Source organism: Streptomyces sp. CA-146814 (assembly GCF_050942385.1).
Classification (GTDB): Bacteria; Actinomycetota; Actinomycetes; order Streptomycetales; family Streptomycetaceae; genus Streptomyces.
The window spans coordinates 624,497-679,304 of record NZ_CP192068.1 but is presented as its reverse complement, the minus strand read 5'-3'; the positions used below and the strand labels follow the sequence as shown (position 1 = coordinate 679,304).

At 72.2% G+C, this 54,808-nt stretch carries 57 protein-coding genes and 1 pseudogene (1 of these 58 only partly in view); 24 read left to right on the top strand and 34 right to left on the bottom strand.

Going from position 1 to position 54,808, the window contains the following annotated elements; genetic code table 11:
* Positions 1–66: 66 nt before the first annotated feature.
* Complete coding sequence (locus ACQP09_RS02900) at positions 67–1,224, bottom strand: ROK family protein (RefSeq protein ID WP_433395730.1); 1,158 nt, start codon at positions 1,222–1,224, stop codon at positions 67–69.
* A gap of 361 nt (positions 1,225–1,585) precedes the next feature.
* Between ACQP09_RS02900 and ACQP09_RS02895 the strand changes: the two genes are divergently transcribed.
* Entirely contained in the window at positions 1,586–2,023 is a 438-nt protein-coding gene (locus ACQP09_RS02895) for a hypothetical protein (RefSeq protein ID WP_433395728.1), read from the top strand.
* 106 nt (positions 2,024–2,129) lie between these two features.
* On the opposite strand, the gene mug is transcribed toward ACQP09_RS02895, so the two are convergent.
* From mug to ACQP09_RS02865, 6 genes are all read right to left on the bottom strand, one after another.
* Complete coding sequence (gene mug, locus ACQP09_RS02890; RefSeq protein ID WP_433395726.1) at positions 2,130–2,681, bottom strand: G/U mismatch-specific DNA glycosylase; 552 nt, start codon at positions 2,679–2,681, stop codon at positions 2,130–2,132.
* 19 nt (positions 2,682–2,700) lie between these two features.
* A complete protein-coding gene (gene purB, locus ACQP09_RS02885) occupies positions 2,701–4,143 on the bottom strand; it encodes an adenylosuccinate lyase (protein ID WP_433395725.1) in 1,443 nt (480 codons plus the stop codon).
* Between the two features lie 124 nt (positions 4,144–4,267).
* Entirely contained in the window at positions 4,268–5,131 is an 864-nt protein-coding gene (locus ACQP09_RS02880) for an SGNH/GDSL hydrolase family protein (protein ID WP_433395723.1), read from the bottom strand.
* Between the two features lie 71 nt (positions 5,132–5,202).
* Positions 5,203–6,222 carry a hemolysin family protein gene (locus ACQP09_RS02875; RefSeq protein WP_433395721.1) on the bottom strand — a complete coding sequence of 340 codons (1,020 nt, stop codon included), beginning with the start codon at positions 6,220–6,222 and terminating at the stop codon, positions 5,203–5,205.
* Positions 6,219–7,559 carry a hemolysin family protein gene (locus ACQP09_RS02870; RefSeq protein ID WP_433395719.1) on the bottom strand — a complete coding sequence of 447 codons (1,341 nt, stop codon included), beginning with the start codon at positions 7,557–7,559 and terminating at the stop codon, positions 6,219–6,221. Before ACQP09_RS02870 ends, ACQP09_RS02875 begins: the two co-directional genes overlap by 4 nt.
* A 162-nt stretch (positions 7,560–7,721) precedes the next feature.
* Positions 7,722–8,165 carry a GNAT family N-acetyltransferase gene (locus tag ACQP09_RS02865; protein WP_433395718.1) on the bottom strand — a complete coding sequence of 148 codons (444 nt, stop codon included), beginning with the start codon at positions 8,163–8,165 and terminating at the stop codon, positions 7,722–7,724.
* Positions 8,166–8,249: 84 nt separating this feature from the next.
* Here ACQP09_RS02865 and ACQP09_RS02860 point away from each other — a divergent pair, with 84 nt between their 5' ends.
* Positions 8,250–8,522 carry an antitoxin gene (locus ACQP09_RS02860; RefSeq protein ID WP_433395716.1) on the top strand — a complete coding sequence of 91 codons (273 nt, stop codon included), beginning with the start codon at positions 8,250–8,252 and terminating at the stop codon, positions 8,520–8,522.
* On the top strand, positions 8,519–8,890 hold the full coding sequence (locus ACQP09_RS02855) for a fic family toxin-antitoxin system, toxin component (protein WP_084744725.1): 372 nt from the start codon (positions 8,519–8,521) through the stop codon (positions 8,888–8,890). Before ACQP09_RS02860 ends, ACQP09_RS02855 begins: the two co-directional genes overlap by 4 nt.
* 12 nt (positions 8,891–8,902) lie before the next feature.
* Here the strand turns inward: ACQP09_RS02855 and ACQP09_RS02850 are convergent, their stop codons facing one another.
* From ACQP09_RS02850 to bioB, 4 genes are all read right to left on the bottom strand, one after another.
* The gene (locus ACQP09_RS02850) at positions 8,903–9,580 is read right to left on the bottom strand and encodes a class I SAM-dependent methyltransferase (RefSeq protein ID WP_433395714.1); all 678 of its coding nucleotides are present in this window, start codon (positions 9,578–9,580) and stop codon (positions 8,903–8,905) included.
* A gap of 230 nt (positions 9,581–9,810) precedes the next feature.
* The gene (gene bioD, locus ACQP09_RS02845; RefSeq protein ID WP_433395712.1) at positions 9,811–10,509 is read right to left on the bottom strand and encodes a dethiobiotin synthase; all 699 of its coding nucleotides are present in this window, start codon (positions 10,507–10,509) and stop codon (positions 9,811–9,813) included.
* Positions 10,510–10,537: 28 nt separating this feature from the next.
* Positions 10,538–11,920, bottom strand: a complete 1,383-nt coding sequence (locus ACQP09_RS02840; protein ID WP_433395711.1) for an adenosylmethionine--8-amino-7-oxononanoate transaminase — start codon at positions 11,918–11,920, stop codon at positions 10,538–10,540.
* Complete coding sequence (gene bioB, locus ACQP09_RS02835; protein ID WP_433395709.1) at positions 11,913–13,136, bottom strand: biotin synthase BioB; 1,224 nt, start codon at positions 13,134–13,136, stop codon at positions 11,913–11,915. The genes ACQP09_RS02840 and bioB overlap by 8 nt, the downstream gene beginning before the upstream one ends.
* Before the next feature lie 144 nt (positions 13,137–13,280).
* On the opposite strand from bioB, the gene ACQP09_RS02830 reads away from it, so the two are divergent.
* Positions 13,281–14,453 carry an 8-amino-7-oxononanoate synthase gene (locus ACQP09_RS02830; protein WP_433395708.1) on the top strand — a complete coding sequence of 391 codons (1,173 nt, stop codon included), beginning with the start codon at positions 13,281–13,283 and terminating at the stop codon, positions 14,451–14,453.
* Here ACQP09_RS02830 and ACQP09_RS02825 read toward each other — a convergent pair.
* Positions 14,446–14,673, bottom strand: coding sequence for a DUF397 domain-containing protein (locus ACQP09_RS02825; protein ID WP_433395707.1), 228 nt, complete (start codon positions 14,671–14,673; stop codon positions 14,446–14,448). The two genes, ACQP09_RS02830 and ACQP09_RS02825, sit on opposite strands and share 8 nt — an antisense overlap.
* A gap of 95 nt (positions 14,674–14,768) precedes the next feature.
* Positions 14,769–15,629: a helix-turn-helix domain-containing protein gene (locus ACQP09_RS02820; RefSeq protein WP_433395705.1), complete on the bottom strand. Its 861-nt coding sequence runs from the start codon at positions 15,627–15,629 to the stop codon at positions 14,769–14,771.
* 251 nt (positions 15,630–15,880) lie between these two features.
* Here ACQP09_RS02820 and ACQP09_RS02815 point away from each other — a divergent pair, with 251 nt between their 5' ends.
* Entirely contained in the window at positions 15,881–16,312 is a 432-nt protein-coding gene (locus tag ACQP09_RS02815) for an ATP-binding protein (RefSeq protein ID WP_433395703.1), read from the top strand.
* Positions 16,313–16,378: 66 nt separating this feature from the next.
* Here ACQP09_RS02815 and ACQP09_RS02810 read toward each other — a convergent pair whose 3' ends face one another.
* Positions 16,379–17,293, bottom strand: a complete 915-nt coding sequence (locus tag ACQP09_RS02810) for a LysR family transcriptional regulator (protein ID WP_433395702.1) — start codon at positions 17,291–17,293, stop codon at positions 16,379–16,381.
* 72 nt (positions 17,294–17,365) lie between these two features.
* Here ACQP09_RS02810 and ACQP09_RS02805 point away from each other — a divergent pair, with 72 nt between their 5' ends.
* Positions 17,366–18,043, top strand: a complete 678-nt coding sequence (locus ACQP09_RS02805; RefSeq protein ID WP_433395700.1) for a LysE family translocator — start codon at positions 17,366–17,368, stop codon at positions 18,041–18,043.
* A gap of 84 nt (positions 18,044–18,127) precedes the next feature.
* On the opposite strand, the gene ACQP09_RS02800 is transcribed toward ACQP09_RS02805, so the two are convergent.
* From ACQP09_RS02800 to ACQP09_RS02790, 3 genes are all read right to left on the bottom strand, one after another.
* Positions 18,128–18,598: a C40 family peptidase gene (locus ACQP09_RS02800; RefSeq protein WP_433395699.1), complete on the bottom strand. Its 471-nt coding sequence runs from the start codon at positions 18,596–18,598 to the stop codon at positions 18,128–18,130.
* A gap of 608 nt (positions 18,599–19,206) precedes the next feature.
* Positions 19,207–19,512 (bottom strand): hypothetical protein, encoded by a 306-nt coding sequence (locus ACQP09_RS02795; RefSeq protein ID WP_433395697.1) that lies wholly within the window; start codon positions 19,510–19,512, stop codon positions 19,207–19,209.
* Between the two features lie 296 nt (positions 19,513–19,808).
* Positions 19,809–20,324 carry an excalibur calcium-binding domain-containing protein gene (locus ACQP09_RS02790; protein WP_433395695.1) on the bottom strand — a complete coding sequence of 172 codons (516 nt, stop codon included), beginning with the start codon at positions 20,322–20,324 and terminating at the stop codon, positions 19,809–19,811.
* Between the two features lie 338 nt (positions 20,325–20,662).
* On the opposite strand from ACQP09_RS02790, the pseudogene ACQP09_RS02785 reads away from it, so the two are divergent.
* From ACQP09_RS02785 to ACQP09_RS02750, 8 genes and pseudogenes are all read left to right on the top strand, one after another.
* Positions 20,663–20,933 (top strand): annotated as a pseudogene (locus ACQP09_RS02785) (TetR/AcrR family transcriptional regulator); the annotation flags it as partial.
* Between the two features lie 139 nt (positions 20,934–21,072).
* The gene (locus ACQP09_RS02780; RefSeq protein WP_433395693.1) at positions 21,073–21,375 is read left to right on the top strand and encodes an urease subunit gamma; all 303 of its coding nucleotides are present in this window, start codon (positions 21,073–21,075) and stop codon (positions 21,373–21,375) included.
* 13 nt (positions 21,376–21,388) lie between these two features.
* Positions 21,389–21,700 carry an urease subunit beta gene (locus ACQP09_RS02775; RefSeq protein WP_364789344.1) on the top strand — a complete coding sequence of 104 codons (312 nt, stop codon included), beginning with the start codon at positions 21,389–21,391 and terminating at the stop codon, positions 21,698–21,700.
* Entirely contained in the window at positions 21,693–23,414 is a 1,722-nt protein-coding gene (locus ACQP09_RS02770) for an urease subunit alpha (RefSeq protein ID WP_433395692.1), read from the top strand. The genes ACQP09_RS02775 and ACQP09_RS02770 overlap by 8 nt, the downstream gene beginning before the upstream one ends.
* A gap of 19 nt (positions 23,415–23,433) precedes the next feature.
* Positions 23,434–24,096, top strand: coding sequence for an urease accessory protein UreF (locus ACQP09_RS02765; protein WP_433395690.1), 663 nt, complete (start codon positions 23,434–23,436; stop codon positions 24,094–24,096).
* A 24-nt stretch (positions 24,097–24,120) separates the two neighbouring features.
* The gene (gene ureG / locus ACQP09_RS02760; RefSeq protein ID WP_398820847.1) at positions 24,121–24,798 is read left to right on the top strand and encodes an urease accessory protein UreG; all 678 of its coding nucleotides are present in this window, start codon (positions 24,121–24,123) and stop codon (positions 24,796–24,798) included.
* Entirely contained in the window at positions 24,795–25,580 is a 786-nt protein-coding gene (locus tag ACQP09_RS02755) for an urease accessory protein UreD (protein ID WP_433395688.1), read from the top strand. The genes ureG and ACQP09_RS02755 overlap by 4 nt, the downstream gene beginning before the upstream one ends.
* Positions 25,581–25,779: 199 nt before the next feature.
* Entirely contained in the window at positions 25,780–27,339 is a 1,560-nt protein-coding gene (locus tag ACQP09_RS02750; protein WP_433406475.1) for an alpha/beta hydrolase, read from the top strand.
* A 26-nt stretch (positions 27,340–27,365) separates the two neighbouring features.
* Here ACQP09_RS02750 and ACQP09_RS02745 read toward each other — a convergent pair whose 3' ends face one another.
* From ACQP09_RS02745 to ACQP09_RS02715, 7 genes are all read right to left on the bottom strand, one after another.
* Positions 27,366–28,397, bottom strand: a complete 1,032-nt coding sequence (locus ACQP09_RS02745) for an NAD-dependent epimerase/dehydratase family protein (RefSeq protein ID WP_433406474.1) — start codon at positions 28,395–28,397, stop codon at positions 27,366–27,368.
* An 86-nt stretch (positions 28,398–28,483) separates the two neighbouring features.
* A complete protein-coding gene (locus ACQP09_RS02740; RefSeq protein ID WP_433395686.1) occupies positions 28,484–29,200 on the bottom strand; it encodes a lysophospholipid acyltransferase family protein in 717 nt (238 codons plus the stop codon).
* Between the two features lie 194 nt (positions 29,201–29,394).
* Positions 29,395–29,553, bottom strand: coding sequence for a hypothetical protein (locus ACQP09_RS02735; RefSeq protein ID WP_043186658.1), 159 nt, complete (start codon positions 29,551–29,553; stop codon positions 29,395–29,397).
* A 65-nt stretch (positions 29,554–29,618) separates the two neighbouring features.
* Positions 29,619–30,566: a cytochrome c oxidase assembly protein gene (locus ACQP09_RS02730; protein WP_432149952.1), complete on the bottom strand. Its 948-nt coding sequence runs from the start codon at positions 30,564–30,566 to the stop codon at positions 29,619–29,621.
* A gap of 111 nt (positions 30,567–30,677) precedes the next feature.
* On the bottom strand, positions 30,678–31,703 hold the full coding sequence (locus tag ACQP09_RS02725; RefSeq protein ID WP_018516056.1) for a 6-phosphofructokinase: 1,026 nt from the start codon (positions 31,701–31,703) through the stop codon (positions 30,678–30,680).
* Between the two features lie 143 nt (positions 31,704–31,846).
* Complete coding sequence (locus tag ACQP09_RS02720) at positions 31,847–32,575, bottom strand: type 1 glutamine amidotransferase (protein ID WP_433395683.1); 729 nt, start codon at positions 32,573–32,575, stop codon at positions 31,847–31,849.
* Positions 32,576–32,609: 34 nt separating this feature from the next.
* A complete protein-coding gene (locus ACQP09_RS02715) occupies positions 32,610–33,848 on the bottom strand; it encodes a MurT ligase domain-containing protein (RefSeq protein ID WP_433395681.1) in 1,239 nt (412 codons plus the stop codon).
* A gap of 113 nt (positions 33,849–33,961) precedes the next feature.
* Between ACQP09_RS02715 and def the strand changes: the two genes are divergently transcribed.
* Positions 33,962–34,507 carry a peptide deformylase gene (gene def / locus ACQP09_RS02710; protein ID WP_432149950.1) on the top strand — a complete coding sequence of 182 codons (546 nt, stop codon included), beginning with the start codon at positions 33,962–33,964 and terminating at the stop codon, positions 34,505–34,507.
* 54 nt (positions 34,508–34,561) lie between these two features.
* Here def and ACQP09_RS02705 read toward each other — a convergent pair whose 3' ends face one another.
* Complete coding sequence (locus ACQP09_RS02705) at positions 34,562–35,236, bottom strand: TetR family transcriptional regulator (RefSeq protein WP_433395679.1); 675 nt, start codon at positions 35,234–35,236, stop codon at positions 34,562–34,564.
* Positions 35,237–35,422: 186 nt separating this feature from the next.
* Between ACQP09_RS02705 and ACQP09_RS02700 the strand changes: the two genes are divergently transcribed.
* Positions 35,423–36,649, top strand: coding sequence for an acyl-CoA dehydrogenase family protein (locus ACQP09_RS02700; RefSeq protein WP_433395677.1), 1,227 nt, complete (start codon positions 35,423–35,425; stop codon positions 36,647–36,649).
* Between the two features lie 53 nt (positions 36,650–36,702).
* Here the strand turns inward: ACQP09_RS02700 and ACQP09_RS02695 are convergent, their stop codons facing one another.
* The 3 genes from ACQP09_RS02695 to ACQP09_RS02685 all read right to left on the bottom strand — a co-directional run bounded on the left by ACQP09_RS02695 (position 36,703) and on the right by ACQP09_RS02685 (position 38,877).
* The gene (locus tag ACQP09_RS02695; protein WP_404070685.1) at positions 36,703–37,191 is read right to left on the bottom strand and encodes a glutathione peroxidase; all 489 of its coding nucleotides are present in this window, start codon (positions 37,189–37,191) and stop codon (positions 36,703–36,705) included.
* A gap of 58 nt (positions 37,192–37,249) precedes the next feature.
* Complete coding sequence (locus ACQP09_RS02690; RefSeq protein WP_433395675.1) at positions 37,250–37,774, bottom strand: N-acetyltransferase family protein; 525 nt, start codon at positions 37,772–37,774, stop codon at positions 37,250–37,252.
* A 137-nt stretch (positions 37,775–37,911) separates the two neighbouring features.
* A complete protein-coding gene (locus ACQP09_RS02685) occupies positions 37,912–38,877 on the bottom strand; it encodes a DUF389 domain-containing protein (protein WP_433395673.1) in 966 nt (321 codons plus the stop codon).
* Positions 38,878–39,078: 201 nt separating this feature from the next.
* Between ACQP09_RS02685 and ACQP09_RS02680 the strand changes: the two genes are divergently transcribed.
* A complete protein-coding gene (locus ACQP09_RS02680) occupies positions 39,079–39,345 on the top strand; it encodes a DUF6011 domain-containing protein (protein ID WP_433395671.1) in 267 nt (88 codons plus the stop codon).
* 32 nt (positions 39,346–39,377) lie between these two features.
* Here ACQP09_RS02680 and ACQP09_RS02675 read toward each other — a convergent pair whose 3' ends face one another.
* Both ACQP09_RS02675 and ACQP09_RS02670 read right to left on the bottom strand, forming a co-directional pair.
* A complete protein-coding gene (locus ACQP09_RS02675) occupies positions 39,378–40,244 on the bottom strand; it encodes an acyl-CoA thioesterase (protein ID WP_432149944.1) in 867 nt (288 codons plus the stop codon).
* Positions 40,245–40,278: 34 nt separating this feature from the next.
* Positions 40,279–42,852 (bottom strand): DEAD/DEAH box helicase, encoded by a 2,574-nt coding sequence (locus ACQP09_RS02670; protein WP_433395670.1) that lies wholly within the window; start codon positions 42,850–42,852, stop codon positions 40,279–40,281.
* Positions 42,853–42,929: 77 nt separating this feature from the next.
* Here ACQP09_RS02670 and ACQP09_RS02665 point away from each other — a divergent pair, with 77 nt between their 5' ends.
* Positions 42,930–43,721, top strand: coding sequence for a metal-dependent hydrolase (locus tag ACQP09_RS02665; protein ID WP_433395668.1), 792 nt, complete (start codon positions 42,930–42,932; stop codon positions 43,719–43,721).
* Between the two features lie 56 nt (positions 43,722–43,777).
* Positions 43,778–45,313 (top strand): ATP-dependent DNA ligase, encoded by a 1,536-nt coding sequence (locus ACQP09_RS02660; RefSeq protein WP_433395666.1) that lies wholly within the window; start codon positions 43,778–43,780, stop codon positions 45,311–45,313.
* Between the two features lie 40 nt (positions 45,314–45,353).
* Here ACQP09_RS02660 and ACQP09_RS02655 read toward each other — a convergent pair whose 3' ends face one another.
* Positions 45,354–46,715 (bottom strand): NAD(P)/FAD-dependent oxidoreductase, encoded by a 1,362-nt coding sequence (locus ACQP09_RS02655; protein ID WP_433395664.1) that lies wholly within the window; start codon positions 46,713–46,715, stop codon positions 45,354–45,356.
* 282 nt (positions 46,716–46,997) lie between these two features.
* Between ACQP09_RS02655 and ACQP09_RS02650 the strand changes: the two genes are divergently transcribed.
* The 4 genes from ACQP09_RS02650 to ACQP09_RS02635 all read left to right on the top strand — a co-directional run bounded on the left by ACQP09_RS02650 (position 46,998) and on the right by ACQP09_RS02635 (position 49,764).
* Positions 46,998–47,642, top strand: a complete 645-nt coding sequence (locus tag ACQP09_RS02650) for a hypothetical protein (RefSeq protein WP_433395662.1) — start codon at positions 46,998–47,000, stop codon at positions 47,640–47,642.
* Positions 47,643–47,723: 81 nt separating this feature from the next.
* Positions 47,724–48,386, top strand: coding sequence for a DsbA family protein (locus ACQP09_RS02645; protein ID WP_433395660.1), 663 nt, complete (start codon positions 47,724–47,726; stop codon positions 48,384–48,386).
* 110 nt (positions 48,387–48,496) lie between these two features.
* Positions 48,497–48,865, top strand: coding sequence for a BlaI/MecI/CopY family transcriptional regulator (locus tag ACQP09_RS02640; protein ID WP_433395658.1), 369 nt, complete (start codon positions 48,497–48,499; stop codon positions 48,863–48,865).
* Positions 48,862–49,764, top strand: a complete 903-nt coding sequence (locus tag ACQP09_RS02635; RefSeq protein WP_433395656.1) for a M56 family metallopeptidase — start codon at positions 48,862–48,864, stop codon at positions 49,762–49,764. Before ACQP09_RS02640 ends, ACQP09_RS02635 begins: the two co-directional genes overlap by 4 nt.
* 12 nt (positions 49,765–49,776) lie before the next feature.
* On the opposite strand, the gene ACQP09_RS02630 is transcribed toward ACQP09_RS02635, so the two are convergent.
* Positions 49,777–50,814: an NlpC/P60 family protein gene (locus ACQP09_RS02630; RefSeq protein WP_433395654.1), complete on the bottom strand. Its 1,038-nt coding sequence runs from the start codon at positions 50,812–50,814 to the stop codon at positions 49,777–49,779.
* A 142-nt stretch (positions 50,815–50,956) separates the two neighbouring features.
* Between ACQP09_RS02630 and ACQP09_RS02625 the strand changes: the two genes are divergently transcribed.
* A complete protein-coding gene (locus ACQP09_RS02625; RefSeq protein ID WP_433395652.1) occupies positions 50,957–52,495 on the top strand; it encodes a fused MFS/spermidine synthase in 1,539 nt (512 codons plus the stop codon).
* A 24-nt stretch (positions 52,496–52,519) separates the two neighbouring features.
* On the opposite strand, the gene ACQP09_RS02620 is transcribed toward ACQP09_RS02625, so the two are convergent.
* Positions 52,520–54,301: an ABC transporter ATP-binding protein gene (locus tag ACQP09_RS02620; protein ID WP_433395650.1), complete on the bottom strand. Its 1,782-nt coding sequence runs from the start codon at positions 54,299–54,301 to the stop codon at positions 52,520–52,522.
* Positions 54,298–54,808: the final stretch of an ABC transporter transmembrane domain-containing protein gene (locus tag ACQP09_RS02615; RefSeq protein ID WP_433395648.1), read on the bottom strand. It continues 1,316 nt past the right edge of the window; 511 of the gene's 1,827 nt are visible here — the last part of the coding sequence; the start codon falls outside the window, past its right edge — the gene reads right to left on this strand; its stop codon occupies positions 54,298–54,300. The genes ACQP09_RS02620 and ACQP09_RS02615 overlap by 4 nt, the downstream gene beginning before the upstream one ends.

The following is a 54,808-nucleotide window of genomic DNA, read 5'->3' as shown; positions in this document are numbered from 1 at the left end:
AGACCGGCCGGGCCGCCATCGGCGTATCTCCCGCCCGCAGTCGACAGCCCGCCCGGGACCCCGCGATCAGCGGCGGGCCGTCACCGCGCCCTCCACGGCGAACAGCTGCTCCTCGACATGGTCCAGCGCCAGCCGCAGCGCCCCCGTCGCGACCGCGGCCTCACCGAGCAGCGACAACGTCACGCGCGGCGGGCGAAGACAGTAGCGGGCCAGCTCCTCACGCAGCGGCTCCAGCACCCCGTCCAGACCGGCGGCCCAGCCACCGACCACCACCAGCTCCGGATCGAGCGCCAGCACCAGCGCCGCCACGTCGTGCACCAGCCGCTGGAGGAACCGCTCGACGGCCGCCTGCGCCTCCGCGTCGCCCTGACGCGCCTTGGCGAACACCACGGCCACCGCCTGCTCGTCCAGCGGCTCCAGCGGCGTCCCCGTGGTCGACAGCAGATGTTCCGGCGTCACGTCCCGGCCCAGCAGGTGCAGCGCGCCGATCTCCCCGGCCGCCCCGCCGAACCCCCGGTGCAGCCGCCCGCCGATCAGCGAACCGGCTCCCGGACTCAGCCCGGCCAGGACGAAGACGATGTCGTCGGACTCGGTCGCCGCACCCTTCCAGTGCTCGGCCACCGCAGCCGCGTTCGCGTCGTTCTCCACGAGGACCGGGCAGCGGAAAGAGCGCCGCAGCCGCTCCCCGAGCGCCAGCCCCGTCCACCCCGGCAGCGCCGTGCCCAGCCGCACGGTCCCGTCCGCCTCCACGATGCCCGGGCTGCCGACACCGACGGCCCGCAGACTGCTCCGGGCCACTCCGGTGCGGCGCAGCAGGTCCGCGATCACGGCCCGCACCTGGTCGAGCCGCTCGTCCGCACCGGCCGTCTCCGACACCATGCGGGAACCCGCCCCGGTCACCCGGCCGTCGAGCCCCGACAGCAAGGCCGAAACCCGGTGCGGCCCGATCTCGACGCCCAGCAGATGCCCGGCCTCGGCCCGGAAGCGGAACCTGCGGGCAGGCCGTCCCTGGCGCCGCGCCTCACTCTCGTCGGGCAGCGCCTCGACCACCAGACCGGCCTCGAACAACCCCTCGACGACGCCTTCGACCGTCGGCCGGGAGAGACCCGTGATCCGAGTCAGATCCGTGAGCGTCGGCGAACCGGCCCCTCTCAGGGCGTGCAGTACCACCGCTGAATTGATCCGCCGCAGCAGCGACGGATCTCCCCCGGTCAGCCGGCTCACGGTGTGTCCTCCCAGCTCGTGCGCATGTCTGCCGGATCGTACTCGCTGCTCGCAGGGCCTGCGAGCGGCTCCGCAAGCCGGTATCGAGCCGCAACCTGCGTCGGCCCGGAGCCATGGAAGCGGAGGCGTACGTCGCGACGACCGCGTGCGTACGGTCCGGGGTACCCAACTTCGTAGAAATCGAACGGACATGGGGTTTCGCCTTCCCGACACCGCCGGCCGGCCCGGCGGCGGCCTCCGCGTTCGACGGATCCCGGGCCACCAACCGGAGCAGGCGCACGGCTTGCACGGTCTCCGCACCGGCGTACGCGGTGCCGGGGGCAGGGCAACGGCTGTCGGTGGCGGACGGTTTACTGACGGTATGACGACCGCACACCATCTCCGCCTCATCGACGGGATGCGCACCAGGGAGTTCCCCCGGGCGCGCACACCGTCGGTCTCGGGAGTCAGCGGACCCGGCTATCACACGGCATTCCTGCGCACCGACCACGAACCGTGGGACGACGACGAGCAAGCCGGCCCGGAGCACCGGGCCCAGTGCCTGGCGGAGCACGACGCGCTGCTCACGCTCCTCACCGCCCGCTGGGGCGAACCGCAGCTGGTGAGCCTGTGGAGCGCGCAGGAGCGGATGCTGACGGGCGAGGTGATACCGGAACCCTGGGCGGACCCGGTGGCCGGATGCGCGTTCGTCCGGCTCTGGCAGGTCGAGGAGAGGTGGGTCGCGATCGGGCTGGCCCTGGAGGACGGGGGACCGGGCTGCGAGCTGACGGTGCTGGTGACGGTCGTCGACCCGCCTTGACCGGGGTAGCCGGACCGGAACCGGCGTACGCCGCCCTGTCCCCGACGGCGGGAACCGGCGTACGCCGCCCTGACCCGGACGGCCGGAACCGGCGTACGGTCAGGGGTCAGCCGGAGAGGTCCGGCGCACGTACGGCTTCGCGCAGCCGGGCGTACTCCTCGGCCATCGTGCCGACCGTCCAATGCGCGTTGAGGCCACTAGGGTTGGGCAGCGCCCACACCTGGGCACCGCCGATCGTGCGCTCCTGCCGGCCGATCCGCGCGCGGGGCTCCCCGAAGGCCGTGCGGTAGGCGGTGATGCCGACGACCGCGAGCCACGCCGGCGCGAGCCGTTCGACCCGCTCGGTGAGTGCCGCTCCGCCCTCCCGGAACTCGTCCGCGCCGAGTTCGTCCGCCCGAGCCGTCGCCCGGGCGACCACATTGGTGATGCCGAGACCGAGAGGCAGCAGCTCCGACTGTTCCGAGGGCAGGAACTGACGGGGTGTGAAACCCGAGCGGTGGAGGACCGGCCAGAACCGGTTGCCCGGATGCGCGAAGTGGTGGCCGGTGGCCGCGGTCATCAGGCTCGGATTGATGCCGCAGAAGAGCACGCGCAGACCGCCCGCGGCCACATCGGGGACGATGCGGTCGCGGGCGGCGCTCAGCTCTTCGGGGGTCATGCGGTGAACGCGGTGCCGGTCAGAGGATCGAGCCGGGAGCGTACGCCGCGGCCTGCGGGTGCTGCTTGGTGATCTCCTCGATCCGGGACACCAGCGTCGCCACCTGGTCGCCCGCCGCACCCGTGAACGAGAGCTTGTCGGCCATCAGCGCGTCCAGCTGCGCCCGGTCGAGCGGAATGCGCTCGTCGGCCGCCAGCTTGTCGAGCAGTTCGTTGCGCTCGGCGCCCTGCTCCCGCATCGCCAGAGCGGAGGCGACCGCGTTCTCCTTGATCGCCTCGTGAGCCAGCTCGCGGCCGACCCCCGCCCGCACCGCGCCCATGAGGACCTTGGTGGTCGCCAGGAAGGGCAGGTAGCGGTCCAGCTCACGCGCCACGACCGCGGGGAACGCGCCGAACTCGTCCAGCACCGTCAGGAAGGTCTCCAGCAGACCGTCGAACGCGAAGAACGCGTCCGGCAGTGCCACCCGGCGGACCACGGAACAGGACACATCGCCCTCGTTCCACTGGTCGCCCGCCAGCTCACCCGTCATCGAGGCGTAGCCCCGCAGGATCACCATCAGACCGTTGACCCGCTCGCAGGAGCGCGTGTTCATCTTGTGCGGCATCGCGGACGAGCCGACCTGCCCCGGCTTGAAGCCCTCGGTCACCAGCTCGTGCCCGGCCATCAGCCGGATCGTCTTCGCCACCGACGAGGGCGCCGCGGCGAGCTGCACCAGAGCGGTCACCACGTCGTAGTCGAGAGAGCGCGGGTAGACCTGGCCGACCGAGGTGAACGCCTCGGCGAAGCCGAGGTGTGCGGCGATGCGCTGCTCCAGGTCGGCGAGCTTGGCCGCGTCACCGCCCAGCAGGTCCAGCATGTCCTGCGCCGTACCGACCGGGCCCTTGATCCCGCGCAGCGGATAGCGGGAGAGGAGGTCCTCCAGCCGGCCGTAGGCCACCAGCAGCTCGTCGGCCGCGGTCGCGAAGCGCTTGCCGAGCGTCGTGGCCTGCGCGGCCACGTTGTGCGAGCGACCGGCGACGACCAGCTCGCCGTACTCCGCCGCGAGCTTGCCGAGCCGGGCCAGCACGGCCACGGTACGGTCGCGCATCAGCTCCAGCGAGAGGCGGATCTGCAGCTGCTCGACGTTCTCCGTGAGGTCCCGGGAGGTCATGCCCTTGTGGACCTGCTCATGACCCGCGAGGTCGTTGAACTCCTCGATGCGGGCCTTCACGTCATGCCGGGTGATCTTCTCGCGCTCGGCGATCGACGCCAGGTCGACCTGGTCGAGCACCCGCTCGTAGTCGGCCAGCGCTTCGTCCGGCACCTCGATCCCGAGGTCCTTCTGAGCGCGCAGCACCGCCAGCCACAGCTGACGCTCCAGCTTCACCTTCTGCTCGGGGGACCAGAGGACGGCCAGCTCCGTGGAGGCGTAGCGGCCGGCCAGGACATTGGGGATGCGAGGCTTCGCAGACACAGCAGTCACGTGGACAGATTCTACTGTCGGTTTCTGCAGGCCAGCGCCGCGGGCCTCTTTGTGGCTTGCTATGAAGGCCGGCTGCGCGAGCCGGCTGCGCGGGCCGGTTACGGAGAGCGGCTACGGCGGGTGGCTACGAGGACGCGGTGGCCGGGCCCTCCTCGGAGGGGAACCGGCGCCAGCCCGTCACCGGGCCCGGAGTCTCGGCGTCCGACGGCGTGATCCAGAAGGCCGAGGCCGCCCCGGCGTCGAACTGGGCGCCCCACCGGCCGTCCCCGGAGGACCGGCCCGTGAGCCGGCGGCCGATCCACGGCCCCAGGTGGCGGCGGGCGAAGCGGATGTCGTCGGCCCGCCGGTTCGCCCAGCGCGGCGGCAGCGAGGCGGGGACCGGCTCCTGCCAGTCGAGCTCCGGCGGCAGCCCCAGCGTCTGCCACACCGCCTCCGCCACCCGCCGGTGCCCCTCGGCGGCCAGGTGCAGCCGGTCGGCGTCCCACATGCGCGGGTCGCTGAGCGAGGGCGCGGAGTAGAGGTCGACCACCGAGGCGCCGTGCCGGGCCGCCAGGTCGTCGATCAGAGCGAACAGCGCCTCCATCCGAGGACGGAACCGGTCGAACACCGGCCCGTTGCGCCCCGGGCTGCGCATCAGCACCAGCTGCTTGCAGGACGGGGCCAGACGCTCCACGGCCTCCTCCAGCCGGCCCCTGACCATGCCCATGTCGCACTTGGGGCGGAGCGTGTCGTTCAGCCCGCCGACGAGGGTCACCACATCGGCCTGCATCGCCGCCGCCGCGCCCACCTGCTCGTCGACGATCTGGCTGATGAGCTTGCCGCGCACCGCGAGGTTGGCGTACCGGAATCCGGGGGAGCGGGCCGCGAGCCGGGAGGCGAGGACATCGGCCCAGCCCCTGTAGGTGCCGTCGGGCAGCAGATCCGACATGCCCTCGGTGAAGGAGTCGCCGACCGCGACGAGACTGGTGTAGGAGGCATTCAATTCCATGGCCCGTCGATTCTACCGTGACAGCTCCCCGTACCGTCCGGCCGGTACGGGGAGCTGTCACGGTCAGGCCTTCAGCGGGACCGCGCCCGGCCCACCAGCTCACGCAGCACGTCCTCCATCGTGACCATGCCGACCAGCCGGTCCCCCTCGTCGAGCACCGCCGCGAGATGGGTCCGGCTGCGCCGCAGCGCGGTCAGTACGTCGTCCAGCGGGGTCGCCGCGCGGACCCGGGCGATCGGCCGCAGAGCCGTCACCGGGAACGGCGCGTCCCGAGGCGTCGCGTCCAGGGCGTCCTTCACATGGAGATACCCCAGGATGCGGCCCTCGCTGTCCATCACCGGGAACCGCGAGAAGCCGGACACGTGCGAGAGCCGCTCCAGCTCCTCGGGCGTGGTGCCGACCCGGGCGTACAGCACCCGGTCCACCGGCATGACCACATCCCGTACGGGACGGCGGCCCAGCTCCAACGCGTGGTGCAGCCGCTCCGCCGACCGGTCGTCGACCAGCCCCGCGTCCCCGGCGTCCTGCACCATCCGGGCCAGCTGGTCGTCCGAGAACGTGGCGGAGACCTCGTCCTTCGTCTCGACCCGCAGGAGCTTGAGGAGCGCGTTGGCGAAGGCGTTGATCGCGAAGATCACCGGCCGCAGCGCACGCGCCATCGCGACCAGCGGCGGACCCAGGAGCAGCGCGCTGCGCGCCGGTTCGGCCAGCGCGATGTTCTTCGGCACCATCTCGCCCAGCAGCATGTGCAGATAGGTCGCCACGCTCAGCGCGATCACGAACGAGAGCGCGTGCACCAGCCCGTCCGGCACACCCACCGCGTCGAAGACCGGCTCCAGCAGATGGGCGATGGCGGGCTCCGCCACGATGCCCAGCACCAGGGTGCAGAGCGTGATGCCGAGCTGGGCGGCGGCCAGCAGCGCCGACACGTGCTCAAGGCCCCAGATGACGCTGCGGGCCCGCCGGTTGCCGGCCTCGGCCTCCGGCTCGATCTGGCTGCGGCGCACCGAGATCAGCGCGAACTCGGCGCCCACGAAGAAGGCGTTGGCCACCAGGGTCAGCAGGCCGATGAAGAGCTGAAGGACGATCATCGTGTCTCCTCCCGCCGCTGCTCCTCGGCACCGGGCGGCGGCGCGTGCAGCAGCGCCCGCGCGGCCCGGCGGCCCGTGGCGTCCACCACGTCGATCCGCCACCCCGCCAGCTCCACGCTGTCGTCCACCGTCGGGATCCGTCCCAGCTCCGCCGCTACCAGCCCGGCCAGCGTCTCGTACGGCCCGTCCGGCACGCGCAGCCCGATCCGGCTCAGCTGGTCGGTGCGGGCCGCGCCGTCGGCCGACCACAGGGTGCGGCCGTCGGCGTCCTCACCGGCGGCCGCCAGGTCGGATGTCTCGTGCGGGTCGTGCTCGTCGCGGACCTCGCCGACGACCTCCTCCACGATGTCCTCCAGCGTCACCACACCCGCCGTACCGCCGTACTCGTCGATGACCACCGCCATGGCGAGCTTGCCGGACAGCTGGTCCAGCAGCCGGTCGACGGTGAGCGTCTCCGGTACGAGGAGGGGTTCACGCAGCATCTCCGAGACGCGTTTACGGGGGCGCTCGTCGGCCGGGACCGCCAGCACGTCCTTGATGTGGGCCACGCCGACCACGGTGTCCAGGCTGCCCCGGTAGACGGGGAAGCGGGAGAGCCCGGTGGCCCGGGTCGCGTTGGCCACGTCCTCGGCCGTCGCCCGCACCTCCAGCGCGGTCACCTGGACCCGAGGGGTCATCACGTTCTCCGCGGTCAGCTCCGCCAGATTCAGGGTCCGTACGAAGAGCTCGGCGGTGTCCGCCTCCAGCGCCCCCTCCTTCGCCGAGTGCCGCGCCAGCGCGACCAGCTCCTGCGGGCTGCGGGCGGAGGCCAGCTCCTCGGTCGGCTCCAGGCCGAAGCGGCGCACGATCCGGTTGGCCGTGTTGTTGAGGTGGCTGATGAAGGGACGGAACACGGCCGTGAACATCCGCTGAGGCGTGGCGACCGCCTTGGCCACGGAGAGGGGCGAGGAGATCGCCCAGTTCTTCGGCACCAGCTCGCCGACCACCATCAGCACCACCGTGGACAGCGCCGTACCGATGACGAGCGCCAGCGTGGACGCCGCGGCGGGCGGCAGGCCGGCCGCCTCCACCGGGCTGCGGATGAGCTTGGCGATCGACGGCTCGGAGAGCATGCCGATCACCAGGTTGGTGACGGTGATCCCGAGCTGCGCGCCGGAGAGCTGGAACGTCAGGCTCCGTACGGCCTTCAGGGCGCTTCCGGCACCCCGGTCACCGCGCTCGGCGGCCCGTTCCAGCTCCCCGCGCTCCACCGTGGTCAGCGAGAACTCCGCCGCGACGAAGGCACCGCACGCGACACAGAGCAGCAGGGCGACGAACAGCAGAAGCACTTCGATCATCGGTTCACCTCCGTCCCATGATCAGGCAGGGTCGGTCGGACCGCGCGATGTCGGCGGATGCGGCTACCGGGAGGCTCGCCCACGGAAGGACGCTCACACCTTTCGGCAGCGGGTGACGGGAGGGGCAGGTCATCGTAGGCGTCTGCCCACCGGTGCCGAGTCCTACCCGGGTCGGTCCGCGAGTGGCTTGACCCAGCGGCTCCACTGCGGCTGATGCCCGTACCCCGCCGCGCGCCAGGCGTGGTGGGCCGGCTCGTTGCGGTCCAGCACCATGGCGTCGGCGCGCCGCCCGCCGAGCGCGGCGAACCGTTCCTCCGCCGCCGCGAGCAGCGCCCTGCCCACACCTGTGCGCCGCTGCTCCGGATGGACCGCGAGCCGGTAGAGATGGCAGCGCCAGCCGTCGAAGCCCGCGATCACGGTGCCCACCAGCGTTCCGCCCCGCTCCGCGAGGATCAGCGCGTCGGGGTCCCGTTCCACCAGGCGTGCGACCCCGTCCCCGTCGTCGCTGATGCTGGTGCCCTCCGCGGCCACCTTCCAGAACGCGAGGACCTGGTCCAGATCGGCCGGGGTCGCCGGCCGGAGCGAAAGATCGTCCATGGCGGCCATCCCACCATCCGCCGACCGGGGAGGTCGATCGCTTTACCGGGCCTCCCCTTGCCGCTGCTAGCACGCCCGCGCTAGCTTGGAAGGGTGCCCAAGACTCAGCTGAACGTTCGAGTGGACGAGGCCACCGCCGAGGCCGCGCGGCAGCGCGCGCTCCAGAGGGGGATGAGCGTGAACCGCTATATAGAGGAGCTCGTCCGACAGGACGCCGGCGAGGTGGGACAGACCTTCGTCGAGGCCGCCGCCGACTTCATGAAGCAGTACGAGTCGGTCTTCGCCGAGGAGTTCGGCCCGGAGCGCGACGGTCCTCGGCGCGAAGGCACCCGGCACGAGGGCACCCGGCACGAAGGCACCCGTTGAACCTGCGGATCGACCTCTCCTGGCTGCTCATGGTCGCCGAGCACAAGACGCCCGGTGACCCGCAGGTCGTCGACTGGGGCGCGCTCGTCGCCGCGGTCGCCCGCCACGAGGCGGAGATCTTCGGCAGCGCCGTCTACAGCGACCCGCACACGCGCGCTGCCGCCCTGTTGCAGCTGCTGCTGCACGTGCCGGCTCTCGAACACTCCAACGCGATGTTCGCCTCGGCCGTCGCGTACGGCTATCTCGTCGCCTCCGGCCTGAAGGTCATCACCTCACCCGAGCAGGTCCGCGATCTGGCCCTCCTGGTCAAGCAGGGCAAGGCGGACGTGCGGGCCATCGCGGACGAGCTGCGCCAGTGGAGCGTATGAGGCGCGGCGCGGTCACTCCACGGTGAACGGCTTACGGGCCACGCCCAGCACACACGGCGACGACGGGAACTGCACACCCTTCTCCGGGATCCGCAGCCTCCTGTACGTCCCCAGCTCGAAGCCCGCCGCCTCGATCGCGGCCAGCGGATCCCGGGCCGTGTGACAGCCGCCGAAGAGGAGCGGCCACACCGTCCGGTCCGCCGTGCGCTGTGCGGCCGCCAGAGCCCTGCCCGGTGCCAGCCCGTGTTCGAAGAACCGCAGTTCACCGCCCGGGCGCAGGACCCGCCTGATCTCGGCGAGCGCCTTCGGCAGATCCCGTACGGTGCACAGGACGAGTGAGGCCACCGCCGCGTCGAACGCCTCGCTCTTCACCGGCAGCGCCTCGGCCGCCCCCGGCACGACGTCCACCGGCACCTCGGCGCGCATGCCGGCGCGGGCGGCGAGCTGCCGCAGCGAGCGCTCCGGCTCCAGCGCCACCACCTCCGAGACGGCTCCCGGATAGTGCGCGAAGTTCAGCCCGTTCCCCGCACCGATCTCGATGACCCGGCCGGAGAGCCCCGCCAGCAGCTCCTGGCGGTACGCGGCGACGCCACCCTTAAGGTCGGCCGTCACGCTCATCTGGGCGTAGAAGCGGGCGAAGACCGGGTGGTGCACGGCGTCGCGCGGGAGCTTCCTGTTGCGCAGCTGCATGACGGACCTCCGTGAGCTGAGGGAGATGACGCGGCGGCTCTCCTCACCGATTCTCCCCCGTACCGGCGGATACAGGCAGTCCGTACGGTGCGGGCTCGGCGCGTACGACCCCCGTACGCGAACGGCCCGCCCCGTACGGCACGGGGGTGGACCCCCGCCTCAACCGACGTACGGCACCGAGATGGATCCCCGCCTCACACCGACGTACGGCACCGCGGTGGGCCCCCGCCTCACACCGACGGCACAGCCCATGTCCCGCCGAGCTCCGGGGCCAGCCAACCGCCCGCCCGCGCCGCGAAGTCGGCGCCCGACAGTCCTCCCACACCGGCCGGTACGGCTCCCAGCAGCGGGGCGCCCGCCGCCACCGGAAGGTCCTCGATGTTGCACCGGGCGGCCAGGTCCGGCCGCTCCGGCATGCTGCCGACCACCACGCCCCGGCACTCCAGCCCACGGGCCCGCAGCGCCTCCGCCGTCAGAGCCGTGGCGTTCAACGTGCCCAGCCCCGCGGGCGCCACCACCAGCACCGGAGCCGCCAGCAGCCGCGCCGCGTCCGCCAGCGTGGCGCCCTCGTCGTCGAACCGGACGAGCAGCCCGCCCGCGCCCTCCACCAGCACCAGGTCATGCTCGGTGGCCAGCTTCTCCGCCGCCTCGGCCACCTCGTGCGGCCGTACCGGGGCGAGACCCGCCCGCCGGGCCGCCGTCGCCGGGGCCAACGGCTCGGGGAACCGGGCCAGTTCGACCGGGGTCACATGGGCGCCGGCCAGCCGCGCCACCTCCGCCGCGTCTCCCGGCTCCCCGGGCGCGAGGCCGGTCTGCGCGGGCTTCAGCACCGCGACCCGGCGCCCCCGCGCGGCGGCAGCCACCGCGGCGGTCACCACGGTCTTGCCGATCTCCGTGCCCGTACCGGTCACCACCAGGATCGTCGCCATGCCGGTCCTCCCGTGCCGAGACGCCATCTCAGCCCTCCCGTGCCGCGGCGCACACGGCCCGGCAGATCCGTCGTACGTCGTCGTCCCCGGTGACGTACGGCGGCATCGTGTACACCAGGTCGCGGAACGGCCGCAGCCACACGCCCTCGCGCACGGCCGCCCGGGTCGCCGCCGCCATGTCCACCTCGTGGTCGAGCTGGACGACCCCGATCGCCCCCAGGACGCGTACGTCCACGACCCCGGGGATCTCCGACGCGGCCGCCAGACCGGAGCGCAGCCCCGCGCCGATCCGCGCCACCTCGCCCTCCCAGTCCTGCCCGAGCAGCAGGTCCACCGAGGCCGAGGCGATGGCGGCGGCCAGCGGGTTGCCCATGAACGTCGGGCCGTGCGCCAGCACCGGCACCTCGCCGCGCGAGATCCCCTCGGCCACCCGCGAGGTGCACAGCGTCGCCGCCATCGTGAGATAACCGCCGGTCAGCGCCTTGCCGACGCACATCACATCCGGCGAGACACCGGCATGCCCGGCGGCGAACAGCTTGCCCGTCCGCCCGAAACCCGTCGCGATCTCGTCGAAGACCAGCAGCACGTCCAGCTCGTCGCACGCCTCGCGCAGCACCCGCAGATAGGCGGGCGAGTGGAACCGCATCCCGCCGGCCCCTTGCACCACCGGTTCCACGATGACCGCCGCCACCTCGTCGGCGTGCGCGGCGATCAGCTCCCGCAGATGGGTCACGTAGGCGGGATCCGGCTCCGCGTCGAAACCGTCCGGCGGGGCGTCGGCGAAGACCTGGCGGGGCAGGGCCCCCGACCACAGCTCGTGCATCCCGCCGTCCGGGTCGCACACCGACATCGGCTGCCAGGTGTCGCCGTGGTAGCCGCCGCGCCAGGTCAGCAGCCGCCGCTTCTCCGGCCGCCCGGCCGAACGCCAGTACTGCAGGCACATCTTGACCGCGACCTCGACCGACACGGACCCCGAGTCGGCGAGGAACACGTGCTGGAGCGGCTCGGGCGTGATCTCCACCAGCCGGGTCGCCAGCCGGACGGCGGGCTCATGGGTGAGCCCGCCGAACATCACATGGCTCATCCGGTCCAGCTGGCCGCGCGCGGCCTCGTTGAGGACCGGGTGGTTGTAGCCGTGCACCGCCGACCACCAGGACGACATGCCGTCCACCAACTCGCGCTGCCCTTCCACGGGTTCGGCGAGCCGGAGACGTACGCCGGAGGCCGACTCCACGACCAGCGGCTCCTGTCGGCCCGGCATCGGACCGTACGGGTGCCAGACGTGCGCGCGGTCCAGCGCCCGCAGTTCGTCGGGAGCGTACGGCTTCGGCTCGGCGGGCCCGCCGAGTTCGGGAGCGTACGGCTTCGGCTCCGCAGGCCCGCCGAGTTCGGGGTCGTACGGCTCAGGCATTGGGCGCGAGGTCCGTCCCCGCACCGCGACGGCGGACCGCCACCAGATCCGTGCGCGCGGCGCCGGCCGTCTCCGTGGCCGGAGCCGGAACGCTCTCCTCACCACCCGCGTGACCACCGCACGGCCCGCAGCCGCCACCGGAACCTTCATGCGCACCACATCCGGCGGCACCGGACGTCTCATGCGAACCGCACCCACCGGCGAGCGCGTCGGCCCGGTGGCGAGGGAGCGTCGTCGTGCCCTGGCCCTCCACCTCGAAACCGGCGTCCGCGATCATGTCCAGGTCGGCCTGGCCCGCCTGGCCCTCGCTGGTCAGGTAGTCACCGAGGAAGATCGAGTTCACCAGGTGCAGCGCCAGCGGCTGCATCGAGCGCAGATGCACCTCGCGGCCGCCCGCGAGCCGGACCTCCACGTCGGGGCAGACGAAGCGGACCATGGCGAGGATCCGCAGGCAGCGCTGCGGGGTGAGGTTCCACTCCTTGGCCAGCGGCGTGCCCTCGAACGGGATCAGGAAGTTGACCGGCACCGAGTCCGGGTCCAGGTCGCGCAGCGCGAAGACGACGTCGACCAGGTCCTTGTCGCTCTCGCCCATCCCGGCGATCAGCCCGGAACACGCCGAAAGCCCGGCGGCCTGGGCCTGCTGCACGGTCTCCACACGGTCCGCGTAGGTGTGCGTCGTGGTGATCGCCCCGTACGTCTCCTCGGACGTGTTGAGGTTGTGGTTGTACGCGTCGGCGCCCGCCGAACGCAGCCGGTCGGCCTGTCCGTCGGAGAGCAGACCGAGACAGGCGCAGACCTCGACGCCCTCGTTCTGCTCCTTGATGGCCTCGATGGTCTTGGTGACCCGGTCCACGTCCCGGTCGGTCGGCCCGCGTCCGCTCGCGACGAGGCAGACCCGCTTGGCCCCGCCCGCCACTCCGGCGGCCGCCGCCTTGGACGCCTCGTCCGGCTTCAGCCAGGTGTACTTGAGGATCCCGGCCTTGGAGCCGAGCCGCTGCGAGCAGTACGAGCAGTCCTCGGGGCAGAGCCCGGACTTCAGGTTGACCAGGTAGTTGAGTTTGACGCGCCGCCCGAACCACTGGCGGCGTACCTTGCCGGCGGCGGCCACCACGTCGAGCAGGTCGTCGTCGGAGGTCGCCAGCACGGCGAGCGCTTCTTCGCGGGTCGGCAGTTCGCGCCGCAGCCCCTTGTCCACCAGCGTGTTCAGCAGGTCCATGAAAGATGATCCTGGCGTACGGCACCGCCTCCAGCCAAGGAGGAACCAGACAGGAGACGCGGGCGAGGGTGTGTGTATTGCCACACCCTGACCTGCTGCGCACCCCGCTAGGGTCTGTGAGCTGCCTACAAAAGGGACCGCCTCATGTCCTTCGCCCCGCCCTCCTCCCCGTTCGACTGGATCGACGACGAGGCCCGCCGCCGGGCCGCCGCCGGACTCGTCCGGGCCCTGCGCCCGAGGAGTGCGGAGGCCGAGCTCCTCGACCTGGCGAGCAACGACTACCTGGGCCTCACCCGCCACCCCGAGGTCACCGCCGCAGCGGCCGGTGCCGCCCACCGCTGGGGCGCGGGCGCGACAGGATCGCGGCTGGTCACCGGCACCACCACGCTCCACACCGAACTCGAACACGAACTCGCCGACTTCTGCGGCTTCGAGGCGGTCCTCGTCCTCTCCTCCGGCTACGCGGCCAACCTGGCGGCACTGGCGGCACTCAGCGGACGCGGTTCGCTCATCGTCTCCGACGCCGGCAACCACGCCTCCATCGTCGACGGCTGCCGGCTCTCCCGCGCCGAGACCGCCGTCACCCCGCACGCCGATCCGGACGCCGTCGCCAAGGCGCTGGCGGCCCACGACGGACGCGCGCTCGCCGTCACCGACTCGGTCTTCTCGGTCGACGGAGACGCGGCACCGCTCGCCGAGCTGGCCGAGGTCTGCCGCGCCGCGAACGCCGCCCTCGTCGTGGACGACGCCCACGGCCTCGGCGTCCTCGGCGACGGCGGACGCGGCGCGCTCGCGGCAGCCGGACTCGCGGGCGGCGGGGGAGTGGTCGCCACCCTCACCCTCTCCAAGTCCCTGGGCAGCCAGGGCGGCGCGGTCCTCGGACCGGCCCGGGTCATCGACCACCTGGTCAACACGGCCCGTACGTTCATCTTCGACACCGGCCTCGCCCCGGCGGCGGCGGGCGGCGCACTGGGCGCGCTCCGGCTGCTGCGCCGGGAGCCCGAACGCGCGGCCAGGGCCCGGGAGGTGGCCACCGCGCTGTACGGGCGGCTCACCGCCGCCGGGCTGACGGCGGTCCGCCCGGACGCGGCGGTCGTCTCCGTGCGGGCACCCTCCGCCGACGCGGCGGTGCGGTGGGCCGCCGACTGCCGTGCGGCCGGCGTGGCGGTCGGGTGCTTCCGGCCGCCGTCCGTGCCGGACGGCATCTCCCGGCTGCGCCTCACCGCGCGGGCCGACCTCACCGAGGAGCAGATCGGCACCGCGGTGGCCACGGTCGTCGCCACCGCTCCCCGGGAGGCCGGTGTTCCGCTCAGCTGAAGGGGAGCGGCTCCAGCCCGGCCACGAACGTGGTCCAGGCAGTGGTGGAGAAGCGGAGCGGCGGCCGCTCCACGTCCTTGGAGTCGCGTACGGCGAGGAGCGCGCCGCCGGGCTCGGGGCCGTACAGCCGCGCGGTCTCCACGCAGTTGTTCATCCCGGTGGAGCGGCTGCTGCGGCGCCACCTGAGCGGCTCCGTGCGGGGTACGAGACGGTCGGACATGGTGCCCCCCTCGGGCAGAGTCGGACGTCCTGTCGGGTCAGCGGGTCGGTGCGGTGCATCGGATCAGCGGTGCATCGGATCAGCGGTCCGTCGTGCTAGCGCAGGCCGCAGCGGATCGCGTCGATGAGGTCCAGCGACCCGTCCGGCGTCAGTGCGTGTGCCTGCAGGGTGCGGAAGGCCGAGCCGTACGCCTCAAGGTCTTCTCTCCGCTCCAGATAGAGGCTACTCGTCAAGTGGTCGAGAACGACCACATCCAGATCAGAAATGTTCGGAAAGGAGAAGATGACGAAAGGACTGGTGAGCCCGACGTACCCGCCGACCGAGAACGGCAGCAACTGCAGCTGTACGTGAGGGAGTTGAGCCACCTGGGTCAGATGGTCCAACTGGTCGCGCATCACCTCGAGCCCGCCCACCCTCCGGTGCAGCACCGCCTCGTCCAGTACGGCGGTGAACCGCAGCGGCGGCCTCGCGTACAGCACCCGCTGACGGGTCAGCCGCACCTCGACCAGCGAGTCGAGATGGTCCGCCGGCAACCCGTCGAGCGAGGCCCGGGTCACCGCCCGCGCGTAGCCGGCCGTCTGGAGGAGGCCCGGCACCACCGAGGTCTCCAGGGTCCGCACCGTATCGGCCTGGGACTCCAGGCTGATGAAGTCGCGGTACTGGGGCGGGATCAGCCCCCGGTAGGCGTGCCACCACCCCGCGCCTCCACCGCCCGCCGACCCCGCCAGCACTTCGAGCAGGGCGCGCAACTGCGCGTCCCGCACCGCGTAGAGGTCGAGCAGGCGCGTCACGTCCGCGGGCGTGACCCCGCTGGCGCCGGTCTCGATACGGCTCACCTTCGACTGGTGCCAGCCGAGCAGGTGCGCCGCGTCCCGGCTGGTGAGTCCGGAGCCGTGCCGCAGGTTCCGTAACTCCTCGCCGAGCTTCCGTCGTCGGACGACGGGGCCGTGCTGCATCCGGGTCTCCTCGCGCTGTGCGGAACGGAACGGGGCCAGGCCGTCACGCACCGCGTGATCCGGGCCCGCAGGGGGGGCCAGTGTGCCCGTCGTCCGGGTGGTGCGGGACCCGAATTCACCGCTTCGAGCGACAGATATATGCATATCTTGGTCGAACGTCGTTACAGCGAGCTTCAACAGTGGCAGTCTGGCGCGAAGCACAATCCCGGCCGACCGCGGGTCGGCCGGGGCGCGAAAGGGACGGCGTCGCCATGGCAGACCATCAGGAAGCAACCGTCACCCTGCCGAGCGATCCGGTCTCGGTCTCCTCGGCCCGTAGACATGTGGCCAGGACGTTGGCCGAATGGGGCCTCTCCGAGGAGACGGAGCTGGCCGACACCGTCCGGCTGATCATCTCCGAACTCGCGACCAACGCGGTCCAGCACACGTTCGGCCAGTCGCCCACCTTCACCGTCGATCTGCGTCTGGAACGCGACGAGGAGTTGCACCTCGGCGTGACGGACAGTCACCCTCGGTGGCCTCAGCGGCTGCCCGCCGCCGTACGGCAGGACAACGGGCGCGGCATGGTGATCATCCGGGCGCTGGCCAAGGAGTACGGGGGCCGGCTGACGGTCGTCCCGACGGCCGAGGGCGGCAAGACGGTCTGGATCACGCTGCCGTGGGCGGTGCCGGTCCAGGGCTGACGGCCGGGCGCGGGCGGGGCGGCGGAGCTCAGGCCGCCGCCCCGCCCGCCCGGCTCAGGCCACCGATCAGCTCGCCGCCGCCCGGCCGAACCCGCTCCGCAGCAGGGCCAGCAGTGTCGCCGCCGCCGCGGTGGCCCGGTCGCCGCGGTGGACCACGGAGATCGTCCGGCGGAAGTCCGGAGGCTCCAGCCGCCGGACCGCCAGCGGCGTGGCCGACAGCGACGCGACCATCTCCGGCACCACCGCCACCCCGAGCCCCGCGCTGACCAGCGCGCACACCAGCGCGTAGCCGGGCGACTCGCAGACCACCGCCGGTGCGGCGCCCGCCGCCGCCAGCGCGCTCTCCACCCCGCGCCGGGGCGGATGCGCCGGAGCGCTGCTGATCAGCGGCCGTCCCGCCAGCTCGGCGACCGGCAGCCGCCCGGTGCCCTCGGCGAGCCGGTGCCCGACCGCGGTCGCCAGCACCAGCTCCTCGACCAGCAGTGGCTCGACGGTGACCCCGGCCGGCGGCGGGTCGGCCACCGCCGGCTCGTACGCATGGGTCAGCGCCAGGTCCACCTCGCCCGCGGCGACCGCCGCGATGCCGCCCGGCGGCTCGTACTCGGCCACGGCCAGCTCCACATCCGGATGGGCCCGCCGGAACGCGCTCAGGACCGGCGGCAGCAGATGCACCCCGGCCGTCGTGAACGTCCCGACCCGCAGCCTGCCGCCCGACAGCCCGGCCAGCTGCGCCAGCTCGTGCCGTGCCCGGTCCAGTTCGTCCAGCACCCGCCGCGCCCGGCCCGCCAGCAGCTCACCGGCGGCCGTCAGCCGCGCGCCGCGATGGTGGCGCACCAGCAGCGCCGCGCCGGCCTCCCGCTCCAGTTTGGCCAGCTGCTGGGAGAGCGCGGGCGCGGTGTAGCCCAGGTGGGCGGCGGCCCGGGTGATCGATCCGGTCTCGGCGACCGCCACCAGCGCGGTGAGCCGCGTCGGGTCGTACATGAAGCGTTCCTTTAGGCAGACCCAGAAGATTGCAAGTACACGCTAAAGGCTCCGCCGGTCCAGGCTGGATCCATGGACGCACAACTGATCGCCTTCACCGGGGTCGCCGCCGGAATGGTCGCGCTGCCCGGAGCCGACTTCACCGTCGTCGTACGCAACGCCCTGGCCACGCGCACCACCGGTCTGGCCACCGCCCTCGGTGTCGCCGGAGGGCTGCTCGTCCACACCGCGCTCGCCGTGGCGGGGCTCGCGGCGGTGCTGGTGACGATGCCCGTCCTCTTCCGCACGGTCCAGTTGCTGGGCGGCGCGTACGTGCTCTACCTCGGGATCAGCGCCTTGTACGCGATCCGGCGCCGGGTCGCCGAGGAGCGCCGTGCACCGGACCAGGTGCCGCCTCAGGGGCCCGAGGCGTCCGGCGGCGTACCGGAACAGCCGGTACGTGAGGGGTTCGGGCGTGCGCTGCGGCAGGGGTTCCTGACCAACGCGCTCAACCCCAAGGCGCCGGTCCTCTTCCTCAGCCTGCTGCCGCAGTTCGTCCCGGACGGGCAGCCGCCGCTGCCCAGGACCCTGCTGCTCGCCGCCCTCGTCGTCGCTCTCGCCCTCGTCTGGTTCTCGGCGCTCGCCCTGCTGGTGGACCGGCTGGGACGGTGGCTGCGCCGGCCGCGTACCGCCCGGGCGATCGAGGGCGGCAGCGGCGTGGCGCTCACCGGACTGGGCCTGGCGCTGGTGGCCGGGCCCCTTCTGCGCTGAGGAGGGGAGGGGTCGGGGCCCTTGCGGGCGGCACGGAGAGGTGCGCCGGTGCCGCCCGCAAGGGAAGAGCGTCCGGTCGGTGGGTCAGCGGACCCGTCCGTACCAGACGCTCTTGGACCAGATTTTCGCCTTGCGCACCACGTCCCCGGATTTGGGGGAGTGCCAGATCTTGTTGCCTCCGGCGTAGATGCCCACGTGGTAGACGTTGCGCCCGGAATGGAAGAAGACCAGGTCACCGAGTTTGCGCTGCGACTTCGAGATATGGCGGGTCTTGTTGTACTGCTGCTGTGCGGTGCGGGGAAGTTTCTTCCCGGCCTTCTTGAACGAGTAGACCGTCAGCCCCGAGCAGTCGAACCGGCTGGGACCCGCGGCTCCGTACTTGTAGGGAGCCCCCTTCTTCGACGCGGCGATCTTGAGCGCCTTCGTCGAATGGGTGGCGGCCTCGGCGCCGTCGACGAGGCCGGGCGCCAGCATCGCCGACGTCACGGCGAAGGTGAGTACGGAAGCCGTACCGACCCGGGCGAACAGAGACGGGACATGAACCTGCGCAGACATGCGCAACCCTTCGTCAGCCGCCTGTGAAGGATGACCTGTCGGGTTCGGGCTGGCGAAGTTGCCCGGCCGCGCGCTGCGGCTTCACCCCGAGGGCTTCCCGGTCTCCCGGTCGGCCCGTTGTGCTCGGGTCCTCCACTCCTGCCGATCCACTCCTGTCGACCAGTCATCCGGGAGGCGGCAGGACTCGGCGTCCACCCGGACCGCCCCGCCGCGGCGGCGGGGGCTTGTCGTCCCAGGGATCTTGACTCACGAAGTGCCGGATTTCCGAGCTGAAACGGCGATTTGTGAGTCTCCTCACCACTGATCCATTCAGGTGGACAGGGGCGGTTCGCGCCCGCCGACGAGCCCGGCGCACGCCCTCGTACCAGCGACGAAAGGGTGGATTTCGAGTACGGACCGCGCGTCGAGCGCAAGTTGGGGCGTCGCTCGCGCGGGTGATCGCCTACGCCGAACGAGCGAGGAAAATCGGTCGCGGGACCGGGCGTGTCGCACGCCAGGACGACTGGCCCGCTCCCGTGGTGCGCTTCGCACGCCAGGACGACTGGCCCGCTCCCGTGGTGCGCTTCGCACGCCACGACGACCGGCCCGCCCCCGTCGCGCGGAGCGGCTCAGTTCGGGGCCGGCGGCATGGCGACCCGGCCCGCCCGCCGCTCGCCGTCCGGCACCCGCAGGGCCCGCGCGAGCGTCGCCGCGTGGATCTGTCGCTCACCGCGCTCGTGCATCAGGGCCAGCGCGTCGCGCAGGGCCGCCGCCCGGGAGGCCAGGGCCTGGGCGGCCCGCAGGGCGCTGTAGGTGTCGCTGCCGCGCGCCGGGTTGATGCGGCCCACCTGGTCGAGAACCGCCAGATAACAGTCGATGAACTCGCCCTCGGCGCGGGTCAGCGCGGGCAGCGGCGGGAACTCCGGCGGCTCCATGGGCAGTTCACCTCACGTCATGCGGCGGCTGGGAGAGCGTGCGGTCCTCCACGACGTGGTCCACCAGTCCTTCGGATGCTGGTCCGGCCCGTGTGCCGGACCGGCATCCGGGTGAACAGCTCGCGGGTGTGCACCAGTTCGTGCGCGTGGCTCTCCAGACCGGACGGCCGGCCCCGCAGCGGATCGGCCCGTGCGGGTTGCTGAATGACTACCCGCGCGCCGGGCGGAGCATGTCCCCGGCCGGTCCGGCTCCGCGTGCGCCGCGAGGGGGCTGGCGGGTGCTTGGCGGTGGGCGCCTATTCGCAGCCGACTCCGTCGCCGTCGCGGTCGAGGTGGGAGGCGTACCCGGGATCGCCTCGTCTGATGGGCGCGGCGCCCGCGGCCCGGACGGCCGTGCAGTTCTTGTAGTACGTGGAGCCGCCGGCCGCATCGTCGTCATCGTCGTAGACCGGTTCGGGCGCCTCGGCGATCGGCTCCGGCGGTGGAGCGGTGACGGTCACCCGTACCTTCTTGATCTTCGTTACCGTCGGGGCCGGCTCCGGGCTCGCCGTCACCGTGACCTTCGCGGTCTCCGTCACGGTGACGGTCACCGTCGGCCCCGGCTCCGCCTTCACCGCCGCCGTCCGCACGGTCTCCGGCTGCTCACCGGTGGCACCGATCCCGATGCCGAGCAGGAACAGCACACCGGCGGCAGGAAGGACGACGCGCTTACGGGCCCACCGCGGCCCGCTGGAAGGGCTGGGCGGCGGAACGGTGATGCCAGGCCCCCAGTCCGCTTGGCGTGACGGGTGCTGCGGGTCGTTCCAGTTCATGTTCCCCCCAAGGAAGTTCGTGGAGGGATGACGCTAGTGAGCCGGACGCACCTGGAGGAGCGAGATGTTCCGTTGGTGATGGAGTTGTGACCAAGGCGCGGGGGAGCGGTGGTCGGGGTGCCGGGCTGTGGGGATGCCGCAAGGCTTCTGGGCGGTTCCGCGGCGCCCCCTCACGAGCCACCCGCCGCGCTGCCGTCGAAGAACGCGACCGAGCGCGGCAGTGATCCGCCCGCGCCCGGCGGCAGCCACTGGCCGATCGCGTCGCACGTGCGGGCCCTCCGGTCCGGCGACGACCGCTCCGTATACGACCCGGTCCTCCACCGCTTCCCGCGTCGCCGCTCTGGTCCGAGACGCTGCACGACGGACGACTCGCCGCACAGCCGGACGAGGGTTACGCCACGATGCGCGCCGCATGGACCACACTGGTCGAGGCCTACCGGCACGCCGGGATCCTGAGCGGTGACGTGGCGGCCGGCCATGCGGCGCGCACGATGATCGCCACCGCCCAGGACCTCATCACGCAGGAGGCGCTCTTCGGGGACGTACGCCCCGAGGTGCTGGAGCGGCCTGCGCGGGCTGATGTCCATGGGCCCGCAAAAGGCCAGTTAACGCAACGGAAAAACTTCCGCCCTAACGTGCAATACCTGGTCGCGAGAGCCGGGTTCCCCGTTCAACGAACTGTTGAACGGGGATAGGGTCCCGCTGCGCCCGGAGGCCGGTGCCGGGCGGAAGACGATGAGGTGGAAGCGTGCAACTGACCCCGCACGAGCAGGAACGCCTGCTCATCCATGTGGCCGCCGACGTGGCCGAGAAGCGCCGGGCACGCGGGGTGAAGCTCAACCACCCCGAGGCGGTCGCCCTCATCACCGCCCACCTGCTGGAAGGCGCCCGGGACGGCCGCACGGTCGCCGAACTCATGGCGTCCGGCCGCAAGCTGCTCACCCGCGACGAGGTCATGGAAGGCATTCCGGAGATGCTGCACGACGTCCAGGTCGAGGCCACCTTCCCGGACGGCACCAAGCTCGTCACCGTCCACGATCCGATCGTCTGACGGGGCCGCGCCGATGATTCCCGGAGAGATCCTGTACGGGGACGGAGGCATCGCCCTCAACGAGGGGCGTCCCGTCACCCGCCTCACCGTCCTCAACGCCGCCGACCGCCCCGTCCAGGTCGGCTCCCACTACCACTTCGCCGAGGCCAACCCCGGCCTGCGCTTCGACCGCGCGGCCGCGCACGGACTGCGGCTGCACATCGCGGCCGGTACGGCGGTCCGCTTCGAGCCCGGCATCCCCGTCGACGTCGAACTCGTCCCTCTCGCAGGCCGCCGCATCGTCCCGGGCCTGCGCGGCGAGACCGGAGGTGCGCTCGATGCCTGACCTCGACAGGGCCGTGTACGCGGACCTCTTCGGGCCCACCACCGGCGACCGGATCCGCCTCGCCGACACCGACCTCTTCGTCGAGATCGAGGAGGACCGCTCCGGCGGCCCCGGCCACGCGGGCGACGAGGCGGTCTTCGGCGGGGGCAAGGTGATCCGCGAGTCCATGGGCCAGGCCCGCACCACCCGTGCCGAGGGCGCACCCGACACCGTCATCACCGGCGCCGTCGTCATCGACCACTGGGGCATCGTCAAGGCCGACATCGGCATCCGCGACGGCCGCATCACCGGCATCGGCAAGGCCGGGAACCCGGACACCATGGACGGCGTCCACCCCAACCTGGTGATCGGCCCGGAGACCGAGATCATCGCGGGCAACGGCAAGCTCCTGACAGCCGGCGCGGTCGACGCGCACGTCCACTTCATCTCGCCGACCCTTCTCGACCAGGCGCTCTCCAGCGGCATCACCACCCTCGTCGGCGGCGGCACCGGACCCGCCGAAGGCACCAAGGCCACCACCATCACCCCCGGCCCCTGGCACCTGGCCCGGATGTTCGAGGCGCTGGAGACTTTCCCCGTCAACATCGGGCTGCTCGGCAAGGGCAACACCACCTCGCGCGACGCCATGTACTCCCAACTGCGCGGCGGAGCACTCGGATTCAAGATCCACGAGGACTGGGGCGCCACTCCGGCCGCCATCGACGCCTGCCTCACCGTCTGCGAGCAGACCGGCGCCCAGCTCGCCATCCACACCGACACCCTCAACGAGGCCGGGTTCGTCGCCGACACCCTCGCCGCCATCGCCGGACGCACCATCCACGCGTACCACACCGAGGGCGCGGGCGGCGGGCACGCGCCCGACATCATCACCGTGGTCTCGGAGCCGTACGTCCTGCCCAGCTCGACCAATCCCACCCGGCCGCACACCGTCAACACCATCGAGGAACACCTCGACATGCTGATGGTCTGCCACCACCTCAACCCGGCCGTCCCCGAGGACCTCGCCTTCGCGGAGTCCCGTATCCGGCCCTCCACCATCGCGGCCGAGGACATCCTCCACGACCTCGGCGCCATCTCGATCATCTCCTCCGACTCGCAGGCCATGGGCCGCATCGGCGAGGTGATCCTGCGGACCTGGCAGACCGCCCACGTCATGAAGAAGCGGCGTGGAGCTCTGCCCGGCGACGGGCGGGCCGACAACCACCGGGTCCGTCGCTATGTCGCCAAATACACCATCAACCCGGCGGTCGCGCAGGGCCTGGACCGGGAGATCGGCTCGGTCGAAAGCGGAAAGCTCGCCGACCTCGTGCTCTGGGACCCGGCGTTCTTCGGCGTGAAGCCGCAGCTCGTCATCAAGGGCGGCCAGATCACGTACGCGCAGATGGGCGACGCCAACGCCTCCATCCCGACGCCCCAACCGGTCCTGCCCCGGCCGATGTTCGGCGCACTGGGCCGGGCGGCCGCACGCGGCTCCTTCAACTTCGTCACCGAGACGGCGATCGCGGACGGACTGCCCGAACGGCTCGGCCTGGAGAAGGAGTTCACGCCGATCACCAGCACGCGAGGGGTCACCAAGGCGGACATGCGGGAGAACGACGCGATGCCGCACGTCCACGTCGACCCGGACAGCTTCGCCGTCACCATCGACGGCGAACCGGTCGAGCCCGCACCGGCGGCGGAACTGCCCATGGCCCAGCGCTACTTCCTCTTCTGAGCCGGGCGGACCACCAGCCATGTCACGCGCAGCCCTGCTCGTCCTCGCCGACGGCCGGTTCCCCGCCGGCGGCCACGCCCACTCCGGCGGCGCCGAACCGGCCGTCACCCAGGGGCGCATCCGCACCGCCGACGACCTCGCCGCGTTCTGCCGGGGCCGCCTGCACACCACCGGCCTCACCGCCGCAGCCCTCGCCGCGGCCGCCGCCCACGGCCTCGACCCGCTCGCGCTGGACGAGGCCGCCGACGCCCGTACGCCCTCACCGGCTCTGCGGGCCACCGCGCGCAAGCTCGGCCGCCAGATGATGCGGGCCGCCCGCGCCACCTGGCCGAGCCCCGAACTCGACGCGCTCGCCACGGCCCGGCCGCGCGGCGCCCACCAGCCCGTCGTCCTCGGCCTCACCGCCAGGGCGGCCGGGCTGAAATCCGAGGACGCCGCGCACTGCGTGGCGTACGAGACGGTCAGCGGACCGGCCACCGCCGTGGTCCGGCTGCTCTCCCTCGACCCCTTCCACGCCACCGCCGTACTCGCCCGCCTCGCCCCCGAACTGGACCAGGTGGCCGCCCAGGCCGCCGAGGCCGCACGCCAAGGCATCGACGCCCTGCCCGCCGCCTCGGCCCCGCTCCTCGACATCACCGCCGAGGCGCACGCCGCCTGGCCGGTCCGCCTCTTCGCCTCGTAACCCCGACCACCACAAGGAGTCCCCGTGCACCTCGGCCACACCCACGACGGCCCCGCCGCCGTCAGCGCCGACGCCACCCGCCCCGACGGCACCCGGCGCGCCCTGCGCATCGGGCTCGGCGGCCCGGTCGGCTCCGGCAAGACGGCCACCGTCGCCGCACTCTGCCGCGAGCTGCGCGACCGGCTCTCCATCGCCGTCGTCACCAACGACATCTACACCCGCGAGGACGCCGCCTTCCTCCTCCGCAACGCCGTCCTGCCGCCCGAGCGCATCCAGGCCGTGGAGACCGGCGCCTGCCCGCACACCGCGATCCGCGACGACATCTCCGCCAACCTCGAAGCCGTCGAGGACCTGGAGGACGCGGTCGGCCCGCTCGACCTGATCCTCGTCGAGTCCGGCGGCGACAACCTCACCGCCACCTTCTCCAAGGGTCTCGTCGACGCCCAGGTGTTCGTCATCGACGTGGCGGGCGGCGACGACATCCCGCGCAAGGGCGGCCCCGGCGTCACCACCGCCGACCTCCTGGTCATCAACAAGACCGACCTCGCCCCGTACGTCGGCTCCGACCTCCAGCGGATGGCCCGGGACGCCAAGGAGCAGCGTGGCGAACTCCCCGTACTCTTCACCTCGTTGACCTCCGCCGAAGGCGTCGGGCCGGTCGCCGACTGGGTGCGGGCGCAGCTCGCCGCCTGGACCGCATGAGCGTCCACGCCACCGCCCGCCTCCGCGCCGAACCCGACGGCCGCGGCTCCATGGCCCTGCCCCTCCTGGAGTCCGCAGGCCCGCTGGCCCTCCGCCGCACCCGCTCACCGCACCCGGAACGCGCCCGGGTCACCGTCGTCGGCGCCATGAGCGCCCCGCTCAACGGCGACCGCCTCGCCATCGAGGCCGAGGTCGCCGACGGCGCTCGCCTCACGGTCGACGCGGCGGCGGCCACGGTCGCGCTCCCGGGCGCGCGGTCGGCCTCCGGCCCGTCCGCGTACGACATCCACCTGACCGTGGGGGAGCGAGCCACCCTGCACTGGCTCCCCGAACAGGTCATCTCCGCCCACGGCAGCAACCTCCACCAGACCACCCGCGTCGAACTGGCGCTCACCGCAAGCCTGTTGCTCCGCGAGGAACAGATCCTCGGCCGCCACGACGAACCCACCGGAGCCCTCACCACCCGCCTCACCGTCCACCGCGCGGGCCGCCCGCTCCTGGACCAGCAACTCGCCTACGGGCCCGGCGCGTCCGGCGGCTGGGACGGCCCCGCCGTCCTCGGCGGCCACCGCGCGGTCGGCCAACTCCTCCTGGCCGACCCGTCCTTCGAGGACGCCCCGCTCCCCGCCCGCCTCCTCGGCCCCACCGCCGCCCTCACCCCGCTCGCCGGACCCGCCGTCCTGGTCACCGCCGTGGCCGCCGACGCCCGCCTGCTGCGCGGAATCCTGGACGAGGCGATGCACGAGCTGCTGGACGGGCTGAAGGCGAACAACAGCTCCTGAGTCCGCTCAGCGGATTTCCTTCACCGGTTATGGGTTCGGTAAAGAAACAGGTGTACGCCCTGGTCCCAGGAACCCCGCAGGCGAAAGGATCCCCGGAACGCTCCGATGGAGACCACGCCGCCACCGGCGGCGCATCGGACGACGATGGGGGAGGTTCCACGTGGGACGCACAACAGGGCTCGGCGCGGCCGGCGCGCTGATGGCCGGCGCGCTCGTCGCGGGAGCGATCACCGCGCCCGCCGCGGAGGCGATACCGGTATCCGCCGACGGCCGCCACCACGGACGGGCGGACTCCGAGGCGCGCGGCGTGAAGATCGCCGCCGAGCGGGCGGGGAAGGCCGGGATCGACTGGCGGGACTGTCCGAAGGACTGGGGCCTGCCCGCTCCCATCCAGTGCGGCTGGGTGACCGTGCCGCTCGACTACGCGAAGCCGTACGGCAAGAAGATCCAGCTCGCCGTCGACCGGCACACCAGCACCGGCACCCAGGCCGAGCGCCAAGGCGCTCTGGTCTACAACCCGGGCGGGCCCGGCGGCTCGGGGATGCGCTTCCCCACACGGGTCACCAACAAGAACCCGCTCTGGACCAAGACCGCGAAGGCGTACGACTTCGTCGGCTTCGACCCGCGCGGCGTGGGCCGGTCGGCGCCGATCTCCTGTGTCGACCCGCAGGAGTTCATGAAGGCTCCGAAGGCGGACCCCGTTCCCGACAGCGAGGCCGACAAGCGCGCGCAGCGGAAGCTGGCCCGTGAGTACGCCGAAGGGTGCGGCGAGCGCAGCGGCTGGATGCTGCCGCACATGACCACGCCCAACACCGCACGCGACCTCGACGTCATCCGGGCCGCGCTCGGCGAGAAGAAGCTCAACTTCCTCGGCGTCTCCTACGGCACCTACCTGGGCGCCGTCTACGGCACGCTCTTCCCCACCCACGTACGCCGCATGGTCGTCGACAGCGTGGTCAACCCGGCCCGCGAGAACATCTGGTACCGGGCGAACCTCAACCAGGACATCGCCTTCCAGACGCGCTGGGACGACTGGAAGGCGTGGGTCGCCGAGCACGACTCCGTCTACGGCATCGGCGACACCCCGCGGAAGGTCGAGAAGGAGTGGCTGAAGCTCCGCGCGGCCGCCAAGAAGAACCCCATCGGCGGGGTCGTCGGCCCCGCCGAGCTCATCGGCTTCTTCCAGAGCGCCCCGTACTACGACTCCGCCTGGGCGCCCACCGCCAAGACCTGGAGCGCCTACCGGGCCGGTGACACCCAGGCGCTGATCGACGCCGCCGCACCCGACATGAGCGACCTCGCGGGCAACGCGTCGGCCGAGAACGGCAACGCGGTCTACAGCGCCGTCGAGTGCGCCGACGCCCAGTGGCCCACCGACTGGCGCACCTGGGACCGCGACAACACCCGGCTGCACAAGAAGTACCCCTTCATGACGTGGGCCAACGCCTGGATGAACCTGCCCTGTGCCACCTGGCCGGCCAAGCAGCAGACCCCGCTGAACGTGAAGACCGGCAAGGGCCTGCCCCCGGTCCTCATCGTGCAGGCCGAGCGCGACGCCGCCACCCCGTACGAGGGCGCCGTCGAGCTGCACCAGCGCTTCAAGGGCTCGCGGCTCATCACCGAGAAGGACGCCGGCTCCCACGGCGTCACCGGGCTGGCCAACCCCTGCGTGAACGAACGGGTGGACACCTACCTGCTCACCGGGAAGACCGACCGGCGCGACGTGGTGTGTGCTCCGCACGCCACGCCGAAGCCGTAAGGACGCTTTCGACGACCGGGGCCCGCTCAGCGGCGGCCCCGGTCGTACGCCTCCAGCCAGGCGTCCTCCGCCGCATAGTCGAAGAGCGTCTTCCCGTAGTTCCGCGCCATCTTCGGGAACGCCTCCCGCCAGTCCCGCCCCGCCAGCTGCCCGGCCAGCCACTCGACCGTCTCCGGCAGCGACTCCACGTACCCCGTCACCGGCCGGTACCCGAGCTCCCGCTCCGCCGCCGTCATGTCGTACACCACGGGATGCGCCCCGCTCCACGGTGTCTCGCCCACACCCCCTTCGGGCGGCGGACCGTCCACCAGGACCGTCTCCGTCTCCCGGCCCAGCACCGCATCGATCGCCGCCCCGATCCCGGCCACCGTCGGCGCCTGCGGATCCGCCGCGTTGAGCACCCGTGAGCCGGGTCGAAGGGCCGCCAGCCGGATCAGCTCGGCCGCGTTCGCGACATGGACCGGATGGAAGCGGCTCTCGCCGCCGTACGCGAGCACCCGTCGCCGCCGTCCGTCCAGCAGCCGCTTCACGAAGTACAGCTCGCGCGGCGTCCGGCAGTACGGCCCGTGGACCGCGCCCGCGCGCAGCAGCGTCACCGGCAGCGCTTCGCCCGCCGCCAGCAGTTCGCGCTCCAGCAGCACCTTCCGCGTCCCGTACGTGGCATCTCCCGGAGCCACCGTGGCCTGGCTCTCCGGCAGCGGCACGGGATAGCGCGGGAAGCCGTCGGGCTCGGCCTGGGTGTCGAAGCTGCGGCCGCGCTCGTCCTCGTACACCGCACCGCTGGAGATCACGACCGCCGAGCCGATCCGGCCGGCCAGCCCGGTCAACTGCCGAGCGTGCGCGCCGTCGAACGCCACCATGTCGACCAGCACGTCACAGCCGTCGCCGAGCGCCCTCTCCAGCGCGCCTTCCTCGTCCCGGTCGAGCGCCAGCGCCCGGACCCCGTCGTCCCACCGCTCGTCCCGGCCGCCGCCGCGCGATACGGCGGTCACCTCCCAGCCGTCCCCGGCGAGCGCGCGCACCGCCGCCCGCCCGATCTGGCCCGTCGCTCCCAGCACCCACACATGTCCGTTGCTCATGGAACCGACGCTAGGCGCAGCGAGCGGGGCCGGGCCAGACCGCTCTGCTGGTGGCGAATTCGCCGTCAGCGTCGCAGCTTGGGGAACTTCCTCGGCGGTGCGGCCTCCTGCTCGGCCGCCTTCACCTTGGCCGCGTACTCGTCCACGTACTCCTGGCCGGAGAGTTCGAGGATCGCGTACATGATCTCGTCCGTCACGGCCCGGATCGCGGCCTTCTGGTTCTCCATGCCCGCGTACCGCGAGAAGTCCAGCGGCTCACCGAACCGGATCGCGACCTGCTTGATCTTCGGGAGTTTCTGGCCGGGCGGCTGGATCTCGAACGTGCCGAGCATGGCGCACGGGATCACCGGCACCCCTGCGGTGAGCGCCATGACCGCCACCCCGACCTTGCCCTTGTAGAGCCGGCCGTCGTGCGAGCGGGTGCCCTCCGGGTAGATGCCCAGCAGCTCGCCCTTGCTCAGCACGCCCAGGCCCTCGCGGATCGCCGCCTGGCCCGCGTCCTTGCCCGAGCGGTCCACCGGGATCTGGCCCGCGCTGCGGAAGAAGGCGGCGGTGAGCCTGCCCTTGATCCCCGGGCCGGTGAAGTACTCGGCCTTCGCGAGGAAGGTGATGCGCCGCTTGAGGATGGCGGGCATGAGGAAGTGGTCGGAGAAGGAGAGGTGGTTCCCGGCGACGATCGCCGCGCCGTCCTCCGGGATGTTCTCCAGCCCTTCGATACGAGGGCGGAACAGCACCCGCAGCAGCGGTCCCAGCACGACATATTTCAGGACGTAATAAAACACCGTGCGGATGCACCTCGCTCTGCCGGGCCGGCGTCAGGGTCGCGTACTGCCGGGTCGCTGCGGACTTCCAGGTCATGGTCGTGCCGGGGACCGTCAGTGTAGGTCCCCGGCATCACCGTGCGACCGTAACGAACCGTCCCCCCGGCTCGTACCCGCCACCGGGCCCCTCAGGCGTGGCCACCCGCCGTGACGGGTCAGGTGTCCTGGGTGGCCAGCATGCCGAGCGTGCAGAGCCCCAGCACGATCCAGCCGAACCAGAGCCAGCCGCTGCTTCCGAGCGCCACCGTGTACGCCGTCACCGTGACCAGCGCTCCGACGGTCAGGTATCCCATGGTCTTCGTCGATCCGGACATGCGCGTCCCTCCTCGTCGGCCGCGCGGCCGTTCACTCCATGGTCGCCCCGGAAGCGCCCCCCGCGCTACTGTCGCGCCTGCAATGACGCGAGATAGGCGTTGTACGCCTCCAGCTCCTTGTCACCGTCGCGATCGGCGGCCCGGTCCGAGCGCTTCGCCGCCCGCTGCTCGGAGTGGTACCACTGGTACACCAGCGCGATCAGCACCAGCACGGACGGGATCTCGCTGAACGCCCACGCGATGCCGCCCGCCCAGTTCTGGTCGCTGAGGGCGTCGATACCGAGGGACGCGGGCGGATTCTCGTACGTCTTGACCATCGGCGTGCTCGCCATCATCAGCGCGATCCCGAAGAACGCGTGGAACGGCATCCCCGCGAACAGCTCCAGCATCCGCATCACATAGCCCGGCCGGTGCGGGCCCGGGTCGATGCCCATGATCGGCCAGAAGAAGACCAGGCCGACGGCGAGGAAGTGCACCATCATCCCGATGTGGCCGGGCTTGGAACCCATCAGGAAGTCGAAGACCGGCGTGAAGTACAGCGCGTACAGGCTCGCGATGAAGAGCGGGATCGTGAACGCCGGATGCGTGATGATCTTCATGTAGCGGCTGTGCAGCAGCTTCAGGAGCAGCTCGCGCGGCCCGGTCCGGCCCCGCCCGGCGGGCGGCAGCGCGCGCAGCGCCAGCGTCACCGGCGCGCCGAGCAGCAGCAGGATCGGCGACAGCATGCTGATCACCATGTGCTGCACCATGTGCACGCTGAACATGACCATGCCGTAGTCGTTGAGTTTGGTGCACATCACCAGGGCGATGCTCAGCACACCCACGGTGAAGAAGACGATCCGGTTGACCGGCCAGCCGTCGCCGCGCCGACGCAGCCGCGCCACGCCGTACCCGTAGAGGGCGAGCGCCAGGACGCAGCCGGTCAGGAAGAACGGGTCGGGCGAGAGCTCCAGCCCCCGTCCCAGCGTGAACGGCGGCAGATCCATGTTCATGCCGTGCCCGCTGTGATCCATCTGTTCACTCCCGATGGGGACACGTCCCCGTTTCGTGCCGGTTGTCCGGTACAGCGTAGAACTGCCCCCGGCCGCGCTCGCGGCCGGGGGCAGTTCTGGAGGAGCGGCGAACTAAAGTACGCACTCCGCTTCGGCGTACCGCTCGGCCGGGACCGTCTTCAGCGTCTCGACCGCCTCCGCCAGCGGGACCATCACGATGTCGGTGCCGCGCAGCGCGGTCAGCATCCCGAACTCGCCCCGGTGCGCCGCCTCCACCGCGTGCCAGCCGAACCGGGTGGCCAGGACGCGGTCGTACGCGGTCGGTGTGCCGCCGCGCTGGACGTGGCCGAGGATGACCGGGCGGGCCTCCTTGCCGAGCCGCTGCTCCAGCTCACCGGAGAGCTGCGTGGCCACCCCGGCGAACCGCTCGTGGCCGTAGATGTCCTTCACGCCCTGCTCGAACTGCATGGAGCCTTCGCGCGGCTTGGCGCCCTCGGCGACCACCACGATGGCGAACTTCTTGCCCGCCGAGAAGCGCTTGCCGACCAGCTCGGTCAGCTCGTCGATGTCGAAGGGGCGCTCGGGCACGACGATGGCGTGCGCGCCGGCCGCCATGCCGGAGTGCAGGGCGATCCAGCCGGTGTGACGGCCCATGACCTCGACGATCAGCACGCGCTGGTGCGATTCGGCGGTGGTCTTGAGGCGGTCCAGCGCCTCGGTCGCGACGCCGACGGCGGTGTCGAAGCCGAAGGTGACGTCGGTGGAGGCGATGTCGTTGTCGATGGTCTTGGGGACGCCGACGATGGGCAGTCCGGCCTCGGAGAGGAGGTTGGCCGCCTTCAGCGTGCCCTCGCCGCCGATCGGGATGATGGCGTCGAGGCCGAGGTCGGCGACGTGGCCGCGGGCCCGCTCCACACCGTCGCGCAGATGCGCGGGCTGGACCCGGGAGGAGCCGAGGATCGTGCCGCCGCGGGCCAGGATGCCGCCCACCGCGTCGAGGTCGAGCTTGCGGTAGTCGGCCTCCAGCAGGCCCTTCCACCCGTCGTGGAAGCCGATGACCTCGTCACCGTGGTCCACCACCGCGCGGTGCACGACGGAACGGATGACGGCGTTGAGGCCGGGGCAGTCGCCGCCGGAGGTGAGTACGCCAATGCGCATGGCCCGAAAACCTTTGCAACGTTGAGTCGACGACCGGACCACGTCGTCCGGTTGGATCCCCGCCACCCTACCGGCGCAGGGTGGCGGGACCGAACCGTCCGTCCGCCTGCTGGACTCCGCTCAACCGAGCGGAAAACCCCTCATCAGGCGGGCTGTGTCGCCGACGCGATCCGCTCCGTGCGCAGCGCCTCGTACCAGCGGTCGTCGGTCGGCGGCAGCGCGTTCACGTCGAGCGCCAGCTTCAGCAGATGGTCGGCGATCTGCGGGTTGCGGGCCATCACGGGACCGTGCATGTACGTCCCGAAGACCGTGTCGTTGTACGCGCCCTCCGTGCCGTCCCCGGTGCCGTTGCCCCGGCCGAACCGCACCCGGGCGAACGGCCGTGCCGTCGGGCCGAGATGGGTGACGCCCTGGTGGTTCTCGAACCCGGTCAGCGCCTCCAGACCGAGGTGCGGGTCGATGTCCGCCAGGACGTCGCCGACGCACCGGGCACCTTCGCCGCGGGTCGAGACCACGTCGAGGAGGCCGAGACCCTGCTCGCGCTCACCGAGGTCGTTGATGAACTCGTGGCCGAGGATCTGGTAACCCGCGCAGACCGAGAAGATGATCGCGCCGTTGGACGCGGCCCGGCTCAGCCCGCCGTCGCGGCGCAGCCGCTCCGCCGCCAGGCGCTGCGGCCGGTCCTCGCCGCCGCCGATCAGATAGATGTCACCGGACGTCGGCACCGGCTGGTCGCTGCGCACGTCCACGCGCTGCACGTCCAGACCGCGCTGCCGGGCCCGCCGCTCCACGACCAGCGCGTTGCCCTGGTCGCCGTAGGTGCTGAGGAGGTCGGGGTAGACCCAGACCAGACGCAGACCGTTGTTGCTCATGCTTCGTCCTCTCCGGAGGTGGCCGGGGCCGGGGTCAGTTGCCGACACGACGGCGCAGATCCTGGAAGGCGGTGTAGTTGGCGATGACCTCGATACGGCCGGGCGGCGCGTACTGCACGGCCTCGTCGAGGTTCTCGCAGACCCGGAAGTCGAGACCGGCGACTTCGAGGCGGACCGCGAGGTCCAGCTTCCGGTCGCCGAGCACGAAGATCGGGTGGCCGGCGAGCTGGGTGTAGTCCACGTCCCAGAGCCAGGAGGTGTCCGTGCCGTCGGCGCCGCGCGCGTTGACGGAGAGGATCACCGGCGTCGGCGGCGGGTCGATCAGCGAGAACGTCTCCAGCCAGCCGGCCGGGTTCTTCGCCAGCAGCAGCCGCAGCTCGCGGTTGTTGAAGTTCACCACGTCGTAGCGTCCGGCGACCGCCTGCACCTGGTACATGCGCTCCAGCGCGACCTGCGGCGGCACTCCGAAGACGGCGGCGACGGCGGCCGAACTGGTGGCGTTCGCCTTGTTCGCGCGGCCGGGCAGCTGGAGGTGGATCGGCCAGGCCGAACCGTGCGGGTCCAGCACGTAGTCACCGTTGAGCGCCCAGCTCGGCGCGGGACGGCGGAAGCCGCACTGACCGCAGAACCAGTCGTCGCCGGGGCGCTGCATCACGCCGCCGCAGGACGGGCAGGACCAGGCGTCGTCCTTCCACGCCTGACCGGCCGCCACCCACACCACGTTCGGCGAGGAGGAGGCCGCCCAGACGACCAGCGGGTCGTCCGCGTTGGCGATGATCACGGCCTTCGAGCCGGAGAGGCCCTCGCGCCAGTGCTCGGCCATCATCCGGGTCTCGGCCGCGCGGTCCAGCTGGTCGCGGGAGAGGTTGAGGAGTGCGATCGCCTTGGGGGTGGTGTCGCGGGCGACACCGGCCAGGTACTTCTCGTCGACCTCGATCACGCCGAACTTCGCGTCCGAGCCGCCGGCCAGCGCCGAGGTGATGCCCGCGGGCATGTTCGCGCCGAGCGCGTTCGACACGACGGGCCCGGCGGCCCGCAGTGCCTCGGCGATCAGCCGGGTGGTGGTCGTCTTGCCGTTCGTCGCCGACACGAGGATCACGTCCAGGTGCTGCGCCAGCCGCCCCAGCAGGTCGGGGTCGAGTTTGAGCGCCACCCGGCCGCCGATCACCGATCCGCTGCCCCGCCCCGCGGCGCGTGACACCGCCGCCGCGGCCTTGCCCGCCGTCACGGCCAGCTTGGCCCGCGGCGACAACGGCTCCGTGTTGCCTGCCATCGTCCTAGATCCTCCTTGCATCGGTCCGCGCCCAGCCTATCGATGTCTGTCGCAACGACCGCACCGCGGCACCACGGAACTGGCGGACCGCGGCGGAACGTACGCTTGCCGCCATGCGAAACCGCCCGATCCCCGGCAGTTCCGGACTCGTCCGTGAGATGAGTCTGCTCGGCGACCCGTTGCTCCACCGCGCCTGTGAGGACGTGACGGATTTTGGACCGTCGCTCGCGAGGCTGGTCGAGGACATGTTCGCCACGATGTACGCCGCGCAGGGTGTCGGGCTCGCCGCCAACCAGATCGGCGTCCCGCTCAAAGTGTTCGTCTACGACTGCCCGGACGACGACGACGTCCGTCATCTGGGACATGTCGTCAACCCCGAACTGGTCGAGGCGGACGGACTCACCGTACGCGGACCGGAGGGATGTCTGTCACTTCCGGGTCTGGAAGCGGGCACGGAACGCTTCGACCACGCGGTCGTCGAGGGCCTGACGATGACGGGCGAGCCGGTGCGGATCGCCGGGACGGGCTGGTTCGCCCGGTGCCTCCAGCACGAGTGCGACCACCTGGAGGGCCGGGTCTACACCGACCGGCTGACCGGGCTGCGGCGGTCCCGGGCGCTGCGGGCGGCGCGCCGGGCGCCGTGGGCCCGTAAAGCCTGAGGCGTACGGGGCCAGAACCCCGGCCCGCTCTCGTACGGGAGTGACGTGACGGGTCTAGAACCCCGGCCCGCCCTTCACGTCGCGGTCGCCCGCCTCCGCCAGTCGGCCCCACAGCAGGTCGGCGAGGCTGCGCACCAGCCGCTCGCGCGAGCAGGGCCGGTCGGCGAGCCACCAGTCGCCCGCCGCGTGCATCATGCCGACGATGCCGTGGCCCCAGATGCGCGCCATCTGCTCGCTGTCGGGCCCGAGGTCCACGCGCTCGGCGATCACCTGGCCCAGCTCCTCGCCGAGGCGGCGCAGCAGCGGGGCGGAGTGGCGGCCGACGTCGAAGCCCTGCTCGGCGGAGAGGGCCACCTCCGCCGAGGTGGCGGAGTCGTCGGAGGGGTGCATCAGGAAGCGGTAGACCTGCGGGCGGGCCTCGATCGCGGCGAGGTAGGTGTCGAGCGTGGCCTCGACCCGGGCGCGGCGCTCGGCCGGCGCGTCCAGGGCCGCGCGCAGGGCGCTGAGCAGGGCGTCGGTGTGGCGTTTGGCCAGCGCGCGGTAGAGGCCGCCCTTGTCCCCGAAGTGGCGGTAGAGGATGGGCTTGGTGATGCCGGCCTCGGCGGCGATCGCGTTCATGGAGGCCTGCGGGCCGTCCCTGAGCACCACCCGGTCCGCCGCTTCGAGCAGCTCACGGCGGCGGGCCTCGGCCGCGGTCCGCTGCCGCTCGGCGCCGCGTGTGGTCTCCATGTGGTCTCTCCCGCCCCTGGCCATGCGATTTCTTCACGACTGCTTCTTCGCGCCTGCGCAACGTAACACCACGCCCGGCGCCCTTGTCGATCAGCTCCGAGGCGGTTGACAGCGTCTACTGTCCGGTAACAGACTGCGGTTACCGCAAGTAACGCATGCTTTTCACGGCACTGCATGGAGGGGAACATGGCCGAGTTCACGCTCGATCTCAACGATGACCAGAAGCAGGTCCGTGACTGGCTCCACGGCTTCGCGGCGGACGTCATCCGCCCCGCGGCCTCGGAGTGGGACGAGCGTGAGGAAACGCCCTGGCCCGTCATCCAGGAGGCGGCCAAGGTCGGCATCTACTCCCTCGACTTCTACGCCCAGCAGTTCTTCGACCCTACGGGGCTCGGCATCCCCATGGCCATGGAAGAGCTGTTCTGGGGCGACGCGGGTATCGCCCTCTCCATCGTCGGTACGGGCCTGGCGGCCGTCGGCGTCCTCGCCAACGGCACCGAGGAGCAGATCGGCACCTGGATCCCGCAGATGTACGGCGACGCGAACGACGTGAAGGTCGCCGCCTTCTGCTCCTCCGAGCCCGACGCCGGATCCGACGTCGCCTCCATGCGGACGCGGGCCGTGTACGACGAGGCCAAGGACGAGTGGATCCTCAACGGCACCAAGACCTGGGCGACCAACGGCGGCATAGCCAACGTCCACGTGGTCGTCGCCGTCGTCGACGCGGACCTCGGCTCCAAGGGCCACGCCTCCTTCATCGTGCCGCCGGACACCCCCGGCCTCTCCCAGGGCCAGAAGTTCAAGAAGCACGGCATCCGGGCCTCGCACACCGCCGAGGTGGTCCTGGAGGACGTCCGCGTCCCCGGCCACTGCCTGCTCGGCGGCAAGGAGAAGCTCGACGAGCGCCTCGCCCGCGCCCGGGAGCGCGCCAAGGCCGGCGGTGAGCGGGTCAAGAACGCGGCGATGGCCACCTTCGAGGCCTCCCGCCCGGCCGTCGGCGCCATGGCCGTGGGCACCGCCCGGGCGGCGTACGAGGTCGCGCTCGACTACGCCAAGACGCGCAGCCAGTTCGGCCGCCCGATCATCGACAACCAGGGCATCGCCTTCCAGCTCGCCGACATGCGCACACAGATCGACGCGGCCCGGCTGCTGGTCTGGCGTGCCTCCTGGATGGCCACCACCGGCAAGCCGTTCACCTCGGCCGAGGGCTCGATGTCCAAGCTGTACGCCAGCGAGACCGCCAAGAAGGTCACCGCGCAGGCCATCCAGATCCTCGGCGGCAACGGCTTCACCCGCGAGTACCCGGTCGAGCGGATGCACCGGGACGCCGCGATCTACACCATCTTCGAGGGCACCAGCGAGATCCAGCGCCTGGTGATCGCGCGCACGCTGTCGGGCATGCCGATCCGCTAGCGGACATACGCAAAAGGGGGCCGTCCAGGGACGGCCCCCTTTCATGCCACCGCTCAGCCCGGCAGCTGCGCCTCGATCGCCGCCACGACCTCCGTCGACTCCGGCTCGCTGCGCGGGCGGATCCGGGCCACCGGCTCACCGGCCGGCGAGATCACGAACTTCTCGAAGTTCCACTGGACGTCCCCGGCCTCACCGTCCGCGTCCGCCAGCTTCGTCAGCTCCGCGTACAGCGGGTGCCGGCCGGCCCCGTTGACCTCGGTCTTCTCCAGGAGCGGGAAGGTGACGCCGTACGTCGTCGAGCAGAAGGTCTCGATCTCCTCCGCGCTCCCCGGCTCCTGCCCGGCGAACTGGTTGCAGGGCACGCCGAGCACGGTCAGCCCCCGGTCCCCGTACGCCTGCTGCAGCCGCTCCAGGCCCTCGTACTGCGGCGTGAGCCCGCACTTGGACGCCACGTTCACCAGCAGGACGGCCCGGCCGCTCCAGGCGCCCAGCGTGGTCGGCTCGCCGGTGAGGGTGTGCAGCGGAATGTCGTGCAGCGTCATGAAGCTCTCTCCCTGATCATCGCGTGTGGTGCTCATTGTGCCGCTCGCGGTCCGCCGCTCACGGACCGGCGAGCTCCTTGTAGTAGAAGGTGGTCGGCTTGAGGCTGCCCGCCGGATCGGCCGCGTATCCCGGTACGGAGCCGACCTCCGTCCACCCCGCCTTGCAGTACACCTGCTCGGCCAGGCTGCCGCTCTCGGTGTCCAGGATCAGCAGCGTGATGCCCTCCACCTCCGCGTACGCCTCCACGGCCTCCAGCAGCGCCCGCCCGAGCCCCTGGCCGCGGGCGGCGGGGCGGACCATCAGCTTGGCGACCTCCGCGCGGTGGCGGGCGTTGGGCAGCGGCGCGCGGACCAGCGCGATGGTCCCGGCGACCTGGCCCCCCTCCCGGGCGATCCAGATGGAGACCTCACCGGACTCCACGGCGCCCGCGCGCTCCCGCCACCAGACGGCGGCCTTCTCCCGGTCCAGCGGGGCCAGGAAGCCCACCGAAGAGCCCTCCTCGACGGTCTCCACGAGCAGCTCGGCCATCGCATCGGCGTACGTGACCAGCTCGGGGCCGCTCACGTGGACGATCTCGGTCATGCGCAGGGGTCCTTTCACAGCTGAACAGTCGGGAGGGGGACGGACCGGGGCCGGACGCCGACGTGATCCGGCTCCTCCGCCGTAGGTTTCCTATCCGCATGGTCTCCCCGATATGCGGGAGGCGTGCCCCGAAGAGGTCAGGTCCCCTTCTCCGGGCCCGCGTGATGGGCGCGCCGGAGGCCCACCCGCTGCCAGACCGCCCGCTGGATCTTGAGCACGGCCGCGCCCACCACGATCAGCACCACGATGTTCACCACGAGCTGGACGAGCGAACCCCAGGCGTCGGGCCAGCTGGTGAACGCGGTGGAGACGGCGATGTCGGCGGCGGCGGGGATCGTCGTGACGGAGATGAACACGCCGAGCAGCGCGCTCGTCCTGGCCTCGGTCAGCGACACGATCCCGACGATCCCGGCCAGGGTGGCGACGGCGATGGAGAAGAAGTTCGGTGTGTTGATCAGGTTGGAGACGGGGCGCAGTCCCCGGTCGAACGCGTCCGACTCCAGGCCGAAGCCACGGATGAGGAGACTGAACAGGAAGGTGACGGCGATCGTCAGAAGGAAGCCCGTCCCCAGCGCGAACAGGCCGCGCCGCACCATGGCGCCGTGCTTCTGGTCGATCCCGAGCGCCACGGCGACGATCGCCCCGTACTCGGGCCCGACGACCATGGCCGCCACGATCAGGATCTGCGAGTTGGTGACGATGCCGACCGAACCGATCATTCCCGCGATGACGAGATAGAGGTAGAAGCTCGGCCGGTACCGGCCCTCCGCCCGGATCCGTGCCTCGACCTGCTCCCAGACCGGCGCCCCTCGCAGCGGTCCGAGGGCCCGCCGTCCGCCCTCCGCGGCCGCGCTCGCGAAGGCCATGTCCACCGGTTCGATGACCAGCGAGCCCCGCTGGTCCACCCGCAGGGTCCGCAGCCGGTGCAGGACCTCGTTGGCCGCCCCGGTCAGGATGTCGCAGGCGATGGAGTCGCCGTCCGGATGGCGCGCGGCGGCCCGCTGCAAGATCAGGTTGAGCACGCACGGATCGTCCGCGAGCAGGGCGACGACCTCGTCGGTGAGGTCGGGCGGGCTCACCGCGCGGATGTGGATCATGTCCATACCGCTACCTCCGCGGCTCCGGCTGCGGCTTCAGTTCCGGCTCCGGATCCGGCTCCGTGGGACGGAACTCCGCCCGGCCGGCGGCACGGGGGTCACTCCAGTAACGCGGCCCCGGCCCCGTTCGGCAAACCGGGCATCCGCCGACCGTGGAGCCCGCCGCCCCCTCGGGCGGCCACGCGGCCGTACTGGGAGGATCGGGGCGTGGACACTCCCGATACCCTCCCCGAACCGCTGCCCGGGGCCCAACCGCTGTCCGGGGCCGACGGGGCCCTCGCACCGGACCCGGCGGCCGAGGACGCCCCGACCCGCCGCCTGGTCCGCTGCCGCCTCTGCGGCCGCCCTCTCACCGGCGCCGACTCCCGCCGCACGGGCCTCGGGCCCTCCTGCGACGCCAAACTGCACCCCGCACCGCCCGACATCCGCACCCGCCGCCACGAGGTCGACCAGGACACGCTGCCGGGCACGTGAACACGGGCCGCACCACAGCAACACGGGCCGTACTACAGCCGCCGGAACAGCCCTTCCTGCACCACCGACACCAGCAGCTGACCCGCACGGTCGTAGATCCGGCCGCGCGCCAGACCGCGCCCGCCCGTCGCGATCGGCGACTCCTGGTCGTACAGGAACCACTCGTCCGCCCGGAACGGCCGGTGGAACCACATCGCGTGGTCCAGGGACGCCATGTCGAAGCCGCGCGGGCCCCACAGCGGCTCCACCGGGATGCGGACCGCGTCCAGGAGCGTCATGTCGCTCGCGTACGTCAGCGCGCACGTGTGCACCAGCGGGTCGTCGCCCAGCGGGCCCACCGCGCGCATCCACACCGCGCTGCGCGGATCGGCGTCCTGGATCTCGTCCTTCGTCCAGCGCAGCCGGTCCACGTAGCGGATGTCGAAGGGCTGGCGGCGGGCCATCCGCTCCAGCGCCTCCGGCAGCGCGCCGAGGTGTTCGCGTACCTCCTCGGCGACCGTCGGCAGCTCCTCCGGGTCGGGGACGATCCGGGCCGGCGGCAGCTGGTGCTCGAAGCCGGCCTCCTCGGGACGGTGGAAGGACGCCGTCAGGTTGAAGATCGTCCGGCCCTCCTGGACGGCCGTGACCCGGCGCGTGGTGAAGGACCTGCCGTCGCGGACCCGCTCGACCTGGTAGACGATCGGTACGCCGGGACGGCCCGGGCGCAGGAAGTAGGCGTGCAGCGAGTGCACCGGCCGCTCCCCGTCGGTCGTCCGGCCCGCCGCCACCAGCGCCTGGCCCGCGACCTGGCCGCCGAAGACCCGTTGCAGGGACTCCTCCGGGCTGCGGCCGCGGAAGATGTTGACCTCGATCCGTTCCAGGTCGAGAAGGTCGACCAGGCGCTCGGCCGGATTCGTCATGCCGTACCTCTCCAGTTCCGCGTCGGGGATCCGCTCACAGCTGTCCGACCTCGGTGACCCGGACGACCGCCCGGCCCTCCTCGTCGGACGCGGCCAGGTCCACCTCGGCCTTGATGCCCCAGTCGTGGTCGCCCGCCGGGTCGGCGAACGCCTGCCAGACCCGCCACAGCCCGTGCGCCGGGTCCTCCTCGATCTTCAGCAGCTTCGGGCCGCGCGCGTCCGGGCCGGTGCCGATCTCCTCGTGGGCGTCCCAGTACGCGTCGAGCGCCTCGCCCCACGCGTCCTCGTCCCACCCGGAGTCGCCGTCCAGCTCGCCCAGAGCACCGGCCCGGTCCAGCGCGGCCAGCTCCACCCGCCGGAACATCGCGTTGCGCACCAGCACCCGGAAGGCGCGCGGGTTGGCCGTGACCGGCTTGACCTCGTCCGCCTTCTCCTGCGCCTGCTCGGCCGTCTCCACCTCGGGGTTGGCCAGCTGCTCCCACTCGTCCAGCAGGCTGGAGTCCACCTGGCGGACCATCTCGCCGAGCCAGGAGATCAGGTCCTGGAGGTCCTCGGACTTCACGTCGTCCGGGATCGTGTGCTCCAGCGCCTTGTACGCGCTCGCCAGGTAGCGCAGCACGATGCCCTCGGTCCGGGCCAGCTCGTAGTGCGAGGTGAACTCGGTGAAGGTCATGGCCCGTTCGAACATGTCCCGGATCACCGACTTCGGCGACACCGGGTGGTCGTTCACCCACGGGTGGCTCGTGCGGTACACGTTGTACGCGTGCCACAGCAGCTCGCTCAGCGGCTTGGGGTACGTGACCTCCTGGAGCCGCTCCATCCGCTCCTCGTACTCGACGCCGTCGGCCTTCATCTGCCCCACGGCCTCGCCGCGCGCCTTGTTCTGCTGGGCCGCCAGGATCTGCCGGGGGTCGTCCAGCGTCGACTCGACGACCGAGACCATGTCCAGTGCGTACGACGGCGATTCGGCGTCCAGCAGGTCGAACGCGGCCAGCGCGAACGTGGACAGCGGCTGGTTCAGCGCGAAGTCCTGCTGGAGGTCGACCGTGAGGCGCACGATCCGCCCCTCGGCGTCCGGCGTCTCCAGCTGCTCCACCACCCCGCCGTCCAGCAGCGAACGGTAGATGGCGATGGCCCGCCGGATGTGCCGCAGCTGCGCCCGGCGCGGCTCGTGGTTGTCCTCCAGCAGGCTCCGCATCGCCTCGAAGGCCTTGCCGGGACGCGCGATGACCGCGAGCAGCATCGTGTGCGTGACCCGGAAGCGGGAGCTCAGCGGCTCCGGCTCGGACTGGATCAGCTTGTCGAACGTGGTCTCCGACCAGGCGACGAACCCTTCGGGCGCCTTCTTACGGACCACCTTCCGCTTCTTCTTCGGGTCGTCGCCCGCCTTCTTGACGGCCTTCTCGTTCTCGATGACGTGCTCGGGGGCCTGTGCCACGACGAACCCGGCCGTGTCGAACCCGGCCCGCCCGGCCCGCCCGGCGATCTGGTGGAACTCCCGCGCCCGCAGCGTCCGCACCCGGGTCCCGTCGTACTTGGTGAGCGCCGTGAACAGCACCGTACGGATCGGTACGTTGACACCGACGCCGAGCGTGTCCGTCCCGCAGATCACCTTCAGCAGACCCGCCTGCGCCAGCTTCTCCACCAGGCGGCGGTACTTGGGCAGCATGCCCGCGTGGTGCACGCCGATGCCGTGGCGCACGTAACGGGAGAGGTTCTGGCCGAACTTGGTGGTGAAGCGGAAGCTGCCGATCAGATCGGCGATCTTCTCCTTCTCCTCCTTCGTGCACATGTTGATGCTCATCAGCGACTGCGCCCGCTCGACCGCCGCCGCCTGGGTGAAGTGCACGATGTAGACCGGCGACTGCCGGGTGTCCAGCAGCTCGGTCAGCGTCTCGGTGATCGGCGTGAAGCGGTACTCGTAGCTCAGCGGCACCGGACGGGTCGCCGAGCGCACCACGGAGGTCGGGCGGCCGGTGCGGCGGGTCAGGTCCTTCTCGAACATCGAGACATCGCCGAGCGTCGCCGACATCAGCACGAACTGCGCCTGCGGCAGCTCCAGCAGCGGGATCTGCCACGCCCAGCCCCGGTCCGGCTCGGCGTAGAAGTGGAACTCGTCCATCACGACCTGGCCGATGTCGGCGTACTTCCCGTCGCGCAGCGCGATGGAGGCCAGCACCTCCGCCGTGCAGCAGATCACCGGGGCGTCCGCGTTGACCGAGGCGTCACCGGTCAGCATGCCGACGTTCTCGGTACCGAAGAGCTTGCACAGGTCGAAGAACTTCTCCGAGACCAGCGCCTTGATCGGCGCGGTGTAGAACGTCACCTTGTCCTGGGCCAGCGCGGTGAAGTGCGCGGCGGCCGCCACCAGGCTCTTGCCCGAGCCGGTCGGGGTGGAAAGGATCACGTTCGCCCCGGACACCACCTCGATCAGCGCCTCCTCCTGAGCCGGATACAGCGTGATGCCCTGGCTCTCGGTCCATGACGAGAAGGCCTCGAAGAGGGCGTCGGGGTCGGCGGTCTGGGGGAGCTGGTCGATGAGGGTCACGCCCCCATCTTGCCTGCCTTCGGACCGGATGAGGGAACCGGCGGGCACCAGGAAGATCATGGGCGATACGCTGCGCACTCAACCAGCCCGCGCCGCACCGGTGATGGGCGCACCATGCTCTGGGGGCGGAACAAGCCATGATGGGACCGGCACACTCTCTGTCAGGGGCAGCGGCCTGGCTGGGGGTGGGTGCGGCGGCCGCCGCGGCGGGCCACACGATGCCCTGGCCCGTCCTCGTCGTCGGGGCGCTGATCTGCGCGGGAGCCGCGCTCGCCCCGGACCTCGACCACAAGTCGGCCACCATCTCGCGCGCCTTCGGCCCGCTCTCCAAAGGGCTCTGCGAGATCACCGACAAGCTCTCGTACGCCGTCTACAAGGCCACCAAGAGCACGGCTGACCCCCGCCGCACCGGTGGCCACCGGACACTGACCCACACCTGGTTCTTCGCCGTCCTGATGGGGGCCGGCTGCTCCTTCGCCGCGATCAACGGCGGGCGCTGGGCGGTCCTCGCGATCCTCTTCGTCCACCTGGTGCTCGCGGTGGAGGGCCTGCTCTGGCGGGCCGCCCGGGCCTCCAGCGACGTCCTCGTCTGGCTGCTCGGTGCCACCAGCGCCTGGATCCTGGCCGGCGTCCTGGACCAGCCCGGCAACGGCGCGGGCTGGCTCTTCGACGCTCCCGGCCAGGAGTACATGTGGCTCGGCCTGCCGATCGTGCTCGGCGCCCTGGTCCACGACATCGGGGACGCGCTGACCGTCTCGGGCTGCCCGATCCTGTGGCCGCTGCCGATCGGCGGCAAGCGCTGGTACCCGCTCGGCCCTCCGAAGTTCATGCGGTTCCGGGCCGGCAGCTGGGTGGAGATCAAGCTGCTGATGCCCGCGTTCATGGTGCTCGGGGGAGTGGGAGCGGCCGCCGCCCTCAACTTCATATGACCCGGCGGCTGTGTCGCGGGCAGGCGGTCCGGCCGGCCCCGTAGCACCATGGCCGCATGCTGCTCGCCGAGCTCGCCCAGGTCTCCCTGGAGGTCGCCGCCACCTCCGCCCGGTCCAAGAAGGTGGCCCTCCTCGCCGCGCTCTTCCGGGACGCCGGACCCGACGACGTGCCCGTCGTCATCCCGTACCTCGCCGGACGGCTCCCCCAGGGCCGCATCGGCGTCGGCTGGCGTTCCCTCGGGGACCCCGTCGAACCCGCCGCCGAGCCCACGCTCACCGTCACCGGCGTCGACGCCGAGCTGACCGCGCTGGCCGCGATCTCCGGCACCGGCTCCCAGGCCCTGCGCCGGGACCGGCTGCGCGCGCTCTTCGCCGCCGCCACCGAGGACGAGCAGCGCTTCCTGAAGGCCCTGCTCACCGGCGAGGTCCGCCAGGGTGCCCTGGACGCCGTCGCCGCCGACGCGCTGGCCAAGGCCGCCGAGGCCCCGCCCGCCGACGTCCGCCGGGCCGTGATGCTCGCCGGATCGCTCCAGGAGGTGGCCCGGACCCTCCTCGCGGACGGGCCCGAAGCGCTCGCCGCCTTCCGGCTCACCGTCGGCCGGCCCGTCCAGCCGATGCTGGCCCACACCGCCGCCTCCGTCACGGATGCCGTCGACAAGCTGGGCCCGTGCGCGGTGGAGGAGAAGCTCGACGGCATCCGCGTGCAGGTGCACCGGGACGGCGACCGGGTCCGCGCCTACACCCGCACCCTCGACGACATCACCGACCGGCTGCCCGAACTCGTCACCGCCGTGGCCGCGCTGGAGACCGGGCGCTTCATCCTGGACGGCGAGGTGATCGCGCTGGGGGAGGACGGCAGGCCGCGCCCCTTCCAGGAGACCGCCGCCCGGGTGGGCTCGCGCCGGGACGTGGCCGCCGCGGCCGCCGGCGTACCGATCGTGCCCGTCTTCTTCGACGCCCTCTCGGCCGACGGCGAGGAGCTGCTCGACCTTCCCTTCGCCGAGCGCCACGCCGCCCTGGCCCGGCTGGTCCCCGAGACCCTGCGGGTCCGGCGCGCGCTGGTTCCGGACCCTGCGGACGCGGACGCCCGCCGGGCCGCCGAAGCCTTCCTCGCCGAGACCCTGGAGCGGGGCCACGAAGGCGTTGTGGTCAAGGACCTGGCCGCCGCCTACAGCGCGGGCCGTAGGGGCGCGTCCTGGCTGAAGGTCAAGCCGGTGCACACCCTGGACCTGGTGGTGCTGGCCGCCGAATGGGGGAGCGGACGGCGTACGGGAAAGCTCTCCAACCTCCACCTCGGCGCGCGCCGGCCCGACGGCACCTTCGCGATGCTCGGCAAGACCTTCAAGGGGCTCACCGACGCGCTGCTGGAGTGGCAGACCGAGAAGCTGCGGGAGCTGGCGACCGAGGAGAACGGGCACGTGGTGACCGTACGCCCGGAACTCGTCGTGGAGATCGCCTACGACGGCCTCCAGCGCTCCACCCGCTACCCGGCCGGTGTCACCCTCCGCTTCGCCCGCGTCCTGCGCTACCGCGAGGACAAGACGGCCCAGGAGGCCGACACGGTGGAGACGGTCCTCTCACGACAGCGTTGAGCCGCGCCCCGGGGGACGGGGCGCGGCTCGGAGCCGGTGCTCAGTGCTTGATCGTCGCCGACGCCGTGTGCTCCTTGATCTGCTCGGGCGTCAGATAGGCGCCCGTGTACTCGAAGTCCCGCAGCGTCGCCGGCTTGCGCGCCTGGAACCCCGTCCGTACGAAATCGTCACCGGCGACCGCGTTGAGCAGCCAGTTCGTCATGACCCGGGTCTTGGCGACGTTCGTCCGCAGCGCCGACCAGTGGTAGCCGCGCGCCACGGCCTGCGCGGGCAGCCCGTGCAGCTCGATGCCGAGCGGCTTGGAGACCGCGTCCTTGCCGCCGAGGTCCACGACGAGACCCAGGTCCTTGTGGACGTAGTCCTTGAGCGGCTGGTTGCGCAGCGAGGCGATCAGGTTGTCCGCCATCACCTTGCCCTGGCGCATCGCGTGCTGAGCGGTCGGCGGACAGACCGCCCCGTCGCCCTTGGCCAGATCGGGCACCGCCGCCGCGTCGCCGAGCGAGAACACCCCGTCCGAACCCGGCAGCTTCAGCTGCGGGGTCACGGCGAGCCGGCCGCGTACGGTCTCCGCGCCGAGCGTGGCGATCAGCGGGCTGGCGGCCACTCCGGCGGTCCAGATCAGCGTCCGGCAGGGCAGCACCCGGCCGTCGGTGAACGTCACCTCCTCGGCGGAGGCCTTGGCGATGGAGACCCCGAGCGACACCTCGATGTTCCGCTTGCGGAGGATCTCCAGGGCGGCCTTCCCCAGCTTGTCGCCCAGCTCCGGCATCAGCTTGGGCGCGATGTCGATCAGATGCCACTTGATCAGCCTCGGGTCCAGCCGTGGATAGTGCCGGATCGCGTTCGTGGTGAGCCGTTGCAGGCAGGCGGCCGTCTCCGTGCCCGCGTAACCGCCGCCGACCACCACGAACTGGAGCCGCGAGGCCCGCTCCGCCTCGTCCTGGCTGGCGTCGGCCAGATCGAGCTGCGCGATGACGTGGTCGCGTACGTACGCCGCCTCCGCCAGCGTCTTCATCCCGCGCGCGTGGTCCAGCAGCCCGGGGATGTCGAACGTCCGGGTCACGCTGCCCGCGGCCAGCACGATGTAGTCGTACGGCTCGTTGACGACCTCGTCCGTGATCTTCCGGATGACGCAGACCTTGGCCTTCGTGTCCACGCCGATCGCTCCGCCGGGGATGATCCGGGTGCGGTGGCGGCGGCTGCGGCGCAGGGAGACGGCGACCGACTGCGGGGTCAGCACACCGGAGGCCACCTGGGGCAGCAGTGGTAGGTAGAGCTGGTACGAGAACGGCGTGACGAGCGCGATGTCGGCCTCGCCCGGAGCGAGCCTGCGCTCCAGCCGCTGTACACATTCGACACCTGCGAAGCCGGCGCCGACGACGAGAATCCTGGGTGGTGCCACGGTCTGCGTCCCTTCTCGGGCTTGCGTGGTTCTGCGCTCGCCTGCCCCGTATACCGGCCGATGCACTCCTCATCCTCACCGGATGCACCCCGGTCCGCCTCCCGGCGGTGGTGAACGGGCCGCCGCACGGTGGACCGGAGGAGCGCCACGGTCACATCGGCGGACCGGTCGCTCCCATCCCGTCGAAGGGAGGCGAAGGCGCGGCGAGTACGCTGCGGGTGCGCGCGCGGCCGTGCGGCGCAAGCCCTCCGCAGCCGCCCCGACTCCTCGAAAGCCCCTGGTATGCCACCGCTCCGCGCCTCGCGCCCCGCCGCAACGGCGGCCGGGATGGTGCGCGGGCTGCGGGCGGGGTCGCTCGCCGTGCTGTGCGTGTCGCTGCCGCTCGCCGCTCATCTGCTCGCCCGCTGCCAGGCCCCGGTGTGGGCCGTCGTCGCCGCGGTCGCGGTGGTCGCGGTTCCGGCGGCGGTGGTGCTGACCCGGCGGCGTCTGTCGGACACCCAGGTCGTCGCGGTCCTGGCCGTCTCGCAGCTGGCGTACCACCTGGCGTACGCGCTGCCCGGCGTCTGCCGTGCGGTGGGCGCGGGCGGCGTGCCGCTCTGGACCGGGCACGTGGCGAGCACCCATGTCCCTTCGGGTGTGCTGCTCTCCGGACAGCTGGTCGCGCTGCTCGTCGCGGCCCGCGCCCTCGGCCTCACGGAGCTGCTGCTCGGGCGCGGCCGGCCCCTGCTGGCGGCGGTCGGCCGCCTCCTGGCCTTCGTACGGCCGCCGGCCTGCGAACCCCGCGTCCATGGGGCGCGGCGAAGGCACCGAGAGCGTACGCGGCGGCCGAAGTCCGCCGTCCTCGCGCGGCTGCGATCGGGGCGGGCCCCGCCGCCCGGGCCGCCGCTCCTCCGGCCGATGCCGGTCGGCGGCCCCTGCCTGCCCTGACGGGCCTCGCCACGCCCGTCCTGCCCCGCCGGGCACCCGACCACCGCCGTGTCCGGCCCCATCCATGAGGACGCACGACCCATGAAGAAGCATCTGATCGTCGCCGCGGTGATCCTGGCCGCCCTGGCCGCGGGCCTCGGCTCCTTCCTCCTGCTGGCACCCGAGGACCGCGACCGGGGGATGGCGGACGTCGAACCCGCCGCCCAGGCCCAGCCCGTACGAGCCTCCAGCCACCGGCTCACCTCGCCGGAGCGGAGCGAGCTGACGGTGGTGGAGTTCCTGGACTTCGAGTGCGAGGCGTGCGGAGCGGTGTACCCGGCCGTGGAGAAGCTGCGCGAGGAGTACGGGGGCCGGGTCACCTTCATCGCCCGCTACTTCCCGATGCCGGGACACAAGAACGCGCAGCTCGCCGCCCGTACGGTGGAGGCCGCGGCCCGGCAGGGCAAGTTCGAGGAGATGTACGGCAAGCTCTTCACCACCCAGGCGCAGTGGGGCGAGGCCGACGAGTCCAAGGAAGCCCTCTTCCGCACGTACGCCGAGGAACTCGGCCTCGACATGGAGAAGTTCACCGCCGCGCTGAACGACCCGGCCACCGCCGAGCGGATCGAGGCCGACCAGCGCGACGGCCTCGGCCTCGGTGTCCAGGGCACACCGACGTTCTTCGTCGACGGGCTCAGGATCCCCAACCCCGGCTCGTACGAGGAGTTCCGCGCGCTCATCGAGAAGCGGCTCGCGCGCGGGTGAGGCGACGGCTTCAGGAGCACATACGGTCCGTGCTCCTGAAGCCGCCGCGCGAACCTAGTATGTGAACGCGGGCGCATGAAGAGGGCGCGGGACGGAAGTAGGGACGGGGCATGCGACGGCTCGGAGAGCTTGAGGCCGAGATCATGGACCGCCTGTGGACCTGGGACCGACCGGCGACGGTCCGCGAGGTCGTGGACGACATCAACCTCCGCCGCCCCGCCGCCTACACGACGGTGATGACCGTGGCCACGATCCTCTACAACAAGGGCTGGCTGACCCGGCGGAAGCAGGGGCAGGCCTGGCTCTACACGCCGGTGCGCAGCCGTGAGGCGTACGCGGCGGCCCTCATGGAGGACGCCTTGGGAGCGAGCCGGGACCGCTCGGCCGCCCTCGTCCACTTCGTGGAGCGGATGACCGACGAGGAGGTCGCCGCGTTGCGTGAGGCGCTGCGCGCGACGGGCCGGGACGGCGAGCTGTGAACGCCGCCCCCGCCTTCCTCGGCTACGCGGCCGCCGTCGGCGTGCTGGCCCCGCGCCTGCTGCTCCGCAGCGGTTGGCCGCAGCGCTCACCGCTGCTGGCGGTCGGCGTCTGGTTCGCGCTCGCGGCGTCCTTCTCGCTCTGCGTCCAGCTGGCCGCCGCGCACCTCACCACACCAGGTGCTCATCTGCACGGCATCCTCTACTCCTGCCGCGCCGCCCTGGGGCTCGGCGGCGAACCCGACGGAGGTACGGGCCCGTCCTGGGGCCTCGTGGCGCTCGCCGTCCTGCTCGCCGCGCACCTGTCCGGCTTCGCCTTCCACGCCGTACGGGCGTACGCCGCCCGCGCCCGGCACCGCGACGTCCTGGACAAGGTGGGCCGGCCCTCGGCGCTGCTGCGGGCCACGGTGGTGGAGCACGCCGAGCCCGCCGCGTACTGCCTGCCGGGCCGCCGCCCGCGGGTCGTCCTCAGCAGCGGCGCCGTCGACGCCCTCTCGCGCGACGAGCTCGGCGCCGTCGTCGAACACGAACAGGCCCACATCCACGGCCGCCACCACCTGCTCATCGCGGCTGCCCACGCCTTCGCCTGGGTCTTCCCGGCGCTGCCGCTGGCCCGCCACCTGCGCGAGCAGATCCCGCTGCTGCTGGAGATGGCCGCCGACGACCGCGCCCTGCGCCGCTCGCCGCACCACGCGCTGGCCACGGCGATGTTCACCCTCGCCGCCGGCCGGGCGCCGCGCGGGACGCTCGCGGTCGGCGGCGAGACGGTGGTGATCCGCCTCAAGCGCGTTCTGGTGCCGCCCCGCAGCGCGCATCCCGCCCTGCGCTGCACGGTCGGCACCGGCGCCCTCATGGCTCCGCTGCTCCCCGTCCTGCTGACCTGCCACGCCGGACTCGGGTGACGGGCGCCTGCGTCAGATCCGTACGCCCCACATGAACGGCATCCCGCTGCGCGCCATCGACTCGTAGCGCACCACGGCACCCGGCTTCGGCGAGTGGAGGATCTGGCCGTTCCCGGCGTAGAAGCCGACATGGCTCAGGTCGGTGCGCATGATGACGAGGTCGCCGGGCTTGAGCGCGCTCAGGGAGCTGATCCGGGTCCCGGCGTCGGCCTGCGCCTGCGAGGTGCGCGGCAGGTTGACGCCTGCCTGGCGGAACGCCCAGGAGGTCAGCCCCGAGCAGTCGAACGACCCCGGGCCCGTCGCCCCCCACACGTACGGCATGCCGACCCGGGACTTGGCCGCCGCGAAGGCCGCTGCCGTGATGCCCGAGGCGCTGGCCTCGTTGCCGAGCTCGACCCGCGCGCTGGAGCGGTTGGCGCGCTCCTCCTTGGCGGCGATCTCGGCGCGCTCCTTGGCCGTCAGCGTGTTGAGGAGTTGCTGCGCCTCGGCCAGCTTGCCCTGGATCTCCTTCTTCCGGTCGCCCAGTTCCTTCCGGGTGTCCTGGAGGGCCGCGAGCTTGGTACCGGCCTGGGTGCGCTGCTGCTGGAGGGCGCGCTGCTCGGAGAGGAAGCGGTGGAGGGCCTGCGACTGGCGTGCGCTCAGCCGGTCCAGGACCGCCGCCTCGTCCAGATACGCGTCCGGGTCGGAGGAGAGCAGCAGCCGCACCGACGGGTCGATCCCGCCGCTGCGGTACTGCGCGGCGGCCGCCGAACCGAGGCCGCGCCGCAGCTCGTTGAGGTCGTCCTGCTTGCGGGCCACCGCCTCCTGGAGGTTGTCGGCCTCCTTCCGCAGCTTCTCCGCGTTCTCCTTCGCCCCGTTGTACTTCTCCGTGGCCTGCGTCGCCTCCTCGTGGAGGCGGTCTATCTGCGCCTGCACGCCCTTCTTGTTGGGATCGGGCAGCGGATCGGCGGACGCCGGAGAGGCGGAGAGCGCCACGCTCACCGCGGCGGTCGCCGTGAGCACGGACGCGTAGCCGTTGCCGGGCTGCTTGGGACGACGGTGGGAGGCCACTGGGGCGGGCTCCTTCTTCCTCGGGCCGCCGACCGAGGGGCCGTGCGGAGGCTGGGCCACGCATACTAATCAACTTAGTGGCTGGGTTCCAAGCGCCTCCCGGTCGGCCGGAGTTCCTCCGCCCGCGTGCGAGGATGCTGCCGTGACCACACCGACCTCCCCGCCCCCGGCCGACGAACCGCCCCACCACGAGGGCCTGAGCCAACGCGCGGCGGCGGTCCTCGTGTTCGGATCCTCGGCCGCGGTCCTGGTGGTCGAGATCGTCGCCCTCCGGCTGCTGGCCCCCTACCTCGGCCTCACCCTCGAAACCAGCACCCTCGTCATCGGCATCGCGCTCACCGCCATCGCGCTGGGCTCCTGGCTCGGCGGACGCGTCGCCGACCAGGTCGACCCGCACCGGCTCATCGGCCCCGCGCTCGGCGTCTCCGGCGTGGTCGTCGCGCTCACGCCGCTCCTGCTCCGCACCACCGCGGAGTGGGCGGCTCCAGCGCTCCTGCTCGTCGCCGCGGCGACCCTCCTCGTGCCCGGTGCGCTGCTCTCCGCGGTGACCCCGCTCGTGACCAAGCTGCGGCTCACCAGCCTCGCCGAGACCGGGACGGTGGTCGGCCGCCTCTCCGGCGTCGGCACCTTCGGCGCCATCGTCGGCACGGTCCTCACCGGCTTCGTCCTGATCTCCCGGCTGCCCGTCAGCTCCATCCTGATCGGCCTCGGCACCCTGCTGGTCATCGGTGCCGCGCTGGCCGGATGGCGGGCGCGCCGCTGGCGCCGGGCCTCGGCCGTGGCGCTGGCCACCGTCGTCGCGGGCTCCCTCGCGACCGCGTTCGCCCCCGGCGGCTGCGACGCGGAGACCCGCTACCACTGCGCCCGGATCGTCGCCGACCCCGAGCGGGCCACCGGCCGCACGCTGGTCCTGGACGGGCTGCGCCACTCCTACGTCGACGTCGAGGACCCGACGTACCTCCGGTTCGGTTACGTACGCGCCTTCGCGGCCGTCGTCGATGCCACCTTCCCCACGGGTGAACCGCTCGCCGCCCACCACATCGGAGGCGGCGGCCTCACCTTCCCCCGCCACCTCGCCGCCACCCGCCCCGGAACCCGCAGCCTCGTCTCCGAGATCGACGGCGGCGTCGTCCGCATCGACCGCGAGCAGCTCAACCTGGGCGCCTCCAGCGGCATCGACGTCCGCGTGGAGGACGCCCGGCTCGGCCTGAAGCGGATCGAGGCCGACAGCCGCGACCTCGTCGTCGGCGACGCCTTCGGAGGCGTCAGCGTGCCGTGGCACCTCACCACGACGGAAGCGCTGCGGGACGTACGCCGGGCGCTCAAGGACGACGGGCTGTACGCGGCCAACCTCATCGACCACGGCCGGCTGGAGTTCGCCCGCGCCGAAGTCGCCACGCTGGCCGAGGTGTTCGCGCATGTCGCCGTCCTCGGCACCCCGGTGGACATCGGCCTGGACCCGGCCGCCGTCCCCATGGGCGGCAACATGGTGGTGCTCGCCTCCGACCGGCCCTTCGACGCGCCCGCGATCCAGAAGGCCCTGGACGCCCGCGAGACGGGCTGGCGGATCACCACCGGCGACACCGTCACCGCCTGGACCGGCGACGCCCCGGTGCTCACCGACGACCACGCCCCCGTGGACCAGCTCCTCCAGCCCCACCCCGTCCGCATGGCCCGGTGAAACCCTGATGAGGGGAGGGCCCCCTCACCCGTGCCAGGACCGCCACAGCGCCGCGTACGCCCCGTCCGCCGCCACCAGCTCGTCATGGCTGCCGAGTTCGCTGATCCGGCCGTCCTCCACCACCGCGATCACGTCCGCGTCATGGGCCGTGTGCAGCCGGTGCGCGATGGCCACCACCGTACGGCCCTCCAGCACCCGGGCCAGTGAACGCTCCAGGTGGCGGGCGGCCCGCGGGTCGAGCAGCGAGGTCGCCTCGTCCAGGACCAGCGTGTGCGGGTCGGCCAGCACCAGCCGGGCCAGCGCGATCTGCTGCGCCTGCGCCGGAGTCAGCGCGAACCCGCCCGAACCCACCTCCGTGTCCAGCCCGTTCTCCAGCCCCTTCGCCCAGCCGTCCGCGTCCACCGCCGCCAGCGAGACCCACAGCTCCGCGTCCTTCGCGCCGTCCCGTGCCAGCAGCAGATTGTCCCGCAGTGAACCGACGAAGACATGGTGCTCCTGGTTGACCAGCGCCACATGCTCCCGCACCCGCTCCGCCGTCATCCGCGACAACTCGGCCCCGCCGAGCGTCACTTCGCCGGTGCGCGGAGCGTAGATCCCGGCCAGCAGCCGCCCCAGCGTCGACTTGCCCGCGCCCGAAGGCCCGACCAGCGCCAGCCGCGTCCCCGGAGCCACGTCCAGCGACACCCGGTGCAGCACGTCGACGCCCTCCCGGTACCCGAACCGCACCTCGTCCGCCCGGACGTCCCGGCCGTCCGGCCCGACCTCCGTCTCACCGGCGTCCGGCTCGATCTCCCGTACGCCGACCAGTCGCGCCAACGACACCTGCGCGACCTGGAGTTCGTCGTACCAGCGCAGGATGAGGCCGATCGGGTCGACCATCATCTGGGCCAGCAGCGCGCCCGTGGTCAGCTGGCCGACCGTCAGCCAGCCCTCCAGCACGAACCAGCCGCCGATCAGCAGGACCGCGCCGAGGATCGTCACGTACGTCGCGTTGATCACCGGGAAGAGTACCGAGCGCAGGAAGAGCGTGTACCGCTCCCACGCCGCCCACTCGGTGATCCGCCGGTCCGACAGCGCCACCCGGCGGGCGCCGAGGCGGTGTGCCTCCACGGTCCGCCCGGCGTCCACGGTCTCCGCGAGCATCGCGGCGACGGCCGCGTAACCGGCGGCCTCCGCGCGGTACGCCGAGGGCGCGCGCCGGAAGTACCAGCGGCAGCCGGTGATCAGCAGCGGCAGCGCGATGAGCACGGCGAGCGCCAGCGGCGGAGCGGTCACGGTGAGCGCGCCGAGCAGCAGCCCCGCCCAGACGATGCCGATCGCCAGCTGCGGCACGGCCTCGCGCATCGCGTTGGCCAGCCGGTCGATGTCCGTGGTGATCCGGGAGAGCAGATCGCCGGTCCCGGCCCGCTCCAGGACGCCCGGCGGCAGCCCCACCGACCGTACGAGGAAGTCCTCACGCAGATCGGCGAGCATCTCCTCGCCGAGCATGGCCCCGCGCAGCCGCATGGACCGGGTGAACACCGTCTGGATCACCAGCGCGACGGCGAAGATGGCCGCCGTGCGCTCCAGATGGAGGTCGGTGACCCCGTTCGAGAGGTCCTCGACCAGCCCGCCGAGCAGATACGGCCCGGCGATCGACGCGATGACCGCCACCGCGTTGGCGCCGATCAGGAGCGCGAAGGCCTTGCGGTGGCGCCGCAGGAGACCCCGTACGTACGTCCGTACGGTCGTGGGGGTGCCCACGGGCAGGGTGGTGGCCGACTCCGGGGCGGCCGGGTCGTACGCCGGTGGTGCGACGCCGATCATGCCCTCTCCTCGATTTCCTGGGTGCTGTGGTCCATGGCGGGGACCGTGATGGTGCCCGCCGCCGCTTCCTCGTCGGTCTCGCGGGTGACGACGGCCCGGTAGCGCGGTTCGGTCCGCAGCAGCTCGCGGTGCGTGCCCGCGGCGACCACGCTGCCCTCGTGGACGAGGACGACCCGGTCGGCCACGTCGAGCAGCAGCGGCGACGAGGCGAACGCGACCGTCGTACGGCCCCGGCGCAGCCCCGCGACCCCGGCGGCGACGCGCGCTTCGGTGTGCGAGTCGACGGCGGAGGTCGGCTCGTCCAGGACCAGCGCCTCCGGGTCGGTGATCAGCGACCGGGCCAGCGCGAGGCGCTGGCGCTGACCGCCGGAGAGCGACCTGCCGCGCTCGGTGATCCGGGTCCGCATCGGGTCACCGTCGTCGTCCGGCGAGGCCTGGGCCAGCGCGGCGAGCACATCGCCGCACTGCGCGGCCTCCAGCGCCTCCTCGGCGGTGACCAGGCCCGAG

Excerpts from the sequence above, each read along its gene's own strand:
- ACQP09_RS02620 (WP_433395650.1), bottom strand. The coding sequence starts at position 54,301 with ATGATCGGCGTCGCACCACCGGCGTACGACCCGGCCGCCCCGGAGTCG.
- ACQP09_RS02805 (WP_433395700.1), top strand. The coding sequence starts at position 17,366 with ATGGACGCACAACTGATCGCCTTCACCGGGGTCGCCGCCGGAATGGTC.
- ACQP09_RS02875 (WP_433395721.1), bottom strand. The coding sequence starts at position 6,222 with ATGATCGTCCTTCAGCTCTTCATCGGCCTGCTGACCCTGGTGGCCAAC.
- ACQP09_RS02790 (WP_433395695.1), bottom strand. The coding sequence starts at position 20,324 with ATGAACTGGAACGACCCGCAGCACCCGTCACGCCAAGCGGACTGGGGG.
- def (WP_432149950.1), top strand. The coding sequence starts at position 33,962 with ATGCGAAACCGCCCGATCCCCGGCAGTTCCGGACTCGTCCGTGAGATG.
- ACQP09_RS02665 (WP_433395668.1), top strand. The coding sequence starts at position 42,930 with ATGATGGGACCGGCACACTCTCTGTCAGGGGCAGCGGCCTGGCTGGGG.
- ACQP09_RS02650 (WP_433395662.1), top strand. The coding sequence starts at position 46,998 with ATGCCACCGCTCCGCGCCTCGCGCCCCGCCGCAACGGCGGCCGGGATG.
- ACQP09_RS02725 (WP_018516056.1), bottom strand. The coding sequence starts at position 31,703 with ATGCGCATTGGCGTACTCACCTCCGGCGGCGACTGCCCCGGCCTCAAC.
- ACQP09_RS02640 (WP_433395658.1), top strand. The coding sequence starts at position 48,497 with ATGCGACGGCTCGGAGAGCTTGAGGCCGAGATCATGGACCGCCTGTGG.
- ACQP09_RS02765 (WP_433395690.1), top strand. The coding sequence starts at position 23,434 with ATGTCACGCGCAGCCCTGCTCGTCCTCGCCGACGGCCGGTTCCCCGCC.
- ACQP09_RS02800 (WP_433395699.1), bottom strand. The coding sequence starts at position 18,598 with ATGTCTGCGCAGGTTCATGTCCCGTCTCTGTTCGCCCGGGTCGGTACG.
- ACQP09_RS02675 (WP_432149944.1), bottom strand. The coding sequence starts at position 40,244 with ATGACGAATCCGGCCGAGCGCCTGGTCGACCTTCTCGACCTGGAACGG.
- ACQP09_RS02700 (WP_433395677.1), top strand. The coding sequence starts at position 35,423 with ATGGCCGAGTTCACGCTCGATCTCAACGATGACCAGAAGCAGGTCCGT.
- ACQP09_RS02850 (WP_433395714.1), bottom strand. The coding sequence starts at position 9,580 with ATGCAGCTGCGCAACAGGAAGCTCCCGCGCGACGCCGTGCACCACCCG.
- ACQP09_RS02840 (WP_433395711.1), bottom strand. The coding sequence starts at position 11,920 with ATGCCTGAGCCGTACGACCCCGAACTCGGCGGGCCTGCGGAGCCGAAG.
- mug (WP_433395726.1), bottom strand. The coding sequence starts at position 2,681 with ATGACCCCCGAAGAGCTGAGCGCCGCCCGCGACCGCATCGTCCCCGAT.
- ACQP09_RS02720 (WP_433395683.1), bottom strand. The coding sequence starts at position 32,575 with ATGAGCAACAACGGTCTGCGTCTGGTCTGGGTCTACCCCGACCTCCTC.
- ACQP09_RS02690 (WP_433395675.1), bottom strand. The coding sequence starts at position 37,774 with ATGACCGAGATCGTCCACGTGAGCGGCCCCGAGCTGGTCACGTACGCC.
- ACQP09_RS02705 (WP_433395679.1), bottom strand. The coding sequence starts at position 35,236 with ATGGAGACCACACGCGGCGCCGAGCGGCAGCGGACCGCGGCCGAGGCC.
- ACQP09_RS02825 (WP_433395707.1), bottom strand. The coding sequence starts at position 14,673 with ATGTCCGACCGTCTCGTACCCCGCACGGAGCCGCTCAGGTGGCGCCGC.
- ACQP09_RS02715 (WP_433395681.1), bottom strand. The coding sequence starts at position 33,848 with ATGGCAGGCAACACGGAGCCGTTGTCGCCGCGGGCCAAGCTGGCCGTG.
- ACQP09_RS02895 (WP_433395728.1), top strand. The coding sequence starts at position 1,586 with ATGACGACCGCACACCATCTCCGCCTCATCGACGGGATGCGCACCAGG.
- ACQP09_RS02755 (WP_433395688.1), top strand. The coding sequence starts at position 24,795 with ATGAGCGTCCACGCCACCGCCCGCCTCCGCGCCGAACCCGACGGCCGC.
- ACQP09_RS02660 (WP_433395666.1), top strand. The coding sequence starts at position 43,778 with ATGCTGCTCGCCGAGCTCGCCCAGGTCTCCCTGGAGGTCGCCGCCACC.
- ACQP09_RS02815 (WP_433395703.1), top strand. The coding sequence starts at position 15,881 with ATGGCAGACCATCAGGAAGCAACCGTCACCCTGCCGAGCGATCCGGTC.
- ACQP09_RS02795 (WP_433395697.1), bottom strand. The coding sequence starts at position 19,512 with ATGGAGCCGCCGGAGTTCCCGCCGCTGCCCGCGCTGACCCGCGCCGAG.
- ACQP09_RS02870 (WP_433395719.1), bottom strand. The coding sequence starts at position 7,559 with ATGATCGAAGTGCTTCTGCTGTTCGTCGCCCTGCTGCTCTGTGTCGCG.
- ACQP09_RS02830 (WP_433395708.1), top strand. The coding sequence starts at position 13,281 with ATGTCCTTCGCCCCGCCCTCCTCCCCGTTCGACTGGATCGACGACGAG.
- ACQP09_RS02775 (WP_364789344.1), top strand. The coding sequence starts at position 21,389 with ATGATTCCCGGAGAGATCCTGTACGGGGACGGAGGCATCGCCCTCAAC.
- ACQP09_RS02880 (WP_433395723.1), bottom strand. The coding sequence starts at position 5,131 with ATGGAATTGAATGCCTCCTACACCAGTCTCGTCGCGGTCGGCGACTCC.
- ACQP09_RS02750 (WP_433406475.1), top strand. The coding sequence starts at position 25,780 with ATGGCCGGCGCGCTCGTCGCGGGAGCGATCACCGCGCCCGCCGCGGAG.
- bioD (WP_433395712.1), bottom strand. The coding sequence starts at position 10,509 with ATGGCGACGATCCTGGTGGTGACCGGTACGGGCACGGAGATCGGCAAG.
- ACQP09_RS02770 (WP_433395692.1), top strand. The coding sequence starts at position 21,693 with ATGCCTGACCTCGACAGGGCCGTGTACGCGGACCTCTTCGGGCCCACC.
- ACQP09_RS02820 (WP_433395705.1), bottom strand. The coding sequence starts at position 15,629 with ATGCAGCACGGCCCCGTCGTCCGACGACGGAAGCTCGGCGAGGAGTTA.
- ACQP09_RS02695 (WP_404070685.1), bottom strand. The coding sequence starts at position 37,191 with ATGACGCTGCACGACATTCCGCTGCACACCCTCACCGGCGAGCCGACC.
- ACQP09_RS02810 (WP_433395702.1), bottom strand. The coding sequence starts at position 17,293 with ATGTACGACCCGACGCGGCTCACCGCGCTGGTGGCGGTCGCCGAGACC.
- ACQP09_RS02730 (WP_432149952.1), bottom strand. The coding sequence starts at position 30,566 with ATGGATCACAGCGGGCACGGCATGAACATGGATCTGCCGCCGTTCACG.
- bioB (WP_433395709.1), bottom strand. The coding sequence starts at position 13,136 with ATGGACCTGCTGAACACGCTGGTGGACAAGGGGCTGCGGCGCGAACTG.
- ACQP09_RS02685 (WP_433395673.1), bottom strand. The coding sequence starts at position 38,877 with ATGGACATGATCCACATCCGCGCGGTGAGCCCGCCCGACCTCACCGAC.
- ACQP09_RS02670 (WP_433395670.1), bottom strand. The coding sequence starts at position 42,852 with ATGATCTTCCTGGTGCCCGCCGGTTCCCTCATCCGGTCCGAAGGCAGG.
- ACQP09_RS02645 (WP_433395660.1), top strand. The coding sequence starts at position 47,724 with ATGAAGAAGCATCTGATCGTCGCCGCGGTGATCCTGGCCGCCCTGGCC.
- ACQP09_RS02735 (WP_043186658.1), bottom strand. The coding sequence starts at position 29,553 with ATGTCCGGATCGACGAAGACCATGGGATACCTGACCGTCGGAGCGCTG.
- ACQP09_RS02865 (WP_433395718.1), bottom strand. The coding sequence starts at position 8,165 with ATGGCCGCCATGGACGATCTTTCGCTCCGGCCGGCGACCCCGGCCGAT.